This window comes from Trueperaceae bacterium (assembly GCA_036381595.1).
Lineage (GTDB): Bacteria > Deinococcota > Deinococci > Deinococcales > Trueperaceae > DASVCN01.
The window spans coordinates 57,672-112,080 of record DASVCN010000034.1; the positions used below are offsets into that span (position 1 = coordinate 57,672).

The following is a 54,409-nucleotide window of genomic DNA, read 5'->3' on the forward strand; positions in this document are numbered from 1 at the left end:
AAGAAGTACGAGGAGCACGGCATCCCCATCGACACCGTCGCCGATCGTGTGCGGCACGTGGTGCAGAGCGCCTTCGACGGACGTCGCATCGTCATCTTCTCGGGCGGCAGCAAGGCCAGCGAGGAGATGTTCTATCGCGACATCCGGGGCATCTACGAGGGCGGAGGCTTCGGCTCGATAATCGGCCGCAACTCGTTCCAGCGACCCAAGGAGGAGGCGATCGGGTTCCTCCACAACGTGATGGACATCTACCTGGGGCAGGGCGAGATGAAGAACTTGGCAGAAGAGGCGCAAGCGGTCTCCTGACCAGCTTGCGCCTCCGATGGAACGGCCCCGGTCGAAGGTTCGCAGCCCTCTTCCGGGGTCGATCTCAGTGCCGTGCCAGGTTCCGGTGGCTCGCGTTCGACGCCCCCGGCTCGAGCCGCTCAGCGAGCGCCATGAGCGAGTGGGCTGCCTTCGCGCGCCAGCCGCCGGCGAGCTCCCTCTGCCTGAGCTGCGCCACCCGCCTGGCTTCGCGGTTCAGTTCACGGGTCCGGTCCTGGGCAAGTCTCTTCAGTAACGATTCGTTCAAGTACATCTCAGACCCTTCTTCGGCCGTACTCTTCGGCCTGTCTGACTCGCGGTGATCCGGACCCGTACCCGTTCTCGCTGTGGCCGGCCCGGTTAGCGGTTCGCCCAGTGACGCGAGATGCGCGGCTCGCGGTTCTCGCGATAGCCGACTCGCTTCAGTTGCGCCGCTCGACTGTGCTGCTGGAGAAGCTCCAGACGGCTGTTGACGACATGCTGGTTCAGCTGCGGAATCATCACTCCACCTCCCTCCGAGGGGACGACCTGTCTGTTCTGGGGCATAAAAAACCCGGCGTTTCTGGCGCCGGGGAACCGTGGGATGGCAGCGAGCGTCAGCTCGGCGCAGGCCCAGAGTTCTCCCGAATCGCGCGGATGGCGCAGACGCTGACGATCAGCGGCGCCGTTTCGCTGAAGACGGCTACTCCTCTTTCGACCATTCGACTGCACCTTCCTTTCCGGGTTGGGAACCCTGCCGCTCGAGACCCGCGCGGACACGCTTCACGCTCTTCCGCACGGCCGCCTCGGCGGCTCCGGATGCGAATCGTAGCACTCGCATTCAGAATATGCAAGTGGGTATTCTTTCGCTTCTTCAGCGCTCGTAGCCGAGAGCCTGCGATCCGTGCGGGCGCTGCCGCCAACGGTTCGGATTCAATCGTCGCCGTTCGACTGTTCGCGGCTCAACCGGCGCCGCAGCTTGGCGCGCCTCTCGGGCACCTGAACGTTCTGCTCGACCAGCGCCTGAGTGATGGCGAGGACCAGCAGGTAGCGGTCCCCCTCGCCGCCGCTGCGCACGATCTCGACGTCGTACTCCTTGATCGCGTCGAAGATCTGCAGCGGCAGGGCCAGGACCTTCTCGCGGGCTCCGCGGAGGAACACCATGGTGACGTCGCTGGCCCGGCGTGGCGGACGGCAGCGGGCCAGAACCCCGGCCTTGTCGGCGCACTGGTTCACCGCGCTGCGGATCCGCATCTCCTGTTCGATCCTGGCAGGGTCGGTCATTCGACGAAAGGATAACCCAAGGCGAGCCGCAGCGATGACCGACCCATGCCTCCACTGCCGTCCTCAGTAGGCCTTGGCGAAGATGACCTTCCTCGGATAGCCGCTCGGCTTGCCCGTGTGGATGCAGTTGCTGCCCTCGGCGCTCGGACCCTCGAGGGGCAGGCAGCGCACCGTGGCCTTGGTCTCCTCCTGGATGCGCTTCTCGCTGTCCGGGTCGCCCGAGTGGGTCGCGTAGACGAAGCCGTGCTGGACCATCTCCTTGAGCTCGTCATAGGTCTCGGCGTGGTAGGTGTGCTCGTCGCGGAACTTCCTCGCACGCTCGAAGAGCCGTTCGTGGAAGTTCGCCAGTTCGGCCGTCATCCCGTCGGCGATCTCCTCGAGGCGCAGTTCGCGCTTCTCCTCCTCGAGTCTGCTGGCCAGCAGGGCGGTGCCCTTCTCCAGATCCTTGGGGCCAATTTCGATCCGCAGAGGGACGCCCTTCTGCTCCCACTCGTTGAACTTCCAGCCGGGACTCATCCCCTCGCGGTCGTCGACGTGGACCCGCACCCCCTGATCCACCATGGCCGAACGGAGCTTGTCCACCTGAGCCATGACCGTCTGCCGGGCTTCCTCGTCGCTGGAGCGGAAGATCGGAGTGATCACGACCTGGTGGGGGGCGAGACGCGGTGGCAGGATGAGTCCCCGGTCGTCGCCGTGGGTCATGATGATCGCCCCGATGAAGCGGGTCGAGAAACCCCACGAGGTGGTGTGCACGTACGCCTGCTCGTTGTTCTCGTCGTTGAAGGTGATGTCGAAAGCGCGCGCGAAGTTCTCGCCCAGGTAGTGGCTGGTCCCCGACTGGAGGGCCCGGGTGTCGCGCATCATCGCCTCGATCGTGAGAGTGGAGAGCGCTCCCGCGAACCGCTCGCCCTCGGTCTTCTCCCCCTTGATCACGGGCACTGCCGCGAAGTTCTCGGCGAAGTCGGCGTAGATCTCGAGCATCTGCCGGGTCTCGGCCAACGCCTCCTGGGCCGTGGCGTGCGCGGTATGCCCCTCCTGCCAGAGGAACTCGGTGGTGCGCAGGAACGGCCGCGTCCTCAGCTCCCAGCGCATGACGTTGCACCACTGGTTGTAGAGGAGCGGCAGGTCGCGGTAGCTCTGGATCCACTTCGCGTACATCTCGCCGATGATCGTTTCCGAGGTCGGCCTGATCGCCAGCGGCTCCTCCAGCTCCTTGCCGCCGGCGTGGGTGACGACGGCCAGTTCGGGCGAGAAGCCCTCCACGTGCGAGGCCTCACGTGCGAAGAAGCTGACCGGGATGAGCAGCGGGAAGTAGAGGTTCTGGTGGCCCGTCGCCTTGAACATCGCGTCCAGTTCGCGCTGGATGTTCTCCCAGAGCGCGTAGCCGTACGGCCTGATCACCATCGAGCCCCGAACCGGGGCGAGGTCGGCGAGGTCGGCCTTGTAGACGATCTCGTTGTACCAGGCGCTGAAATCCTCGGACTGCGGAGTTAGGCCCTTGCTCTTCGCCATGAGTTGACAGAGTAGCAAATGCCCCGCCGATTGCGTCCGTACCGAGACGAACCGATCACTTGCCCTGTCGGCTCGCCGCGCCTGGGGAGATCGCCATCTCCCCGCGCGGAGGCCGAGTCACAGGGTAGGCCCCGCCATGTCACAGGGTACGCCCCGCCATTGTGCGGGCGGCGATCGACGCCCAGCATCGGAAGCAGCGTGAACCGAGCGACGGAGAACGGAAGCGGACCTGTGCTCAACCCGCTGGAACTGTTCTTCGACCTGGTTTTCGTCTACGCCTTCACGCAGCTGACCGCGTTCCTCTCCGATCACACCAGCTGGACGGGCGTGCTCCAGGCGGCCCTGCTGCTGGCCGCCCTCTGGCGAGCCTGGACGAAGTACTCGTGGCTCACGGTAACGGTGCCCGTCGAGCAGGTCCTGGCCGAGCGGATCCTGATCCTCGTCGCCACCGTCGTCACCTTCGTGCTGGGGTTGACCATCCGGGAGGCGTTCGATCAGGCGGCGGCGCTGTTCGGCGTCAGCTACTTCCTGCTCAACGCCCTGCACTTCGGCCTCTCCACGCTCGGCGCCGGCGAGGAGACCCGCAGGCGGACCCTCGACCTGCTACCCGGCCTCCTGGGCGGGCCCGCGCTGCTGCTCGTCGCCGGGTTCCTGGACCAGCCGTACCGGATCCCGCTCTGGTTCGCCGGAGTCGCCGTCGACTACGCCATGCCGCTCGTCCGCGGGGTGCCGGGGGTCAGGCTGCACACCGTGCACTTCGTGGAGCGCTACCGCCACATCGTGATCATCGCCCTGGGCGAGACGATCCTGGCGACCGGCTTCAGCGTGGGCACGGACGAGTTCAGGTTGCCACCGGAGGTGCTCTTCTCGGCCCTCCTGGCCATAACCCTCATCGCCCTCCTAGGCTGGCTCTACTTCGACTACGTGACGCTCGCTTCGGAACAGCGCTTCGAGGCGGCGAAGGGCACCGACCGGAACGTGCTGGCTCGCGACTCGTACCTCTACCTGCACCTTCCGATCGTCGCCGGCATCATCGTCACCGCCTTCGGGCTGGAAGAGACGGTGCTCCACGGACAGTCGCCGCTGGGGCCGATCGCCGCCGCCGCGCTGTGCGGCGGCCCGGCCCTCTACCTGCTGGGCCACACCGCCTTCTGGTACCGCGACATCGGCAGGCTCAGCGTGCCCCGCCTCGCCGTGGCTGCATCGGCCCTTGCGCTCCTGCCGCTGGCGTCGGGCGTCTCCGGCCTCGCCGGCCTGGCGGCGCTTACCCTGCTCTTCGCCCTGCTGGCCGTGCTGGAGACGATCTTCTCGCCTCTCAGGCGAAGCCTTCGAGAGGACTGAGCCTCAGGACTCCATCCGCTCCATCCACTCGTCGACCTCGCGCTGCGCCTCCTCCTTCGTGCGGCCGTAGCGCTCCTGGATCTTGCCTGCCAGCTTGTCGCGGTTCCCCTCGACCTGACGCACGTCGTCGTCGGTCAGCTTCCCCCACTGCTTCTTGGCTTCGCCCTGCAACTGCTTCCATCGACCCTGTACCTGATCCCAGTTCATGACCTCTCCGTTCCTCGGGGGCTGGTCACAGTCTGGGGCAGCAGCACGCCTTGGACCAGTGTGCAGCACACCGGTTCTCGAACGGCTATGGTGGGGCGACCCCCAAGCGCTGGAGGCCAGATGGACCGCGAAACGCTCAGGAGCAGGCAGTCCCCTCTCAAGGAGAAGTATCGCGAAGCGCCCGAGAGCGCGGTGGTGACGCTGCGCGCCGAGGGCAGGTTGGGCGAGGGCGTGAGCTGCCGCGTCGAGACCGGCCGGGCGCTGGTGGAGGCGGGACTCCACCCGGCCAGCGGCGGGGAGGGCGAGTTGGCCTGCTCGGGCGACATGCTCCTCGAAGCGCTGGTCGCCTGCGCCGGTGTCACCCTCCGCGCGGTCGCCACCTCGCTCGGTATCGAAGTGGCAGGCGGGACCGTGCATGCCGAGGGCGATCTCGACTTCAGGGGGACTCTGGCCGTTTCGAAGGAGGCGCTGGTGGGCTTCAGGGAGTTGCGGCTGCGATTCGAGCTGGAATCCGACGCCGATCGCGATCAGCTGGAGACGCTGCTCCGCCTCACCGAGCGGTACTGCGTCGTCCTCCAGACGCTACGCGCGCCGCCCGTGACCACGACGTCGTTCGAGGCTACGCCACCAGCACCGCGCCCCGGAACTGCCTGAGCACCTCCTCCAGTACGCCGCCGAGCATCGACTCGAGCCAGCGGCTGAACTTGTACGAGCCCATCATGACGGTATCGCACCCTTCCTCACGAGCCGTCTCGACTATCGCCGTGGCTACCCTCCCACGAGTGCCGATGTAGGTTGCATCGATGCCGTGGGCGTCGAGGTAGGAGCGCGCCATCTCGAGCGGCGACGCGCTCACCTGGGAGAACTCGTTCACCGTCATCACCACCAACGGGATCCCCCACTTGGCACAGACGTAGGCAGCTACGAAGAGGGCCTCGTTGGCCCGGGGACCGCCGTCGTAGGCGAGCAGAACCCGCTCCACGCCTACCGCCGGCCCGTTCACGGTGAGCACCGGCCGCGGACAGCGCCGCAGGAAGGAGCGGAAGCCGGGCGAGAGGGTGGCGATGCCGTCGGCGTCGGCCTTCAGCGGCGCAACCACGAGGTCGACCCAGGTCGAGCGCTCCAGCAGCCGCTCGTGGGGGTGACCGACGGCGACGGCGAACTGTGAGGGCACGTTCGCTCTGCAGCACCGCTCCTCGAACGTCGTCCGCAGGATCTCGACCTCGCTCTTCCCATCGCTCCTCGCCTCGAAGCCCCGGTCCTCAGCACGCCGCTCCCGGCCGCCCCGTTCGCCCGTGCGCCGGTCGCCGACGCCGGAGCCGCGGCGGGTCTCGGTGACGTGCAGCCCGTAGAGCCTCGAGCCCTCCCGACGGGCGACGATGAGAGCCTGCTCGAGGGCGGCTACTCCGCGGTCGAGCGAGGGGAGCGCCACCAGCACGTCGGCGCAGATCCGCTCGAAACCGTGCTCCTCCCCCAGCGCGACCCGCAGGGCACGCTCGCGCCGCTCCTGGGTCGCCTCCGTCTCGGAACCCACCTCCTCGGCCACGCCCTGCACTAAGGCCTCGGTGGGCAGAGCCCAGCCGAGCTCCTTCTCGAGCGCCGCCCTGTGTTCCGAGAGCCAGAGGTAGAGGTCGGTCTCGGTGCGGCCCGGGAATCCCCGCAGCAGACCGTGCTTGCGGATGCTCTCGACGACCGGCAGGTAGACGGTGTCGTACCAGTGGGCCACGGCCTCCGGGTAGGAGATCTCGCGGCCGCGATCGATCCCCATGTAGTAGCGGTGCACCGAGATGTGTTCACGCAGGTCGGCGTAGCTGCCGGGGGCGGTGACGGTCAGATCGGCCTCGGGACGGAGCTCGTCGATCTGGGTCTCGAGCAGGAACTCGGCCTCCTCGGCCTTGATGATCAGATCGTCGGGCTCTACGTCGGGGGTGAGTTTGACCCGCGAGCGGACCGGCGTCACGTAGGCCTGGATGTACTTGCTGCCCAGCTGCCGCGCCACCGACACCCGGTGGTTCCCATCCTTCACGAAGTAGGCGTCGCCCACCCGGTAGACCTCGATAGGGGGAACCCCCTCCATGCTGGTCATCGCAGCCAGCACCCGCGCCCAGCGCTCCTTGTCGCTGTCCTGCCGAGGCAGGAACCCGCGGGTGAAGTCGTTGTAGCGGCCGAGGCTTCCCACGATCGCGTCGAGGGGAACCTCCTCGAGCCGGGCGCCGCCCGCCTCGACGGCCCGCAATTTCTTGCGCACCTCTTCGTAGGAGAGCAGTCGCGGTTCGGGTCGGAGGAAGGAGAGGGCCTCGCGCATGTTCGCCCTGCGGCGCGCGCGCCAGAAGTCCTGGATGGCAGTCGGCAGATCCCGCAATTCCGCCATGGCTGGACATTGTTGCACGGGCCGGCTCGGTCCCCTGGACCGGCGGGACACCGTGGCCGCGTCACGCGGGCGACCGGCCGCCAGGCACGTGCTATAGTGCGCCCGATATGGCATGGCGAATGCTGAAACGGAGCCCTGGTATCGGTTGAGCGACAACGCTCCTCTGAGTCAGGGCGCCGTGCTGCGGCGCCCGCTTTTTTGACCTGGCCAGATCGACCTGATCCATTCGAGGCGGAGGACCCGATGACGACCGAAACGGCAACAGCGAAGGAGGCCGCGAGCAGAGAGGGCACGGGCGTCTTCTACGCCACCACTCCGATCTTCTACGTCAACGCCGAGCCCCACATAGGGCACGCCTACACGACCATCCTGGTGGACGTGGTGACCCGCTACCACCGGCTGCGGGGAGACGATACCTTCTTCCTCACCGGCACCGACGAGCACGGCGAGCGGATCTTCCAGGTGGCGCAGACGGCGGGCAAGAGCCCGCAGGAGTACACCGACGAGATCGCCGGCAAGTTCCGCGCCACCTGGGATGAGCTGGGCATAAGCTACGACGAGTTCATCCGCACCACAGAGGAGCGCCACAAGAAGGTGGTCCTCGACGTGCTGCAGCGGGTGTACGACAACGGGGACATCATCTTCGGCGAGTACGGCGGCCTCTACTGCCCCGGCTGTGAGCGCTACTACACCGAGAAGGAGCTGGTGAACGGGCGCTGCCCGCAGCACGACATCGTGCTCGAGTACCGCAGCGAGGAGAACTACTTCTTCCGCATGGAGAAGTACCGTCCGTGGCTCCGCGAGCACCTGCAGCGCAACCCCGATCTCATCCGCCCCAACCGGTACCGCAACGAGGTGCTCGGCATCCTCCGCGAGCCGGTGGGCGACCTCTCCATAAGCCGGCCCCGCTCGCGCGTGCCCTGGGGCATCCCTCTGCCCTGGGACGAGGAGCACGTCACCTACGTCTGGTTCGACGCCCTCATCAACTACTGGTCGGCGCTCGTCTCACGTGGCATCGAAGAGCGCTACTGGCCTCACGTGGAGCACTTCATCGCCAAGGACATCCTCAAACCGCACGGCGTGTTCTGGCCCACCATGCTCAAAGCCGCTGGCCTGCCCCTCTACCAGCACCTCAACGTGCACGGTTACTGGCTCACCGACCAGGGGAAGATGAGCAAGAGCAAGGGCAACGTGGTGCGCCCCCTCGACCTCAAGGACAAGTACGGCAACGACGCCTTCCGTTACTTCCTGATGCGCGACATGACGTTCGGACTCGACGCCACCTTCAGCGAGGTTGGGCTCGCCGAAAGGATCAACTCGGACCTCGCCAACGACCTGGGCAACCTGCTCAACCGGACACTCGGCATGCTCAAGCGCTACCGCGACGGCAAGGTGCCGGGGCTCGCCGAGCTGGCGCCCGAGGACGAGGCGCTGCGCGACACCTTCGGTGAGCTGCCGGCAACGGTGGACGGCTACGTCGACTCGCTGCAGTTCGACCGGGCCATCGAAGCGGTGCTGGAAGCGGTACGCAAGGCCAACAAGTACGTGAGCGACACCCAGCCGTGGGAGCTGGTCAAGGACGAGGCCAATTCCGGGCGCCTCGACACCGTGCTCACCGGTTGCGTGGAGGCGCTCCGCTGTGCCGGCATCCTGCTGCAGCCGGTCATGCCCGAGAAGGCGATGGAGCTGTTCGACCAGTTGGGCATCGAACCGGCGACGAAGCTGGCCGCGGCCGCACAGTGGGGCTCGGTGCCCGCTGGCACCGTCACCAGGCCCGGTGCGCCCCTCTTCCCCCGCATCGATCTCGGTGAGTTACAGAAGTCGATCGACGCTGGCCCGCCGGCTCAGGAGCAGAAGCCGCTCGAGCACAAGGCCGAGGTGACTATCGACGACTTCGGCAAGCTCGAGTTCCGGGTGGCGACGGTGCTCGAGGCGAGCCAGCACCCCCAGGCCGACCGGCTGCTGGTGCTCAGGCTGAAGCTGGGGCCCGAGGAGCGCACGGTCGTCTCCGGCATCCGTGAGCACTACTCGCCGGAGCAACTCGTGGGCAGGAAGGTGATCGTCGTAGCGAACCTGAAACCGGTGAAGCTGCGCGGCGTCCTGTCGCAGGGGATGATCCTGGCCGCCGAGGACGAACAGGGGAACCTCAGCCTCGTCCAGCTCGAACGCGACCTCGCCGACGGCAGCGAGGTTCGCTAGGGCTCAGCCAGGCGGCGGCGCCGGACTGTGTGCTGCCGGCGCCGCCTCCGATTCAGGAGTCCCTCCTCAATCGATGCCGAAGCGTTGGGCGAAGGAGAGGTCGAAGTGGAACTGGCTGTTCGCATCGGTCTGGTACCTGCTCAGGACCGGTGAGTAGGTGCGGACGGCTATCCGATCGAGCCCGCCCGCGCCCCCTCCGGGGATGAACTGGATGATGCGCAGCCAACCCTGGCCGCCGTTCTCCCAGGTCTGGTAGTCGGCCAGCATCTCGTAGACCGGCAGACCTGCATCGTTGCTGCTCACCTGGTGGTACTCGCCGTCCTCACCGTCGGGCCCCATGTGGAAGTGGCCGCCCAAGACCATGAACACCTGCGGGTAGGGCCGCACCAAGGCCTGGTAGATCTCCTCGCCGCTGCTGCTGCCCGGGTAAGGGTCACCGCTCGAAGTCACGCTCTGGGTGATGGTCGAGTGCCCCATCGCCCCGGGGTTGTCCCACAGGTAAGCGTGAGTAGTGATGATCGTCGGCATGCCCGGGTTCGCTTCCAGGATCCCCCGCGCCCAGGTCAGGACGTCCGTGGGAGCCTCCCACTCGAGCGCCAGGTGGAGGAACTGCTGGCCGCCGGCATCGAAGATCTGATAGTGATTCGTGTCTCTCGGTCCGGCGCCGCCATACCAGCCGTATCCGCTGTAACGCTGGGAGCCGAAATATTGGCGGTAGAGCGCCGTGGACGACTCCTTGTTGTTGCGGTCGGCATAGTCGTGGTTCCCCACCGTGGTGCTATAGGCCACCACGCCGTCCAGTTCGTCCATGGCGGCGTCGGCCCTGCTCCACTCGCTCCCGCTGGATCCGTGTTCGACGATGTCGCCCACGTGGGTCACGAACTCGATGTCGAGCGCGTCCTGCTGCTGGGCGATCCAACCGGTCATCTGCGAGAACATGGTGTTGCTCTGGATCTCGATCATCGACTGGGTATCGGGGATCATCACGATGCTGAAACCCGGGTGGTCCCCTCCCACCAGTTCGATAGTCCCCCGGCGGATCGAACCATCTTCGCCGATGCCGATGGCACTGAGGCGGAAGCGACCCTCTCGGGTTGGCATGAAACTCCCGGTGTAGTCGCCGTCGCCATCGCTGTCGCTGAGCACTCCCACCCAGTCTCCGTTGACCTCCAGGTGGACGCTCTCCAACGGCGTGGATACCGCGCTCGTATCGACCCGGACCGGCACGCTGTTGCCCACCGATACCTGGCTCCCGGCGCGCGGCTCGACGAACTCGAGATCCGATGCGCCGCCCGGGAACAGGTCGGTCAGGGTGGAACAACCGGCCAGCGCGACCAGCAGCACCGCGGCCGCTATCGCGCGCAGGACCCCGGTTGGAGCCCGGTATTTCGTGTCTTCCTTCATCAGCCCCCCTGCTCCTGTGGTTGCGGTGGAGTCGCTCCAACTTATGAAGCAGGAGCAGCGCAGACCGGTACATCGGTCACTCTCTGAGGGGATTTCTCACGGTGTTATACTCCCGCTCAACCAGGCAAAACTGCTGGGTCTCGAAAATCCTGGAGGAACGATGATCGGAACCATCAGACGCGCATTGGTAGCTTCGTTCGTGGCGCTGGCCCTGCCGGCCTTCGCTCTCGCTCAGGAACAGATCGAGATCGGACTGCTCCTCCCCTTCACCGGCGAGTACGACTGGGTGGGCGCGAACGTGCAGCCCGTCGCCCAGATGATCGCCGACGAAGTGAACGAGAGCGGCGGGATCGGCGGCCGCGACATCGTACTGGTGCAGGGCGACACCGAGGGCACCGTCGACGCCGGCTTCACCGCTGCCCAGAAACTGGTCAATGTCGACGGGGTCGTCGGCCTCGTGGGGCCCACCTCACTCTCCTTCGCCGGGGTTCGCCAGGTCGTGCTCGACAACGGAGTGCCCATCGTCACCCCGACGGCAGGCACCACCGCCCTCGACATGCTCGACCGCACCTACCTGTTCCGCACCGTGCCCTCCGACGCCCTGGGCGGCCGGGCGATCGCCAGGGCGGCCACCGACGCTCAGTACCTTGCCGCCGACGAACCGTTCAGCAACCCGGTCCTGATGGTGGGCCAGGCGCCGGCGATGATCTCCTTCCGCGACCCGATCCAGCGCTCCTTCGACGACTACGGCGCGCCCGTCGCGGCGACCATAGAGTTCACGCCCGGCAAGGCCTCCTACCGTAGCGAAGTGCAGGAGGCGATGTCGAGCGATCCTGACCTGATCGTGCTGGTGGGCACGCCCGAGGACTCGGCCCGGATCATGCAGGCGGCGTTCCAGGCGGGCTACGACGGCGGCTGGTTCGTGACCCAGGACCAGACGAATCCGGAGTTCATCGAGCTGGTCACCGCCCAACTGGCCGAGGGGATCTACGGCCTCGAGGAGGTGGCCGACCCGGACAGCGCCCAGCTCAACGAGGAGTTCCGGGCCCGCTTCGAGGAGTACGCCGGCAAGGAGGTGCAGATCTTCGGCACCAACACCTACGACGCTATGAACGTGATCGCCCTCGCGCTGCTGCGCGCCGAGCTCAACGGCGAAGAGATCAGCCGCGAGTCGCTGGCTGCCAACATCCGCCCCGTGACCGATCCGGGCGCCGACAAGGTCGTGGTCCACAGCTACACCGAGGGCAAGGAGGCGCTCGAAGCGGGCAACGAGATCGACTATCAGGGCCTCGTGGGACCGATCGACTTCGACGAGTACGGCAACATCACCGCGCCGTTCGGCATCCGTCACGTCGAGGACGGTGAGTGGGTGACGGAGGCGATCATCCCCGCGGACGCGCTTCAGTAACGACTCCTCGATCGGGGGTGGCTCCCGCCCGTTCCAACGGTGCGGAAGCCATCCCCTCTTCTGAGCCCCTCGAGTGACTATCTTCCTGCAGACACTTGTATTCGGTTTGGCGACCGGCGCCGTCATCAGTCTGGGCGCGGTCGGGCTCTCCCTTTCGTACGGGGTGACCCGCTTCATCAACTTCTCCTACGGTGAACTGCTGACCCTGGGCGCCTACTTCACCGTGCTGGCGGTCTCCCTGGGCATGGGACTGCCGCTCGCCGTCATCGTGGCCACCCTGGTCGTGGGCGCGATCGGCACCCTGCTGGCCAAGGTGTTCTTCGATCCGCTCATGAACCGCGGCTTCCTGCCGCTCCTCGTCACCAGCGTGGGCCTGGCCTTCGTCCTCCAGAACCTCGTGAGGATGCTCTTCGGCTCTACCCCGATCCGCTTCCCGCTGCCGCTCATGCGCCCCTGGGACCTGGGGGAACTGTTCATCCCCAAGATCCCGGTGCTGGTCATCGTCGTGGCGCTCGGGGCCATGCTCGCCATCCACCTGATGCTCCACTTCAGCGACGTGGGCAAGATGATGCGAGCCACCAGCGACAACCCCGATCTCGCTCGAGCGTCGGGGATCTTCACCGGCCGGGTGCTCTCGGCAACCTGGTTCGTATCGTCGCTTATCGCAGCCCTGGGCGGAGTCCTCCTCGCCATCACCCAGATCGCCTTGCAGCCGGTCATGGGCTGGAGCTTCCTGCTGGTCGTCTTCGCGGCCGTGCTGCTGGGCGGCATCGGAAGCCCCTACGGGGCGATGCTGGGGGCTCTGCTGGTGGGTCTGGGCATAGAGTTCGGCACGACCTACGTCTCTGCCGACTACGGCCAGGCGTTCGCCTTCCTCATCCTCCTGCTGGTGCTGCTGCTGCGGCCTCGCGGCATCATGGGCGGTGCGGCGTGAGACGCGGTCCCGTGCGCCGCCGCGGGGAGGACTGATGTCGCTCCTGCCGTTCCTCGTGAGCCTGCTCACGCTAGCGCTCATCTACGGGCTGCTCGCCTTGGGCCTCAACGTCCAGTTCGGCTACACCGGCCTCCTGAACTTCGGTCACGTCGCTTTCTTCGCGGCCGGCGCGTTCGCCAGCGCCGTAGCCACGCTGCCGCCGCCGGGCAGCGCGGCCTACCTCGAGGCGGGGGCGAGGTACGAGGTCGGTCTGGGCCTGCCGCTGCCGTTCGGCTTCCTGCTGGGCGGTCTGGTCGCCGGGCTCCTCGCTCTGTTGGTGGGCGCGACGAGCATCCGCCTCTCGTCTCACTACCTGGCGATCGCCACCTTCGCCATGGCCGAGATCTTCCGCAGCTTCCTGAGCAACGAGGAGTGGCTCACCCGCGGCCAGTTCGGGATCACCAACGTTCCGCAACCGCTCAGGGGAACCCCGCTGGGCATCGACCGGTTCCCGGTGGCCTACCTGCTGATCACGGCTACCGTGGTGGCACTGCTGCTGATCCTCACCATCCGGCTCACCGAGTCCCCCTACGGCCGGGCGCTCCGCTCGGTACGGGACGACGAGACAGCGGCACGTGTGCTGGGCAAGCGGGCCACCCTGCTGAAACTGGGGGCGTTCGTGATGGGCGGAGTCCTGGCCGGCTTCGCAGGCAGCCTCTGGACCCACTGGCTGGGCGTGGTTCACGTGGGCCAGTTCGTCCCGATAATCACCTTCCAGGTGTGGCTGGCGCTCCTCCTGGGCGGGGCCGGCAACCATTGGGGGGTGCTGCTGGGCGCCCTGCTGCTGATGGTCATCCGCGAAGGCACCCGTTTCCTGGGGGCGATTCCCGGGCTCGACGAGCTGAGCCGCCGCAACCCTTCGTTCCTGCCTTCGCTCCGCTTCGTGCTCATCGGCCTGCTGCTCATCCTCACGGTTCGCTTCTTCCCGCGCGGCATCCTCCCCGAGCGGCTGCGCAAGGCTCCGCCCCCGGGGGAGGCGCAGTGAGTCTGCTGAAGGTCGACGCCATCAGCAAGAGCTTCGGCGGCATCAAGGCGGTCGACGGCTGCAGCTTCGAGGTACCGGCCGGCGGCGTGACGGGGCTCATCGGCCCGAACGGAGCCGGCAAGTCGACCCTGTTCGACATGGTCAGCGGGGTGACCAGGCCGGACGAAGGCCGGGTGATCCTCGACGGCCGCGACGTCACCGGCGGACCGCCCGAGCGGATCGCCGCGTTCGGGCTGGCCCGGACCTTCCAGACGCCGAGGCTCTTCCACGGGATGAGCTGCTGGGAGAACCTGATGGTGGCAGGGGCCGACCAGCCGGGCGAGTCGCTTTGGACCGCGTTCACCGGAAGCGCGCGCTCGCGGGGACGGGAGCGGGAGCTCAACGAGCGGGCTCACGAGCTGCTCCGTTTCCTTCAGCTCTCGCACCTCACCGATGCGCCCGCCACATCTCTCTCGGGTGGGCAGAGGAAACTGCTCTCCCTGGGCCGGGCGCTGATGACCGAACCCCGACTCATCCTCCTCGACGAGCCCGCCGCCGGCGTGAACGCCTCCCTGACGCGAACGCTCATGGAGCGGATAAGCGAGATCAACGACCGGGGCGTCGCCTTCCTGATCGTCGAGCACGACATGGACCTGGTCATGAGCCTGTGCCGGCAGGTCGTCGTCATGCACCAGGGGCGGGTGCTGGCCAACGGCACGCCGGCACAGGTGCAGTCCGATCCGATGGTGGTGGAGGCCTACCTGGGAGGGGTCACATGAGCTCGCCACTCCTCGAGGTCGACGGACTCGACGCCGGCTACGGTTCGCTGCAGATCCTGTTCGGGGTCGACCTGCAAGTGGCCGACGGCGAGTCGGTGCTCGTCTTCGGGCCGAACGGCGCTGGCAAGAGCACCCTGCTCAAGGCGTTGCTGGGCCTGGCCCGGCAGATGGGCGGAGGAGCCACCTTGGCGGGCGAGCCGTTGGCGGGGCTGCCGCCCGAGCGGATCGTGCGGCTGGGCCTGGGCTACGTGCCGCAGATAGACAACGTCTTCCGGAACATGAGTGTCGAGGAGAACCTCGACATCGGATCGATGATGCTGCCCAGGGCGCAGCGGCGCCGTCGCAGAGCCGCGATCCTCGACCTCTTCCCCATCCTTGCGCAACGCCGGCGCCAGCAGGCGGGCACCCTCTCGGGCGGTCAGCGGCAGATGCTGGCGATGGCCAGGGCGCTGCTCACCCAGCCGGGGCTGCTGCTGCTCGACGAACCCTCCGCCGGCCTCTCGCCCCAGGCGATGCGCGAGATGTTCGCGACGATCAGGCGCATCTCCGAGGTCGGCACGGCGATCCTGATGGTCGAGCAGAACTCGAAGCAGGCGCTGGAGTACGTCGACCGAGGCTACGTGCTGGAGAACGGCCGGGTTCGTTTCGAGGGGGCGGCGCGGGAGCTGCTGGAGCGCCGCGACATCGCCGAACTCTACCTGGGGGTCAGACGGAAGGCCGAGTAGCTGTTCGGGGCGCCGGCCCGGTCTGAGTGAGTTTCAGGCTGGCGTCCGGTCGGTTCAGGTCCTCGGGACTCCGCCACTTGCCGCTGTCCCCGTCGGTGTCGGTCTTCAGGCCGTCCCCGTCGGTCTCGGTCTTCAGGCCGTCCCGGTCGGTTGGGGTCTTCAGGCCGCCGCCCCCGTGGCCACCCGGTAGGCGGGATCCACCTCCTCGATGCTCGACACGGTGAAGTCGAGGTCGTGCAGGATGCCGTCTTCCAACCCGTAGATCCAGGCGTGGACCGAGAGTTCGTCCCCCTGCGCCCAAACCTTCTGCACGATGCTGGTGCTGCAAACGTTGCGCGCCTGGGTCAAGGCGTTCAGCTCGGCCAGCCGGCGAGGCCGCTGCTCCTCGGGCAACCGTTCCAGGGCCTCGCGGTGGTGGTGCGCAACGTCGCGAACGTGCCTGAGCCAGTTGTCGGCGAGCATTCCCGGCCTTGCGGGAGCGAGGGCTGCCGCCACCCCGCCGCAACCGTAATGCCCGCAGACGATCACGTGCTTCACCGCCAGCGCCTCGACCGCGTACTCCAGTACCGAGAGCACGTTCATATCGGTGTGAGCGACGACGTTGCCCACGTTGCGATGCACGAATACCTCGCCCGGGGGCAGGTCGATGACCTGGTTGGCTGGCACGCGGGAGTCGGAACAGCCGATCCACAGGTAATCCGGCCGCTGCACCGCCGCGAGCCGTTCGAAAGCCCGCGGATCCTCTGCTCGCAGACGCTGCGACCAGCGTCGGTTGTTCTCGAAGAGTTGCGGTAGTTTCCTCACCGTCCCGCCCCGTTTCGCCACGGCCTGCTCGAACGCCATCCGATCGTGTTCCGCGCCCGTCTCATGACCGGCACTGTAACCGATGTCGGCCGGCTGGTCATTGTGCGCCTCTGCCTGGTGCGGTCGGCGCTGCCGACCGAAGATTGGCTGGCGCGCCTTCGGGAGCGTCGGGAGGAGCGAGCTGATGCGTTGGGAGGACAGAGGCCCCAGCCGCAACGTCGAGGACCGCCGCGGTCGTGGCGGAGTGGGCGTTCCGTTGGGTATCGGAGGAACGGCGATCCTGCTGGTGCTCAGCCTCATCCTGGGCACCGACCTCTTCTCGCTGCTGGGGATCACCCCGCAGGTGAGCGGACCGTCGCCCGCCGCGCCCCCGGTCGCCGAGAGTCCCGCCGAGGAGGAGCTCTTCAGCTTCGTCTCCTACGTCTTCGACGACACCCAGTCGATGTGGCAGCAGACGTTCGAAGGCAGCGATACGCCGTACCAGGAGTCGACGCTGGTGGTGTACCGGCAGGCGGTCGAGTCGGGATGCGGGGTGGCGCCTTCGGCAGTCGGTCCCTTCTACTGCCCGGTCGACGGCAACGTCTACCTCGACCTATCCTTCTACGAGGCGCTTCGGCAGCAACTCGGCGCACCGGGCGACTTCGCCCAGGCCTACGTCATCGCCCACGAGATGGGCCACCACGTGCAGAACCTGCTGGGGATTGCGAGCGATGTCCGAAGCGCGCAGAGCAGCAACCCGGAGTTGGCCAATCGTCTCTCGGTGGCGATGGAGTTGCAGGCAGACTGCCTCGCCGGCGTCTGGGCTTCCACCGTCGAAGCAAGGGGCGACCTGGAGCGTGGCGACGTCGAGGAGGGCCTGCGCGCGGCTGCTGCGGTAGGAGATGATCGCCTCGTGCAGGGGGGCGGTGGCGCGACCGGTATCGACGAGGAGACCTTCACTCACGGCACCTCGGAGCAGCGCACCAGCTGGTTCCGCACCGGCTACCAGCAGGGCGACCCGGCCGCCTGCGATACCTTCTCGCAGCTCTGAACCTCGAGCCAGCCCGAACTACAGGCGGTTCGCCCCGTCTCGCCCTATACTCGTGACAGGGCCGCGAGGCCCGCTGAAAATCTGATCCTTCGGGGCAGGGTGGAATCCCCTACCGGCGGTGACGGCCGCTCTCGACGAAGAGAGCCGGCCGAAGTCCGCGAAGCCGAGCGGCCATCCAGGCGCGGGCCCGAGCCGGTGCAAGTCCGGCACCGACGGTGACAGTCCGGATGAGAGAAGGAGGTGAGCCGAGGCGCGCAGCGACGCGTCCGGCGACGCGATGCATGGATCTGGATCGAAAATCGAGAGTGCCTCGGGCGAGGCGAGCCGGGGAGCGGGCCGGTGACCGGCGGAGCGAGCGAACCGCTCCAGGAGCACGAGCGCTACATGTGGCGGGCGCTCGAGCTCGCCGAACGGGGCCGACAGACGACGCTGCCGAACCCGATGGTGGGTTGCGTGCTGGTCCGCGAGGGGTACGGGACCGTCGGGGAAGGCTGGCACGAGCGGGCAGGTGAAGCTCACGCCGAGGTTCGCGCGCTCGAGGCCGCCGGAGAGATGGCGCACGGGGCCACCGTTTACGTGACGCTCGAGCCGTGCGACCACCATGGACGCACGCCCCCCTGCACCGAGGCGCTGATCGCCGCCGGGGTGAGGCGGGTCGTGATCGCCAGCCCCGACCCGGATCCGAGGGTCTCGGGGCGTGGAGTGAAGCGCCTCCAGGAGGCCGGCATCCCGGTGGTCGAGGGCGTACTGCGCCAGGAAGCCGACGCCCAGAACGCCGCCTACCTGCGGCTGCAGCAGGAGAAGCGCCCGTTCGTCCTCTACAAGACGGCGATGACCCTCGACGGGAAGATCGCCACGCGCAGCGGTCGATCCCGTTGGATAACGGGTGAGCCGGCCCGCTCCCTCGTACAACAGTGGCGCTCGCGGCTCGACGCCGTTGCGGTTGGCATAAACACTGTCCTCCTCGACGATCCGCTCCTCACGGTCAGGTACGACGGCGGCCGGACGCCGGTGAAGGTCGTCTTCGACTCGGTAGCGCGAACCCCCGAAAGCGCCCGACTCTTCGAGCCAGACGAGCGAGGCGAGGCAGCGGACGTCCGGATCTTCGTGACCGAGAAGGCAGCGGATTCCCGGATCGAAGCGCTCGAACGGGCGGGAGCGAAGGTGTTCACGGTCGGGGCCGAAAGGGGTCGGGCGATGGTCGTCGAGGCGTTGCGGCTGCTCAGGCAGCAGGGCGTTCGCAGCCTGCTGCTCGAGGGCGGCGGCACTCTCGCCTGGTCGTTCCTCGAAGCGCAGGCGGTCGACCAGGTCGCCTGGTTCATAGGCCCCAAGCTGCTGGGCGGAGCGGGCAAGACCCCCCTTGGCGGGCTCGGAGTCGACGGCATGGACGACGCGATCGAGCTCGACGGCGTCGGCACCGAACAGGTGGGCAACGACCTCCTCGTAACCGCCAGCGTCCGTTACCCGGACTCGGCGGCCTCGCACCTGCCCGTCCGGGAGCCTACGGCTTCGCGGCTAGTACGCCGCTCTTCCGGCGCCGGCGAACAGGGAGCGGGCTGATGTTCACCGGCATCGTCGAGGAGGTAGGAACCATCGCCCGGGTCGAGCAGGCAGGCGGCGACCTGCGGATACGGGTAGCGGCGAAGCTGGTGACGCAGGACATGAAGCTGGGCGATTCGGTAGCGGTGTCGGGCTGCTGCCTGACGGTCGTCGATTTCGACCGGGAAGGCTTCTCCGCCGAACTCTCACGGGAGACGGTAGCCAAGACGGCTCCGCGCTGGCAGCAGGGCGCGCGCGTGAATCTGGAGCGGGCGATGGCGGCGGGCGGCCGCTTCGGCGGCCACATGGTGAGCGGCCACGTCGAGGGCGTCGGACGGGTAACCGACATCGTCAGCGAACCCGGCGCCTTCGTGCTGACCGTCAGCGCCCCCGAACGACTCGCCGGCTACCTGGCGCCCAAGGGGAGCGTCACCGTCGACGGGGTGAGCTTGACGGTCGTCGACTGCGGCGGACCGGGCGGCAGCGACCCCGCCCTGGCGCCGTGGGAGTTCACCCTCTGGCTCATCCCGCACACGCTCGAGGCGACGACCCTCGGCGAACTAGAGCGGGGCAGCCTCGTCAACCTCGAAGCAGACCTCATAGCCAAGTACCTGGAGCGACTGCAGCTCATGAAGGAGCAGAACCGTGTCCCCCACTGATCCCAGGCTCGCAACCGTCCCCACCCTCCTCGAGGAACTCCGCCGCGGAAAGCCGGTGATCGTGGTCGACGACGAGGATCGGGAGAACGAGGGCGACATCATCATCCCTGCCCAGAACGTCACCCCCGAGCTGATCGCGTTCACCATCCACCACACCGGAGGCGTCATCTGCGTGGCGATGACCAACGAGTTGGCCGACCACCTCGAACTGCCGCCGATGGTTGTTCACAACACCGCCAAGCGGAGCACCGCCTTCACCGTCTCGATCGAGGCACGTGAGGGCATAGACACGGGGATCTCGGCGAAAGACCGGGCAACGACCATCCTCACCACGGCCAAAGACGGGGTGACCGCCAACGACCTGGCAAGGCCCGGACACGTCTTCCCGCTCCGGGCCCGCGACGGAGGCGTGCTGCGGCGCGCCGGGCACACCGAAGCGGCGGTCGACCTGAGCCGCCTCGCCGGACTGAAGCCGGTCGCGGCGCTGAGCGAGCTCATGCACAGTGACGGCAGCATGATGCGTCTGCCGGAGATCCTAGAGTTCGCTCAGCAGCACGATCTGAAGGTCGGAACCATCGCCGACCTAATCGCCTACCGGCTCGAGCGGGACGGCTTCGTGCACCATGTGGACGCGGCGAAGCTTCCTACCCCCTGGGCCGAGTTCACGATCCACGGATACATGGACGAGCTGAACGGCGGCGAGCACGTCGCCCTCACGTTGGGGGACGTGGGCGACGGCAGGCCGGTCCTGGTGAGGATGCACTCCGAGTGCCTCACCGGCGACGGTCTTCACAGCCTGCGCTGCGACTGCGGCTTCCAGCGCGACGCAGCCCTCAAGGCGATCGCCGACGAAGGCAGAGGCGTGCTCGTCTACCTGCGCCAGGAGGGGCGGGGCATCGGCCTGCTGAACAAGATCCGCGCCTACCGGCTGCAGGACGAGGGAGCGGACACGGTCGAGGCGAACGAGCGGCTGGGCTTCGCCGCCGATCTGCGCGACTACGGGATCGGCGCTCAGATCCTCCACGACCTGGGGGTCCGCCAGCTGAGGCTCCTCACCAACAACCCGCGCAAGGTAGCGGCACTCGACGGCTACGGAATCGAGATCGTCGAACGCGTGCCGCTCAACGTGGGACAGAACCCGTACAACGAACGCTACCTCTCGACCAAACGCGAGAAGCTCGGGCACCTGGGGGAGTAGTACGCGAGAACCTAAGGCAGCTGGGGGAGTGCGCGAGCAGCTCGGGCCACCTGGGGGAGTAGTAGGCGAGCAACTCGGGCACTGGGGAGTACGCGAGCAGCTGGGGTGCTGGGGGATCGGTACATGAGGCATCACTGGCGGCCTGGGACGTTCCCGCAGGTCACTTTCGCTCGCTGCGGTCAGTAAGTAGGCTTGACGCCGACTGGAGGTAGACGATGTCCATCGCCGAGGAGAACAGGGTAACCATCGACCACGAGACGATAAGGCGCTGGGCGGAGGAGCGCGGAGGCTACCCCGCTACGGTCCAGGGCAGTCACAGTGGTGGTGACGACGTAGGCGTGCTCAAGATCGGCTTCGGTAACGAGGAGGAGCTCGAGCCGATCGATTGGGACGAGTTCTTCTCCAAGTTCGAGGAGAAGGCGCTGGCGATGCGCTATCGCGACGAGCCGGCAGAGAGCGGGAGCCAGCGTTACTACGAGTTCTTCAGGCGGCGTTGACGCCGCACGGGCTCGGCTTCCAACCTGGCCGTCACCTGCGTGTCAGCTACCTGCCAGGTCGTAACCCGCGACGTCAAATTCCGCCAGGCCGTAACCCGCGACGTCAGCCTCTTGCCAGGCCGTAACCCGCGACCGGCTCGAGCACCTATCGGTGGCCCATTCGGCCGGCCCGGGAGGGGATTTGGGCTCGGCTTCGGGGAGTTCGGCCGGGAAAGATACGGGTCGACCGCAAGGACTTGACGAATAGCGAATACGGCGGTAGATTGAAGGTATCGGACGCGCCAGAGGGCGCGTTTTTTCGTTGTGGGCCGCTTGGCGCTTCTACCGGTCCGATTCGGTCGCTACACGCTGAGGCCCGAGGCGCCGCGGAAGCGCGGTCCGAACTTCGCGTTCAGCTCCTGCAGGCGCGATGCGACCTGTTCTCTGCCCACCTGCTCGAGGTAGTGGAACGGCCCTCCCAGGAAGGGTGGGAACCCGATCCCGAACACCGCCCCGGCGTCGCCGTCGTCAGGCGAAGCGATGATCCCCTCGTCGAGGCAGTGGACGGCCTCGTTCACCAGGGCCAGCAGCAACCGGTCGCGGATCTCGGGCTCCGGTAACGTGTGAGGTTGCCTCGCGCCTAGGAGCGAGTAGACCCGCTCGTTGACCCGCCTCTTGCCCGCCTTGTCGTATCGGTAGAAGCCTTTGCCGTTGCTGCGGCCGGCCAGGCCCTCTGCCCGGACTCGCGAGACGAAGTCGTCGAGCTGTACCCCGCGCTCCTCGAAGAGCGGGGCTATCACCCCTACCGCCTTGCCGGCTACCTCGAGCCCCACGTTGTCGAGCAGGCGGAAAGGCCCCACCGGAAAACCGGCTGCCTCCATCACCCGGTCCACCTCGTCGATCGCCGCTCCGTCGCGAACGGCGAGGAGCGCCTCGTTCAGGTAGGGGGCGAGGATCCGGTTGACGTAGAAGCCCGGCCGGTCGGCGACCACGATGACGTTCTTACCCTGCGCGAGCCCTACCGCCACGGCGGTCGACAGCGCCTCCGTCGAACTCCGCTCGCCCCGGACCACTTCGAGGAGGGGCATCTTGGGCACCGGCGAGAAGTAGTGCATGCCCACTACCCGCTCAGGTCTGGTTGCGCTGGCTGCGATCCGCGATATCGGGAGCGACGAGGTGTTCGAAGCGAAGACGTGCTCCGGGCGAGTGACGGCCTCCACCTCGCTGAGGACCTGACGCTTGAGCTCGAGATCCTCCAGGACAGCCTCGATGGTCAGGTCGACCCCGTTGAACGGCCGGTAGTCGTCGGCGATGGTCAGGCGCTCGAGGATGAGGTCTCGCTGGAAGGAGTTGAGGCCCTTCCCGAGACGCTCGCTCACTCCCCGGTGTACGGCCGCTTTGCCGCGGGCCGCGAGCTCCAACGAGCGGTCCTTGAGGGTCACCCGATAGCCAGAGGCGGCGCTCACCTGAGCGATGCCCGCGCCCATCAGCCCCGCGCCGAGGACACCGATCCGCTCGACGCTTCGCGCTTCTCCCGAGAACGGGTTCCGGCGGGTGCCCGTCCGGACGAAGAAGAGGTGGCGAAGTGCGCGGGACTGGGGAGTGAAGAGCAGATCGGCGAACGCTTCCGCCTCCTGCTCGAGGCCCCTCGCGATCGAGCCGCCGTAGGTCTGCCTTACCGTGTCGAGGATCCTCGGCGGGGCGGGGTAGTTGCCGCGGGTCTGGCGCTGTACCTCTTCGGCCGCGCGGCGGAAGATCAGCTCCTTAGCGGGGGTGCGCTCGAGCAGCCGACTCATGCCGTGTCTGCGGGCCTTCCCTCCACTGCCGGCGAGGAGCGTCCTGGCGGCAGCGAGCGCAGCGCCCTCCAGCCCTTCGGGGTGGATCGTGGAGTCAACGAGTCCCATCCGCCTGGCCGGCTTGGAATACACCTTCCTGCCGGTAAGCAGCAGGTCGAGACCGGCCTGCAGGCCCACGAGTCGCGGCAGCCTCTGGGTGCCGCCCAGGGCGGGCAGCAGGCCCAGCTGAACCTCGGGGACAGAGAGGTGGGTGTTGGGGGCGGTGCTGGCGAGCCGGTAGTCGCAGGCGAGGGCGAGCTCGAGGCCGCCGCCGGCGCACGGCCCGTGGATGGCAGCCACGGTGGGCTTGGGCAGACGGGCCAGCCTTTCGAACAGCTCCTGGGCTTCGCCGATCAGCTCGAGCGCTGATCCTCTGTCGGTTAACTCGTCGAAGAGCGCGATGTCGGCACCGGCGACGAAGCCTGCCGGGTTGCGTGACGCGATGACTACTGCCTCTACCTGTTCGTCGTTCTCGAGACGCTCGAGCACCTCCGGCATCGACCCGAGCGCTGCCCGGTCGAGGAGGTTCGGCCCGTCGGACCTGTCGAACCAGACGAACGCGACACCCTTGCGCTGTTCGAGTTGGATCGAAGTCATCGCTCGGTTCGCTCGAGGAGCATGGCGTGGCCCAGACCGCCGGCCGCGCACGCTGTGACGACGGCGTACCTTCCGTCCTCTGCGTGGAGGCGGTTGACGGCTGTCGTCAGCAGTCGCGCCCCGGTCGCCCCGAACGGGTGGCCCAGCGACAACGACCCGCCCCAGGGATTGATCTTCTCGAGGTCGACGTTCGCGACTCGACCGTCCCTCCCTAGCCGTTCGCGAGCGAACTCGTCCGAGCCGAGAGCGGTGAGGACCGCCAGCACCTGCCCTGCGAACGCCTCGTGTATCTCGACCACGTCGAGGTCACTCCAGCTGAGGCCGTTGCGCTCGAGCAGTTCGGGGAGGGCGAAAGCCGGGCCCAGCAGCAGTTCCGTGCCCGGATCCTGAGCGACGAAGACCCAGTCGCGGATCACCGCTTTGGCTTCGAGGCCCAGCTCCGCGGCGCGTGAGCGTGTCGCCAACAGAGTCGCCGCTGCGCCGTCGGTGAGCGGGCTGGAATTTCCGGCGGTGACGGTACCGTACGGCTTCACGAACGCCGGGGGGAGCTTCGCCAACTTCTCCATGCTGGTGTCTTCTCTGAAGGTGTTGTCGCTCGACAGGGGTCGGAACTCGGGTGGCAGCGCCGTCTCCACGATCTCGCCGGCGAGGAGGCCTTCCCTGGTGGCCCGAGCGGCGGCCTGGTGGGAGCGCAGGGCGTAGGCATCCTGTTCCTCGCGGGTCACCCCGAAGGCCGCCGCCAGCCGATCGGCGCTCTCCCCCATCGTCTCGCCGGTGCTGTACTCGGCGATGGCCGGGGTTCGAGGGAGCAGGTCGGCGGGCCGGAGTCCTCTGAGCAGGCCCAGGTAGTCGCGCGCGCTCTTGGCCCTGCGCATATCGAGGAGCCTCTTGCGCGCCTCCTTGCCGAGGCCGATGGGGATGTCGGAGAGCGACTCGACTCCGCCGGCGAGGATGAGGCCGGCGCGCCCGGTCGCCAGCTCGAGGGCGGCGTCGCTGATCGCCCGGTTCGCCGATATGCAGGCCATGGTGACCGTGTGAGCCGGTACCTCGTCGGGCACTCCCGCTGCCAGTGCGGCGTCACGTGCCACGTTGCTGGTCCTGACGTTCTGGACAACCGAGCCCATGACGAGCCCGTCCAGTTCCTCGCCGTCCAGACCGCTCCTGGCGAGCAGTCCGGCGATGACCGTGCGCGCCAGATCGTAGCCGGTCAGCTCCGCGTAGTCGCTTCCCGCCTTACGGAAAGGGAGGCGGCAACCGTCGACGAAGACGACCTCCTCCCTCGAGTTGACATCCATCGCCCGATTGTACCCGCGACCATACGTTCCCGGCGTGCCGCTGCGCTGCCGGGTCGAGGGAGGAGTACGCGGCCGGCTCGATCGCGGGCTGCAACTCAGCCCTCGGCGAGGATGGCTTTCAGTTCGGCGTCGGCTGCCGGTCGGGCACCGAGCTTCTGGATGGTCCAGGCCGAGACCCGGGTCGCGAACCTCGCCGCGTCGCACGCGCTACGCCCGTTCAGGAAGCGCGCCAGGAAAGCGCCGGCGTAGGAGTCCCCGGCGCCGGTGGCGTCGACGAGCCGGTCGGTGGCCGGTGGGATGTGCTCGCTCGTGCCGTCCGCGAGTATCAGCGAGCCTTCGGCATCGAGCTTCAGGGCGATCAGAGCGCCGGGATAGAGCCTCGCCAACTCGCTCGCGATCGCCTGCGGCTCGCGTTCACCGGTAAGGGTGGTCCCCTCCTCGTGGTTGGGCAGCAGCAGGTCGACTCCCAGGTCGGTAGTGCATTCGAGGAAGGCGTCGAGCCCCATCTCCTCGATCATCTGGAACGATCCGGGATCGAACGAGATCGTCGAGCCCGCCTCCTTGGCCAGCTTCGCGGCCCGCCGGGCGGCGGTTCGCGGCGGATCGGCGAAAAACGACCAGGCGGTGAGGTGGAGATGGCGGGTGTTGGCGAGGAGGTCGACGGGTAGTTCCGAGGGGAGCAGATAGTGGTCGGCGCCCCGGCCTGAGACCATCGAACGCTCGCCTCGATGGTCTACGAAGACGGCGACTGAGCCGGTCAGTTGAGCTTCGGTGCGCACGAGATAGGCTTCGACGCCTTCGTCGGCCAGCTCCTCGCCGGCGAGCTCGCCGAAGCGGTCACGGCCGATCTTACCGACGAACCGGGTCGGAATTCCCGAACGGCTCGCCCAGACGGCGACGTTGGCGGCCGAACCGCCGGGCGTGAGCATGACCTCGCCGTAGGTGTCACCGCCCTCGAGCAGCCGGGTATTGGTGCGGATCAGGACGTCCCAGGCGTAATCCCCGAGCACCACGAGCGGCGTTTTCATCGCCGCGGAGTCTAGCACGGGTGAGGCGGAACGCCCGCCTCACCCCGTCGCCTCAATCGGACCGGCGGGCGAGCTCATCCCTCTGCAGCAGGGCAGCGCGCCTCTCTCGCAACCGAAGCAGTTCGCTGTCTCGTGCGAACCCCGTGCCTTGCGCCTGAACGGCGGCTGTCGTCGGACTGTCGCCGTAGTCGAAGTGAACGCGGAGTTTCGCCGCGGTACCTTCGTACAGGCGCCCCTCTGTCCAAACGAGGCTCGAGCCAGGAGTCAAGCCGTCGGAGGCAGGCTCGTCGAGATAGGACCAGCCCAGCGGAGCACCCGCGCCGTCGAGGAGGAAGTAGACACTGTATCTGCCGGGGTAGAGGGTCGTCGAGCCCTGGTTCTGCCCCGTCACGGTCGTCAGGACACCCGTTCCGTCGACCTCGTAGTCGACCGGCACCAGTTTTCCTGCCTGATCCAAGGTCCCTGGATTGGCGTAGAGGGAGCCGATCTGGATGTTGTCGACCAAAGACCAGTATGCAGGGTCTCCGTCGAGGGGAACCTCGATACCGGTCAGGTAACCGGTCTCCCCGGGGCCCAGACAGTCGTTACTCAGGTTCCCGCTGCCGATCCTGCCGACGCTGCCCTTGAGGAGGGCGAAGGAGTCGGCGATCAACTCGGTGGCGCCGTCTCGGTAACTGATGCCGTCTGCCATTATCCAACAGAGCGTCTGCGCGGACTCGTTGGTTACCGGCAGAGTCAGGTAGATGGCCTCGGTCGCGTCGCTGAAGCGAGTGAGGTAGGCGGTCCCCAATCGAAGGTCAGGATGATCGGTCACGAGAGTGTGGTCGGCGATCTTCCTCAGGGCGCCGATACTCGCATCACCGCTGCCCAGTGGCTCGTTCTCAACTATGCCCGAGCTGTTGCCAGTGGCTTCACTGTCCCTGAACCCGCTACCCCCATCGGTCGAGGTAGTGCCGCAGGCTGTCAGGAGGACAAGCAGTAGGGGGACGAGAGCAAGACGCGAGAACTGATTCACCAGAACGACTTCCGATCGTTGCGCGTCGTCCTTGGGCGTATTCGCCCTGTCGAGGCGAAAGCCGAGTCGGGAGGTGGCGTTGCGGCGGGTTACGGATGGGGACAGGAGAAGACGTATCGGACGACGGTAGATTGGTCCGTAACCCTACCACCTGCTCGTAACGCTATTACGGCCGCTCGAAAGATGTCCGTTAGCATTCTCATATGCTACCTGCCGAGATACAGCCGCATTTCGACAAACTCTGGGCGGCTGCGATGATTCAGGGATCCGAGCACGCCGGCACGATCGAGCCGCGGCGGTCTCGTGCGCGGCGCCCTCGGCCTACTGAAAGCCTATCCGCCGCGACCGCGGATTCTCCTGCTTCAGTTCCTCGACCATGCGCCGGTACTCCTCCTCCATCTCCGGCGTCACCGAGGCGCGGGTCTCTGCCAGCGCCTGCTCGAAATAGCGCATCGAAACGGCCTCGGTCTGCAGGTTCTCCCGCAGCGCCTGCATCCCGGCCCGCCTGACCAGGTTCTCCAGGTCGGCGCCGGTGTAGCCCTTGGTGCGATCGGCCAACTCGCCGATGTCGACGTCCTCGGCCAGCGGCATCCCGCTCAGGTGGATGCCCAGGATCACCTCGCGCCCCTCCAGATCGGGCACCGGCACGTAGACGACCTCGTCGAACCGGCCTGGGCGCAGCAGCGCCTGATCGAGCAGGGTGGGTCGGTTCGTCGCCCCGATCACCACCACGCCCTGGAGCTCTTCGAGTCCGTCCATCTCGGAGAGCAGAGTGTTCACGACCCGCTCGGTGACGGCCGGCTCACCGAGGCCGCCTCCTCGCTGCGGCGCCAGCGCATCGATCTCGTCGAGGAATATGACCGTGGGCGCCACCTGCCGAGCACGCTGGAACAGTCTCGCCACCTGTTTCTCCGACTCCCCGTACCATTTCGACAGCAGATCCGACGACTGCATCGAGGTGAAGTTGGCCTCCGACTCACGCGCTACCGCCTTCGCGACGAGCGTCTTGCCGGTGCCGGGTGGGCCGAACAGCAGGATCCCCTTGGGCGCCCGGATGCCCAGCCGACGGAATGCCTCGGGCTCCTTGAGGGGCAGCTCGATGCCCTCCTTCAACGTCTGCTTGACCTCGTCGAGGCCGCCTATGTCTTCCCAAGCTACGTCGGGCACCTGGATCATGATCTCGCGCAGCGCCGAGGGCTGGATGCGCCTCATCGCATGGGTGAAGTCCTGGGCCGTCACCTGCAGGTTCTCGAGCATGTCGGGTGGGATCTCCTCGGCCTCCAGGTCGATCGAGGGTAGCGCCCGTCGCAACGCGTCGATGGCGGCCTCGCGTGCCAGGGCCGAGAGGTCGGCGCCCACGTAGCCGTAGGTGACGCGCGCCAGTTCGTCGAGGTCGACGTCGTCGGCGAGCGGCATGCCGCGGGTGTGGATCTCGAGCGTCTCGCGCCGGCCGTCCCGGTCCGGCACGCCTACGACGATCTCCCGGTCGAAACGACCCGGCCGCCGCAGGGCCTCATCGATAACGTCGACCCGGTTGGTCGCGCCGATCACGACCACGTTCTGCCGAGGCTCGAGCCCGTCCATCAGGGTGAGCAGCTGAGCGACCACCCGGCGCTCGACCTCTCCGCTGGCCTCGGAACGCTTCGGCGCGATCGAGTCGAGCTCGTCTATGAACACGATCGACGGAGAGTTCTTCTCCGCTTCCGCGAATATGTCGCGCAGACGTTGTTCAGACTCGCCGTAACGGCTGCCGATTATCTCGGGTCCGCCGATATGGAAGAAGCGGGCGTCCGATTCGTTCGCCACGGCCCGTGCAAGGAGCGTCTTGCCCGTCCCTGGCGGTCCGTGGAGCAGTACCCCCTTGGGCGGATCTATGCCCAGTCGCGAGAAGAGCTCGGGGTGCTTGAGCGGCAACTCGATCATCTCGCGCACCTGCTCGATGGCCGAGCCCATGCCCCCGACGTCGTCGTAGGTCACGTCGATCTTGCGGGCGTCCTCGGGCTCCTCGTACTGAGGCCGCAGGTCGATCTCCGTCTCGCCGGTTACCTGCACGACGCCCCTCGGATTGGTCGAGGTGACCAGCAGGCGTATCTCCTGGAGACCGAAGGCGCGCTGTTCGAAGAGCGCGCGGAACACTTCGTCGGGGAAGGGGCCGCCGTCCGTCTGGTGACCGCGACGGTAGACCGACGTAGAGATGACGTCGCCGGCGACCAGGGGTCGACCCAGGAGGGTGCGCAGCAGGGCCGCGCCCGGGCCCGAAAGGCGCACGTTCTTCTGCGCCGGCGCCAGAACGACCCGCTTGGCCGGTTTGACCTCGGCCCGCCGCACCTCCACCTGATCGCCGATGCCGGCGCCCACGTTCGACCTCATCAGCCCGTCGAGCCGGATGATGTCGAGGCCCTCGTCCTCTTCGTAGGGAGGCGCCGCCAGCGCCGCGGTGGTTCGCTTGCAGGCGATCTCGACGACGTCACCCTGACGCAGGTCGAGGCGCCGCAACGCCTGGCTGCTGAGCCGGGCCACGCCCTTGCCGACATCGGGGCGTTGGGCGCCCGCGACCTGTAGCTTCACGCTCTTCTCGACACCGGTCTGTTCGGCCATAGGCTCCCCCAATTCCTGGTCGAGCCTAGGACCTGAACCGGGCCGCGACAAGGGCAGGGCAGACATAGCCCGAAGCGACGAGGCCCAGTGGACACGGGTTCGGCAGTTCGAGGGCGGGCCAGGCACAGGTTACGTCCGGCACTCGCCAGGGAACGGGCACGACACCTACAGCCAGCGCGGGCCTGGGCTACAGCCAGAACAGTCCACTCTCCCGGGAAAGGCTGATACTGTTTCGTTGTGACCGCGACCACTCTCGAGCGCAGGGAACTGTTGGAACACCGACAGGACGAGGCGGATACCGCCTACATCTACGAGTCGATAGCTGCCACCACCCGCGAGCCCGAGGTGAGATCGCTCCTCGAATCGCTGGCGCGGGAAGAGGGGGCGCACCGCAGGCAGTTCGAGGAGCGCCTCGCCGCGGTTCCCGAGTTCCGGCCGTCACCGCGCGCGCGGTTCCTCGTGGCCGTCGCCCGCCTCCTGGGTGAGCGGCTCGTGCTTGCACTGCTGCGCCTCGAGGAGGGCCGTGAGGTCGCTCGGTTCCTGAGGCTGGCGCAGTCGGGGGTGGACGAGCCGTGGCTGAGGCAGTTGGCGCGCGAGTCGGCCGCCCATGCGCGCGCGCTCGGTCGACTCACCGGCGTCCGCTCCGACCCCTGGCACCACAACGAGGCCGGCGGCATGGTGCGCAATGTCGTCTACGGCTTCAACGACGGGCTCACCGCCAACTTCGGCCTGATCGCCGGCGTGATCGGCGCCTCTGTGAGCCGGGAGATCATCCTCCTCACCGGCTTCTCGGGCCTGGTCGCGTCGGCCTTCTCGATGGCCGCCAGCGGCTACCTGGCGGCGCAGAGCCAACGGGAGGTCGACGAGAACGAGTTGAACACGCAGCGCACCGAACTCCTGCTCTGGCCCGAACAGGAAGAGTCGTACCTCGCCGGCGTCTACCGCGAGCGGGGCCTCTCGGAGGAGGAGGCCAGGGTCGCTGCCGAACGGGTCATGAGCGACCCCGAGGTAGCTCTTCAGGAGCTCGCCAAGGAGAAGCTCGGCATCGGTGAAGCGGGCGAATCGCCGATCAGGGAGGGTGTCACGACCGGCGTCGCGACCGTCTTCGGAGCGCTGGTGCCCATCGTCCCGTTCTTCTTCGGTGGCGGCGCCTGGGCCGTAGCCGCCTCCTTCCTCGTCGCCATGGCCGCGCACTTCCTGGTGGGCGCGGCACGAAGCGCACTCACTGGCCGGAACTGGTTCCGCAGCGGCTTCGACATGTTCGTCGTTGGCCTTGGGGTAGCGGCGGCGGGCTACCTCGTGGGTTACCTGCTCACCGGCATCCTGCCCGCCGGTTGAGCGATGCGGGCAATCATCTTCGACCTGTCCGAAGTGTTGATCGCCGGCCTCATCGGGATCGAGACGTCGCTTGCCGAGCGCTTCGGCATGGACCCGGAAGCCGTGCTACGGGCGTTCGGCGGGACCCACCTCGACGAGCTTCTTCACGGCCGGAGCAGCGAAGAAGAGTATCTCCAGTCGGTCCTGGGAGTGCACGGCTGGGATGCCGGAGCGGCCGAGTTGAAAGAGCTCATCCGCGCGAACTTCCGCCGGCGGGTGGAGGGGATGGACGAGATCGTCGAGGCTCTGGCGGAGCGCTTCGATCTGGTGCTCCTCTCGGATCACGGTACCGAGTGGGTGAACTTCATCCGCTCGATCCACCCGTTCCTGGGCCAGTTCTCACACCAGTTCTACTCCTGCGAACTGGGCTGCACGAAGCGAAGCCCGGAAGCGTTCCTGGCGGTGCTGCGGGAGTTGGGCGGAACGCCGGGCGACTACCTGTTCATCGACGACAATCCGGGCAACGTGGAGGTCGCACGAGGCGTCGGGTTGGACGGCATCAGATTCACCGGGGCCGAGTCACTCCGCGACGAACTCGACCGCCGGGGCATCACCCTGTCCCGCTAGTGGGGCGGATCGATCCGGTACAGCAACAGGTCCAGCTCGTTGCCGGCCATTCCGGTCACTCGCTTCTCGGCGACCACCTGTCCGCCCAGCGACTCAGGGATCTTGCGACTGCGGAGGTTCCAGCGTTTCGTCGATCGAACCGGCAGGCTTTGGGATCATGTACTCGGTGATCCGGGCCGAGAACTCGTGGAAGATCGCCTCGGCATCTTCGCGGGCCGTGGCGCGGAGCCTCACTCGTGGACCCTCGATCACGAGGTCGACGAGCGGAACCGGGCGCTCCGAGAGGAAGCGGAAGCCGCTCATGGCGCCTTGCCTCAGCGCTCGTAGAAGGGCGGAGGTTCTATGCCGAGCTGCCTGAGGTAGACGTAGCCCTGAGCTCGGTGGTGGATCTCGTTGTCGATCTGGTAGAGGAGTCGCGCCAGGTTCGACTGCGCCGGTCCTCCGAAGAAGTGATCCGGCTCGACCCGCTCGAGCTTTTCCCCGGTGATCGAGGGCCAGTACTCGCGGATCGACCGCAGCGACTCGTCCCAGGCCTCGAGCAGTTCCGCCTTGCTCTTCACCTGTTCGTACTCCAGCCGCCACTCCCAGTGATCGTTCGCGATCCCCTCGAGCAAGGGCGTGACCTCGAGGGCTTCGCCGATCATCTCGCCGAAGCTCCGCAGAGGCTCGACCCTGTGGCTGAACAGCTCATCGTCTGGAAAGGCGGCGATCGTGCGGCGGGTCAGTCGCCGGTGGCCCTCCCAGTGCTCCAGTAGTTCGTCGAGGTCGATTACACCTTCCACAGTTACCTCCCGTCCAATGCCTACCATGCGCTCGAACGGTGCTACATCTCGTTCGTTAAGCCCTACCCGGCATCACTGGAATCTTCTCGCCCTCGGTCGAAACCGGCAGAGAGATGGAGCATGGGACTTTCCGCGTCAGACTCTCTAGTTGGTCACGGCCAGCTGCTGCTCGAGCGCCTCGACCGGTTGGTCGACGAACTCCCGCATGACTCTGAGGAAACGCCGGCCTAGGCAGGCAGCAAGGGTAGTCCCACGGGATCGGCGAGTCGAGCAGGGCCTTCACACGTGCGGGAAGTTGGGGTTCCAGGCGACCTCCCAGAGGAAGCCGTCGGGATCGGCGAAGTAGCCGGTGTAGCCGCCCCAGAACGCCTTCGCCCCGGGTTTGACGATCCGTCCACCGGCCCGCTCGGCCTCCTCCAGTACGGCGTCGACCTCTTCTGCCGTCCGGACGTTGTGGGCGAGGGCGAAACCCGGGAAGCCGCCGCTTCCCCCGTCCTGCATCCCGGCGTCCGCGGCCAGCTCTCCTCTGGGGTAGAGCGCCAGCCAGGTCCTGCCCATCTCGAAGAAAGCCACCCCCGCCTCATCGTTCAGCTGATCCTTGTCCAGCAACCGCCGATAGAACTCCCTCGACGCCTCGAGGTCGCTCACGCCCAGCGTCACGAAACTGATCCTCGACTCCATCGCTTACCTCCCGGTCACTCTCAAGAGAGTTCGATGACGGTGAGCTCGCGCTGAGGGTCGGTGGTGATCCTTGGCCCGGCCTCTTCGAGCAGCACGTCTATCTCGGAGCGTACGCCGAACTCGGGAAGGTAGACGCCCGGCTCGACCGTCACCGCGATGCCCGGCAATAGCTTGCGGGTATCGCGGGTCTCGAAATCATCGAGGTGCACGGCGTCCCCATGCGTGGAGCGGGTCCCAAGGCTGTGGCCGGTGCGGTGGATGAAGTACTCACCGTAGCCCTTGCCCGCGATATGGCCGCGCACCTTCCGGTCGACGTCGCTGCCGCTTGGCCGCCTGCCGGCCTCGTACGCCTCCCGCATCGTCCGCACGCCGATGTCGCGAGCGTCGCGAACTATCTCGAACAGCTCGAGGAACTTCGCCGACGGCGGGCCGTACGACCCCATCCAGGTGATGTCGGCGTAGGGAGCGTCGCCGTCGGCCTCCTTCGCGAAGATGTCGAGCAGGATCGGGTCGCCGGGTTGGAGACGGCGGCCTCCCTGGGAGGGCGTCACGAAGTGGGGGTCGCCGCTGTTCGGCCCGAAGCCCACTATCGCTTGGTGATCGAAGGTGAGTCCTGCCTCCTGGAGCACCCGGGTGATGACTCGCTGGACCTCCGACTCGTTAGCCGACGCGCCGTCGCTCGCCCTCCGGGAGATGAAAGAGATGGCCTCGTCCTTGGCCCGGTACACCCCGGCCACCGCCCGCTCGTGCGCGGCGATCTGCTCGTTCGTCCAGGCGCTGAAGACCTGGAGCAGATCGCCCGAGCTGACCGGCTCGACCCCCAAATCCCGGAGCAGCTCTACTGTGCCGGCATCGACGAAGGAGAGGTAGGGGATGTCGTTGCGCGGTGAGTACTCGAGGGCGACCGGGCCTTCGGGAAGCAGCTGGGCTAGCTCCGCCTCGAGTGAGGAGCGCGAGCTGTAGCTCACGACCTCGAACGGCAGGTCGGGAAGCGAGCGGCGTTCGATGGCGTGAACGAGCAGGGTGGGGGTGCCCCGCGCCGGCACCAGCAGGAATACCCGGCGGGTGATCAGCCCACCCAGTCCCATGAAGCGCTTCGCGACCGGGTTGGAGCCGCGGAAGTCGTAGAGAAGCCAGCCGGCCAGGCCTTGGGCGCGAAGCTCGGCTTGAGCGGTCTCGATCCAGTCCATTGGCGACTTATACCAGAGCGACCGGCTGTGCTAGCGGCGGGCGGAAGGACGAGGCAACACCCACTCCTCGAAGAACTGTTGGAGCGAGCAGTCGCAGTGCTCCTCTGCCAGCTGCCTGAACTCGAGGGTAGTAGCGATACCGAAGGCGTTCCGCTCCACGTAATCGTTAATGAAGCCGTCGAAGGTTGAATCCCCCACCATCTGGGCGAGCCGCTCCACTACGAGCGGGCCCAGCCCGTAGATGACGGCGCCATACTCGCTCCCGCTGTAGCGGCCCACGGGGAGGCCGATAGGCAGACGGTTACGGCCGATCTGCTCCCAGCGCTCGAGCAGGCCCTGTCGGAAGAGCCGGTACCCCGGCTCGCCGTACACCTCCCGGTAGTAGCGCATCGTCAGGTACTGGGTGACCGACTCGTCGAGCCACGGCTCGCTCACCTGGTCGTTGCCCACGAGAGAGTAGAACCACTGGTGCCCCACCTCGTGGGCGACGGTGCTCTCGAGGAGGATCCTCTGGTCCTCCTCGATCAGCTCGCGCCGGATGGCGATGATCCCCGGGAACTCGACTCCCAGGGCGCTGGTTGTTATCGGAACCAAGTCGAGTTCCCGGAACGGATAGTGCCCGTACAGGTCGCCGAAGAGGCTCAGCGAGCGGAGCGCCGTCTCGACGGCCCTCTCCATGAGCGCCCGATTCTCGGGCCGAGCGTAGGCCCGCACCGTGACACCGTCCTGAGCCCGGACTATCTGCTCCCACTCCTCCCCCGCGGCAAGATAGAAATCGCGAACCGGTCCGGCGGCGAACTCCACGATCTGCCTGCCGCCCTCCAGGTTCCACTCGATCAGATCGCCACTTGCGGCGACGCCAAGGCTGGCGGGGGCGTCGAGTCTGACCCTGAAGAAGGAGCTGCGGGCGTAGACGAGGTCGCCGTAACGCGGAGGAAGGTCGACATCCCATCCTTCCGAGTCATGAACGGCGAGGAGGGCGTAAGCGTGGGCCAGCGAAAGTACCCCTTCGTCCAGAGCCAGGATCCCGTAGTTGCCGCCGCCGGTCTCGGGGACCGCGAGTCGGTAGTCGAGCTTCACGGTTGCCGCCTCACCGGGCTTCAGCTGGACAGGCAGGTCGACACGCATGACCGTCTCGTCGCCCGCGAAACCGGGGCTCACCGCCTCACCGTTCACCTGGAGGTCCCCTACCGTCATCCGTCCACCGATGCGGTTGGGCAGGAGCAGGAAGTAGAGTTCGTGCCACGCTTCGGCGCTGTAGTTGGTGACTCGCACCTCTTCGGTCGCGGTGAGCTGCGTTCCGTCGAGGGTCCAGTCGAGCCGGTAGACGGTTGCGTCGCCGAGGTCGGGCAGATCGGCGCTCATGGTGGGGTGGACGCCGCGCAGGTAGGGCACCGCGTCCTGCCGGGCCCGCGTCCCGCTCTGCGCCAGTGCCGCCGCCGACATCAGCAGCAGGATGGCGATGACCCCCCTTAGCCCCCCGATCGGCTTCACCCTCCGCTCCCCTCCCGGACCGCTCTGAGACGGTCGATCAGCGGCCTCAGCCTCTCGCCCTTCAGTTTCAGGGCCGCCCTGTTGACCACGAAACGGGCGCTCGACTCGAGGATCACATCTACCTCGGCCAAGCCGTTCGCCCTAAGCGTCGCTCCCGTCTCGACGACGTCGACCACGGCGTCGGCGAGACCGGTCAGGCAGGCGAGCTCGACGTTGCCGGAGAGTCGCACGACCTCGGCCGAACTCCCGAGGCGCTCGAGGTAAGTGGCGGTGACCCTGGGATACTTGGTCGCCACCCGCCTGATCGTGCCCGACTCCCCGCTCGGCCTGATGAGCGACAGCCGGCAGGCGGCGAAGCCCAGGTCGACAGGCTCGTAGAGGTCGCTGCCCGCCTCGAGCAGCACGTCCTTGCCTACGATCCCGGCGTCGGCGACGCCCAGTTCGACGTAGACGGGGACGTCGGCATTGCGCATCTCGATCACGGCGAACTCGTCGGCGTGGTGGCGGAGCGCCCTCGGGTCGGCGGAGAGCTCCAGCGCGATGCCGGCGGCCCTCAGCCGGGTCAGGCTCTCCTCCAATACCCTCCCCTTGGGCAGCGCCAGAGTCAGGCTCGGCTTCACCGGTCCCCCTCGAGGATCGCGTTGAGCTCGTCCAGCATCCCGCGCTCGCCGGCGAGTGGCAGCAGCTCGTGGGCCAGCAGGTAGTGCGCCCCCAGCTCCTCGGCCTCGCGCCTCGCCGCATCGGGGTCGCTCTCGAGAGCTCGGACTACCTCGATGCCGGCCTTCCGGAGCAACCGGGCTCCGGCGTCGTCGAGGCTCACCACCAGCGGAGGAGCGGGTTCTCCCGGTTCCGGCAGGGCGGTAAGCAGGCGCTCGAGGCCGAGCGAGAAGCCGGCCGCCGCAGGCAGCAGAGCCCCGTCGTAGCGGCCGCCCCCCAGGAGCGGCTGTCCGAAGTCGAAAGTGTAGGCACGGAAGGTCATGCCGGTGTAGTAGGAGAGCCGTCGCGCCATCCCGAGGTCGAGAAGCAGCTCGCTCGGATCCTCGAACTCGGCGACTATCGCCTCGAGTCGCTCCACCTCACGCAACGTCTCGGGCCACGGAGCGAGCTCTCGCGCGCTCGCCAGCACCTCGAGGTCGCCGTAAAGGTCAGGAACTCGGGTGAGCGAGCGCACCATCTGGGAAGGGAGTTCGAGGAGCTCGAGCAGGGAGACGAGGGTCGCCTGATCCTTCCGGTCGATGGCGTCGGCGACCGGTCCACGAGACCGGCCCGGGACGCCCGCCAGGTCGAACAGGGCCCGCACGAATCCCGGATTGCCGACCTCGACTCTGGGGGTGAGACCCACGGTTCGCACCGACTCCCTGGCCAGGTGGATGAGTTCCGCGTCGGCCCTGGCGTTCGAAACGCCGGCCAGTTCGAGGCCCACCTGGGTGAACTCGCGGGTGCGCGCCAGGTCCGGGTCGATGGCGTGCCACACGGTGCCGGCGTACTGAAGCCGTACCGCAGCCTCGCCGGCTGCCGCCCGGGGGAAGTGCGTACCCACGAGGTGGGCCAGAGCGGGCGTGAAGTCGCTGCGCAGGGCAAGCACACCGTTGTCGCGGTCGGATAGTTTGAACGACTGGTTCGCGCGCGGGTGGCTCGGGTCGTAGATCTCCAGAGCCGGCACCTCGACCTGCTGGTAGCCCCAGGCGAGGTAGAGGTTGCGCAACTCCTCGAGCACCCGGTGCCGGAGACCACCCTGGCGCGGCAGGACGAAACGGGTCCCGTCGGGGATGCCGTTCACAGTAGCTTCGTCATCCTCGTAGCCTGCTTCTCCTCATCAGGAGCGGTAGGCCCGCAGTGGATCGTCTGCTTCCGGTTCGGGGCCTCGGGCTCGGCTCTTGTGGGCGCCCTTCGCCTGACCGGGTTCGGTGCTGCCTAGATAGGCGCCCGCGCCGACTAAAAGGTCGAACGCGAGCAAAGCGATGCTGCCTGGCGAGAACGGTCCGTTTATCAGCAGGCTCAGGAGGCGGCCGAGCGCGGCGGCGAGCCAGAGGAAACCTGCGAAGCGGAGCACGCCTCGGGCCCGCGGACGTGCCGACAAGGCCCACAGCATGAATCCGCCCATGGTGAGGAACATCGCTCCGAAGAGGGCGCGGGCTTCGCCCAGGCCGCGCGGTTGGACGATCTCGAGCCCGGTGAGGCGGAGGGTGAGTACGGGATTGAGCAGGCCCAACAGGCCCAGGACCAGAGTGAGGCCGGCTGCGAGGTAGGCGAGTTGGCTTCGTAGCGACATACGCAGCTCCCAGGCGCCGAGGGCGCCATCTTCCTCAGATGCTACCATCCGCCGGCTTCCGGTCTGGGACGGCTCTAACGGCGACCGCCGGCCCCGCCGGCCGAAAGGCAGGGCGAGCCCAGGCGTCAACGTTCGGTGAGCACCAGGTTGTCGCGGTGGATCACTTCGTCGAAGTCCTTGTAGCCGAGGACCTGAGCGATCTCGCCGGTTTGCCGCCCGCGGATCCGTTCGAGGGCATCGGCCCCGTAGTTGCAGAGACCTCGGCCCACAACCCTGTCACCATGACGGATCGCGACCGCGTCCCCGAAGCCGAACTCCCCGCTCACTTTCGTGACGCCCGAGGGCAACAGGCTCCTGCCCGAACGCAGCGCCCTAACCGCACCGTCGTCGACCTCGATCGAACCCCTCTCCGGCTGCTGCGCCAGCCACGCCTTTCGGGCCGGCGCATGTGCACCAGCCAGGAACCTCGTGCCCCTCACCTCGCCGCGGGCGAGCGCCTCGAGCCCCTCGCCACCGCCGCCTATCACCAGGGTCTCGATTCCGGCGCGAGTGGCGATCGACGCCGCCCGCAGTTTGGTGACCATGCCGCCGGTACCTCTGTCGCTGCCCGGCTTGCCGGCCAGGTGAGTTACCGCATCGACATCTTCCACCACATCGAGTCTTCGCGCATCGGGAGATCGCCTAGGGTCGCCCGTGAATAACCCATCGACATCGGTGAGTATCACCAGGACGTCGGCACCCACCAGGTAGGCGGTCCAGGCAGCCAGGGTGTCGTTGTCTCCCAGACGGATCTCGGCCGTGGCCACGCTGTCGTTCTCGTTTATGACCGGGATGACGCCCAGTTTCAGCGACGCCTCCAGGGCATGCTTGGCATTGACGTAACGTTCGCGGTCCTGCACGTCCTCGGCCGTCAGGAGCATCTGGGCTACCGGCGAGGGAGCCAGCGCCCTGGCCCAGTCGAGCATGAGGAGGGCCTGGCCCACCGTCGCAGCTACCTGCTTCTCGGGCAGCGTCAACGGCAGCTTCAGGCCCAGCCGCTCCCGCCCCGCGGCTCCTGCCCCCGAGGAGACGACCACCGGTTTGCAGCCGTGCGCCGAGCAGAGGACCTGGAGACCGCGCCCGAGAGCCCACAGTTTCGGGAGTGAGATGCGTCCGGTATCGTCCGTGAGCGAACTGGTGCCCACCTTTACGACGACTCGGCGCCAGCTGGTTCCGGTGGGCAGACGGCCGGGCTCCGGGACAGGGAACGTGGCGGGCATGGAGACCATGCTACTTTGACGAACTGACTGGAGGTCGCTATGCGGGTAGCAATCGTAGGAGCAACCGGAGCCGTTGGCCAGGAGCTGTTGACGCTGCTGGCGGAGCGGCAGTTCCCGATCGACTCGTTGCGCCTCTACGCATCCGAACGGTCGGCCGGCAGGCGGATGCGGTTCGCGGACGGCGAGGTGACGATCGAGGCGTTGCCCGCGCACGGGAACCTGGAGGCCGACATCGTCTTCTCCTCGGCCGGCGGGAGCATCTCCAAGGAACACGCCTGGAACTGGGCTCGCAACGGAGGCGTGGTGGTGGACAACACCAGCGCCTGGCGCATGGACGATCGCGTTCCGCTGGTAGTGCCCGAGATAAACGGTGAGGCAGCGCTCGAGCACCAGGGGATCATCGCCAACCCGAACTGCTCGACCATCATCGCGCTCATGGCGCTCGCCCCGCTGCACCGCGCCTTCGGCCTCGAACGAGCGACGGTGGCGACTTACCAGGCCGTGTCGGGATCTGGAGCGGCCGGGATAGACGAACTCGACCGGCAGAGCCGCGCCGTGCTGAACGGCGAGGAGGCCCAACCGAGGAAGTTCCGCCACCCGATCGCCTTCAACCTCTTCAGCCACGACAGTGACGTGGGCGAGGACGGCTACAACGTCGAGGAGCGCAAGTTGCTGCTCGAGTCGCGCAAGATCCTGAGTTGTCCCGCTCTGGCGATAAGCGCGACCTGCGTGCGTGTCCCGGTCTTCCGCGCTCACAGCGAGGCGATCCATGCCGAGTTCTCGCGGCCCGTCACGGTGGCAGAGGCGCGTCGCGTGCTGTCGTCCGCGCCCGGAGTGCGGATCGTCGACGAACCCGAAGAGAACCGCTTCCCAATGCCCTCCGAAGCCAGCGGCAAGGACGAGGTGCTGGTGGGCCGACTCCGCGAGGACGCCAGCAGGCCCGGCGCCCTGGCGCTGTTCGTGGCCGGTGACCAGATCCGCAAGGGCGCAGCCTTGAACGCGGTCCAGATCGGCGAGCTCCTGGTAGAGCAGGGCGTTAGCGCCCCCGCCGTTGGCTAGCTACAGCAGCCCGCTGGCTAGCGCGAGCGCCCTCGCGGGCTACCGGTAGCAGGCTGGTCTAGCGCAAGTCCCGCGGACCAGCTACGCTCTTGCCGGAAAAATCGCCCGACAGCGCTAATGTCACGGCCAGCCGATGCGACCGAGACGAGCGTAGACGAGCACCGCGCCCCACTCGCGCACCACCTCGTCCAATGCCGCGAGTGACTCGGCAGGTTGCGGGTCGGGGTTGAGCAGCGGAGGCTCACCGGCGGTACGGTAGTCGACCGGATATGGGGTGAGAGTCCAGCCGAGGTTGCGGAAGGTCGCCAGTGCGCGCGGCATGTGCATCGCGCTGGTGACCAGCAGCCAGGTCTCCCCGGCCCTCGGCCGCAACCGCTCCAGAGCCAGCAGAGCGTCCTCGTAGGTACTGCGCGACTCGCCGATGAACTCTATCTCGCGGCCCCGGTACTCCTCGCCGAAGATCAGACTCGAATCCCGCGGGCTCGCGACGAAATCGCTCTCGATGTCCTCGCGGTAGACGCCTGTGAGCGCCAGCCGAGCGTCCGGGTAACGGCGCGCCAGAGCGGCCGCCGCCATCAGCCTCTCTGCCGACTCGTTCAGGTTGAGTTGACCGCGTTCGCGGCTCGTCCGCCACTCGACCGCCCCGCCAAGCACGAGGATGCCTTCGACCTCCGCCGGCATCGGCTCGGGGCGCTCTACTCGGCGCTCGAGCTCCCAGGCGAGCCGGCCGGCCACGTCGAAGGTGGTGGGCACGGCCACCAGCAGCAGCGCGGCTCCGGCGAACAGAACGGCGAGCCGCTGTGCCCGCACGGCCAGCGCCATCAGCGCGAGCAGCAGGCAGATGGCCATGAGGCTACCGGGCTGGAGCAACCACCAGATATCGAACATCAGCATCTCCGTCGGGGGCGGCGCGGATTCAGGCGGGTCTCGTATACTCGGACGGATATCACGAAACGAACGCCGTCCCGCCCGCATTGTCGGCCGGAAACGGAAGGAGAGCCATGAAACTTGCCATCGTCACCGACTCCACCTGCGACCTGAGCGCCGACGAGCTGTCGAGGCTCGACGTCAGGAGGGTTCCGCTCTACGTGAGCTTCAGGGGGGAGACCTATCGGGACTGGCTCGAGCTCACTCCGAAGGAGATCATCGAGGGCGTTCAGGCGGGGGCCGACCTTCCCACCACCAGCCAGCCCAGCCCACAGGATTTCGAGGCGGCCTACGAGGAGGCGAAAGCGGCCGGGGCCGAGGAGATCCTCTGCATCACGATCAGCTCCGACCTCTCGGGCACTTTCCAGTCGGCCAATCTGGCGAAGGGTTCCGTCGGCATACCGGTCACGCTCTTCGACAGCCGAGCGGCCAGCATCGGCCTGGGCGAGATGGTGAAGAAAGCCGCCGCGCTTCGCGATTCGGGCGCCTCCACCGAAGAGATCGTTCGAGCGCTGGAGTCGATCCGCGACAGCAACATGCCGCTCTTCACCGTCGCTACCCTCGATTTCCTGCAGAAGGGCGGTCGGATCGGACGGGCGGCAGCGCTGATGGGCGGGCTCCTCAACATCAAACCGATCCTGTCGCTCGAGAACGGGAAGATCGTTCCCCTCGGTCGGGCCAGAGGTAACAAGAAGGCGCTGGCCGAGCTCGTCAACCAGGTGCGTAAGCACCGGGAGCGCTTCCCGGGGAAGCTCGTCGTCAACTTCCTGCACGTGCAGGATCCGGAGGCCGCCGAGCAGGTGCGGGCGGCGCTCGAGCGCGAAGGGATCAGGTACGAGGGGGGTCAGGTCTACGAGATCGGCGCCGTCGTCGCCTCCCACGTGGGTCCGGGGACCTACGGACTCTACATGCACGCCGAGCCGGCCGAGCGCTGAACCGGCCGGCCGGCCGCGCCTTCAGAAGTCGATGTAGTTCTCGATCACCTCGACGGTCAGGGTGATGGCCAAAGCCGCGAAGTCGGTCCGGACGGAGAGGGTGACGTCGACCATGTTCTCCTCGCCTTCGGTGATGGTCCGGAGCATGCGGCGGAACTCCTCGCCGGCCACCGTGAACGTAAGGGCGCGGGCGGCGGCCTCCGGGTCGGAGAAGACGTAGTTGCACCCCTCCCCGCAATCGGTCGAGCGCTTCAGCTCGAGGGGCCCGAAGTCGACGGTCGCGCTCACCGGCTCCGGCGCTCCGGACCGGTCCGACACCGTGAAGCCGAGGGTCCCGCTCAGCGCGATCGTGTCGGGAAGAGGGGTCAGAGGGGCATCGACCCATACCCCGTTGCGGAAGCCTTGGACGCTGCGGAACGAGCGGGGGGCGATGGGGAACGACGGACGCTTGATATCGGCGAAGGCCTGAGACGGGGCCTCTACCGTAGCCTCGGTGGTGCGGTTGAGCGGTACCGTCAGCGTTCGCTCGGTGAACCCCAGAGCGTCCCGTCCTATCGCGATGGGCGGGATCAGTGCGCAGCCGCCCAGGAGCAGGGGCAGGAGGGCGGTGGCGATGGCGACGGCGAATCGTACTCTCTTCATCTCTCCACTCCGATGGTCATGTCGGCCGGGGCCACTTACTGGCTCACGGCGGCCTGTACTCGGGGCGACCAGCTGATATCACCGGAACCCTAACGGCTCGCCCCCGGGAACTCTCGTCACGGGCCTACTCTTGGCCCGCACGTGCCCATCCTCGCGCGTCGGGACCCCGCTGGCGCGAATAGATTTCACTCATGCTCGCACACGCCACTTCAGCGGCGCTCCAAGGCATCGACGCGTTCGAGGTGCGGGTGGAGGCAAACATCGCCAACGGCCTGCCGCACCTGCAGATCGTGGGGCTCCCGGGCGCGGCCGTTCAGGAGTCCCGAGAGCGGGTGCGGGCAGCTCTGCAGAACGCCGGCCTGCCCTTCCCCATGCGCCGCGTCGTGATCAACCTGGCGCCGGCCGATGTACGCAAGGAGGGCCCCGCATTCGACCTGCCGATGGCGCTCGTCCTGCTGCTGGCCCAGCGCGCCCTCCCACCCGACTCGCTGGCCGGCACCATCACCATCGGCGAACTGGCCCTCGACGGCGTGTTGCGGCCCGTCAGAGGGGCGGTGAGCATAGCCATCCTGGCGAATCAGTCGCACGCCAGGCGCATCATCGTGCCGCCGGCCAATGCCGGGGAAGTAGCCGCAGTGTGCGATGCCGAGGTGGTAGCACCGAGGACGCTGGCGCACGCCGTCTCGTTCCTGCGCGGGAACGGCGCTCTAAGCAGGATCCTCCCGCCGCCACCGGAACGCGCTCCCCCGGGGCCCGACCTGGTCGATGTGAAGGGCCAGTTGGGGGCCAAGAGGGCGCTTGAGGTGGCCGCCGCCGGAGGTCACAACCTCCTGATGACCGGTCCTCCCGGCGCCGGCAAGACGATGCTCGCCACACGCCTACCGGGCCTGCTTCCCGACCTGACGCGCGCGGAGTCGATAGAGACGACCAGGATCCACTCGGCGGCCGGGCTACCGGCAACTGGGCTCCTGTCCCGACCGCCCTTCCGGCGACCTCACCACACCGTCTCGTACGCCGGGCTCATCGGAGGCGGGGCGACCCCGAGGCCCGGCGAGGTGAGCCTGGCCCAGAACGGCGTCCTCTTCCTCGATGAATTCGGAGAGTTCAACCGCGCCGCGCTCGAGACGTTGCGACAACCGCTGGAGGACGGACTCGTGACCATCAGCCGCGCTCGCGGCAGCCTCACCTTCCCTGCCCGCTTCCTCCTCGTGGCCAGCCGCAATCCGTGCCCATGGTGAATTTAGCAGGGTCAAAGTCAACGTGGATGCTCGCCCAGCGCTCTTCCCTGTTCTTGATGCGATGATCGACGAATATTCCCAGCCCGAGTTCGTGCATGATCGCGTTCACCGATTTCCAATCGTCGCCCTTCAGTGACTCCTTCAGTGTCTCCAGCCTTCCCATAAGGCCCTCGACGTGCTCCTCGGCTCTACTGACAATTCCGTCCTCGACGAGGGCGTTGTAATCGGGCTCCTCCTCCAGCTTGGGGTCGACTTGCAACTCCACCGGCTCCACCCCGAGTCGGTCAAGCGCAGCTCTTCCGGTTCGCTGCTTCGCTTGTACCTCGCCAATCTCCTGCTCCAACTCCGAGCGCTGCTGATCGAGCCGGGTCAGTCGGTCGTTTAGGACCGAAAGGACGCTTTCAAACTGATCCGGTTCTAAGCTGGCGAAGTTCCTGGCTATCTTGTCTTGCTCTTCCACTAGTAACGACAACTGTTCTTCCAACTGATCAAGTTGGCTCGTGGCTCGGGTGTCACGAAGGACCAGGGCGATCAGCTCGTTTCGCAGCCGGTTCTCGAAGTCGCCATCTTCTTCGTAGAAGACCGTGCGCTCTAGCCACTCCAGCACGGCATCGCGAATCTTGCCATCACTGACGCTGTATTTGCAGACTGAGAACCTTGTCGGCCTGCGCAGGTACTTATAGGTGCTCAGGCGCCGATATGAGGCGCAGGAGAGGATGTGCTGACGCCTACCGTTGGTTTCCTTTACGCTGCTTGGTCCAACGTATGCGCCGCAGCCGGAGCAACGGATGAGCTTACGGAACGGTGAAGGGTCGCGAGCCCGGCCGAGAACTCGAACCTCTAATGCGGCCTGGACTTGTTCACGGGTAAGAATGGCTGGGTACTTGTACGTAACTACATGAGGCTTGCCGCGCACATGAATCCGGCGCTCGAACGGCTCACCCGCATACATCATTCCGTGGTCGAGGATTCGGTTGACAGTCGAGGCTGCCCATCCTTCGCCGGTTCGAGTCCTCGGCTCGAAACCATCAGCGTTCAACCTCTTAGTGATCTGATAGTAGGGCTGTCCGGCAGCGGTAAGCCGATATATCAGCTTCACCGCCTCGGCTTGGTGGTCAAGGATGCCAGGCATCTTTACCTTGATGCCGTCTATCAACTTCGGTTCAAGTTGATAGCCGAAAATGGTCTTTACGACCCAGCCGCCCTTTTGCAGGATGGCGGCGGTGGCGTCTGCTGAGCGCCTGAGCGTCTTCCTGCGTTCGTGCTCGGCGAATGCGTTGTAGAAGATCGTCTCGTCGAGGAAGTCTTCGAGAGACTTGAACTCAGAGCGCATGTCGGCGACTGCAACAGTGCCCCCGCGCTTGAAGATGTCTTCGAGAATCGCCTCCAGTGCCTTTCGCTCTCTGGCGATTCGGTCGACGGTACTAAAGAGAACGACATCCACATCGCGAGCTTCTATGGCCTCGCGTATCTGGGTTAGTCCTGGTCGCTCTGAGGTGGTCCCGGAGATGTTGTCATAGACCGGCTCAGCAGCCTCCTCCCATCCCTGAGAGTCGGCGTACCGACGGCATTGATCGGTTTGAACGGCCGGAGAAGTGTTGTCCCTCTGATCTACTGTCGAGTTTCGGGTGTAGACGATGTAGCGACCCGGCATGGGGGGATTCTATGGTTAATAGGGCAACCAAAACCGTGATCGTCGACCGGTTGACAGGATGAAGCTAGGCAAAGGTGTGGACCAGTGGTTTCAATCCTGGCGAAACAGGCTTTCCCAGAAGTCGAAGACTTCCAGGACCCCGCCGAGGATGAGGCCAAAGAAGAGTCCGGGGAAGCCGTGGCCAGCTATGATTCCGATCACCCCGCCAAGCAGTGCGATTGCGATAATTCTGGCGTCTCGCTTGTGCAGCATCCGGTTCCCTCCTACTCCGACTTGCGCTAGCCGTGCTCCTGATCGTCAGGTACCGCCGTCAGCTTGAGATGCAGCGCCTTGAATATCTTCTCCCAGCCCTCCGCGAGGTTTCCACTCCGGCCCCGCAGCAGTTCGCTTACATGTTGGGGAGACAAGCCTGTTAGATCAGCCAAGTCTTTTTGCTGAAGGTCTCGACGAGCAAGCTCGACCCGGACAGCCCTTCGAATATCGTCGTTCACGCACATGACAGTAACAAGCATACACTGTTAAACCTTCATTCTTCGTGTCGTATACGCTCTTGCTTCGCTGTTATACGCTCCGCCTCCGGTCGACATGCTAAAATGAATCGTCGAAAACTAGCGAAAGGGGGAGGGTATGCCACGCTTTAGGGTTGAGGTCAGGCGCCGGAAATCACCGCCCGAGGAAGCTCTAATCATGCGCGTTACGGTTGGTAGCCAGGCAGAGGCGGAATGGCTCGCTGGTCAGCTTACAGATGAGGACTCGACGGCCCGCGTGACCGGCGAAGACTCCTATGGCACTCACTCGCCAGGACAGCAGGAAAAGAGCTAGTCGAGGCAAAACGAGTCGGCGCTACTTGGGATGACATCATCTAGGCAACCTAGGCCACTGCCTAGATGATGTCTTTAAGCTCGACGAGAAGCGAACAAACTTGGAGAACGGCACGTTTGACATTTTCGCGACCGCAACGACCGTGAGAAGGAGGGTAGGAGATGCCAAGTTCGACAGAATCAAAGGGGAACGGAAGCCTCAACGACACAGGCTTCGCCCACGCCGTTGACGCCTTGCTGTGGATAAGCCCGTCAGGTGACGACTTGGATAACTCGGCCAACTATAAGGCAGTCGCGTGGTCGTTGGAGGAGCGTAAGTTGGCTGTCGAAAAGCTGCGTGATCTGGTGAGTGGTGTTCTACCCTCCGGCACATGGCGAACACACCCAGAACTCGCGGCGCCGTTGCTCGAAGCGCACTTGTTCTTGGATTGGCTCAACGGAGACGGCGACAGCTTGGGTAAGTTGTTCGCCGACGAGGAAGGACATTTGGGGGAAAGCTAGGGCACCTAAAATGGTGCAGCCTACGTCACTTCTCGACGTAGATCACGACCATGTGATCTACGTACGTAACGTCGAATGACTTTCCGTGCAAGGTGTACCGCTTGAACCATGTTCCGGCGCCGTCAGTCTCCCAGGCGGTAACAATCTTGAAGAATGACGATTCGTGTTGATCGAGAACTAGATCCCACCAGGGCTGGAAGTATGGGAATTCAGGTAGCGCACGGCCGCATACCCATGCTTGGTGGCTCGGGGGGTTCTGAGGGCACTCGATCTCTCGAACATCCAAAGTCTCGGACATTATGCTGGCAAGCTCTTCTCCCGGCGTCTGCGCTATCGCCAATGATGCCAGCGTCAGTACAGCTATGACCCATGCCTTTTTCATGTTGCCCCCAACCACTCTCGCCGGTCAGTGTTCCCTGTTGGTACCTTCGATCATATGGGAGTGCTCCCATCCGGTACTAGGCATTTGCCCAGGGAGACGGCCCCGCCACTTGTCGACCGGTCTATCGTCTCCTTGGCGCTCATCGCCTAGCCTCGCTCGCTTTGAACGGCCGGGCGAGGCATTTTTCCATATGGTCGTAACCAGCCAGGCTTATACTGAGCCACTACAGATATCGAAGAGCTACAGGGGGGGCATGAGGGAAACCGATGCCCAAAACGCTCTACTACGGCGACAACCTAGATATACTGCGCGAATCAATTTCGGATGAGAGCGTCGATCTCATCTACTTGGACCCACCATTCAACAGCGCCGCCGACTACAACGTCATCTTTCGGGAACATCTCGAACAGGGGCCACAAGCTCAGATTACGGCGTTCGAGGACACTTGGCAGTGGTCTGAATCGTCAGCTCGCGCTCTCGACGAGTTGGTTAATGTCCACGGTGCGCTAGCCGAGTTCATGGATTTCACTGTGCGTCGACTCGGGCACAACGCACTTAGCGCCTACCTCGCAATGATGGCGATTCGGCTTGTGGAGCTTCACCGCGTACTCAAGCCAACCGGCTCTCTGTTCCTCCACTGCGACCCGACGGCCAGCCACTACCTGAAGGTTGTCCTCGATATCCTCTTCGTTCCAACCAACTTTCGTAGCGAAATCATTTGGCGCCGACATGGAGCGCATAACGACGCTAGCCGCAACCTCGCGTCGGTTCACGATGTAATCCTCTACTATGCCAAGCGCCCCGCCGCAACCTTTAATCGTCTCTACACAGCCCACGACCCGGAGTACATCGAGAGGGCCTACCGCCACTTCGATGATCGTGGCAGGTATCGAGTTCAAAATCTTGCTAGCCCAAACCCGCGTCCAAACCTTACTTATGACTACACAGCGCTGAATGGGCTCACGTACAAGCCGCATCCTAACGGCTGGAAGTACACACCAGAACGCCTGCGGAATCTGGATGAAGAGGGCCGCCTGCACTACCCGAATAAGCCTGATGGCCGACTCGCACTGAAGAACTACCTCGGGGAGATGACGGGACCGGCGCTCTCTAATCTGTGGACAGATATTGGTGGGCTAAGCGGGTCACATGCTGAACGCTTGGGGTATCCGACGCAGAAGCCAGTAGCACTGTTAGAGCGAATAGTCGAGATGGCGTCAAACCCAGGTGACATTGTGCTGGACCCGTTTTGCGGTTGCGGTACAGCGATAAGTGCTGCCGAGAAGTTTGGGCGACAGTGGGTAGGCATAGATGTCACCCACCTCGCCGTGAGCCTCATACAAGCACGACTTCGCCAGGACTTCGGTTTGGAATCGGGAGAGGACTATGCCCTCGAAGGCACTCCTTCCGATGTTGAAAGCGCTCGGTACCTCTTCGAGCAAAAGGAGGATGGCCCTTACCAGTTTCAATTCTGGGCTGTCGGCCTCATCGGGGCGCAACCGTTCGGCGCCGGTGCCTCTGGGAAGAAGGGAAAGAAGGGCCGCGACTCCGGCATCGACGGAGTCCTCTACTTCCGCACTCCGGGCGGTGAGAAGCTGGAGAAGGTCATCGTCAGCGTCAAGGGCGGCAAGAGCCTGAATCCAGGCATGATTCGAGACCTGGAGAGCGTTGTGCGCCGCGAGAAGGCGGCCATGGGCGTCTTCCTAACCCTAGAGGAGCCTACACAGGGGATGCGCCAGGAGGCTGCGAAGCACGGTCTCTACCATCACGAGGACGAGAGCTATCCGGTGATGCAGATACTTACGGTGGCCGACCTTCTCAACGGCAAGCGCCCGGCGATTCCTCGTGGCGCCGCGAACGTCAGCCTTGACCGCAAGGAAGTGAAGACGATCAAGTCAGACAAGCGGTCAAAGTCCATGAATCCGCTCTTCGGAAAACCTGTCAGCGAGTCGGACTAGCTGTAGGTGAGTATGAAAGTGCACACCAAACTCTCACCTGCTCTGCTGCTAGATGAGGTTTACAGCCGTTGCAACTGAACTCAGAGTCACTCAATACCTCTGCTCTTCCTAACTGGTTCGCCTATTTCGCGCAGACGTATGGTGACGCCGCGAGCGTTGTCGGTCTCGTACTATCAATCGGCGGTCTAGCGGCGACTATTGTGGTCGCACTTAGGGCTCGAAGTGCAGCCATACAGGCGCGAGATGCTGCCTTGGCAGCTCAAGGCAAAATTCTTCAATTCGATGCTATAGCCGAGGTGGTCGCAGCCGTGAGTATGCTTGAGCAAGCAAAGAATCTTCATCGACTTGGAGCCTGGAGTTCTGTAATCTACTACTACTCCGCAGCTCGGCAATCACTTGCCAGGGTAAGGGCAGCTCCGCTTTCCGAGGCGCAACAGGCTGCCATAACGGGCATAATCACTACTCTCCGCAACTTTGAACACAGGGTGGAGAAAGGTCCTAGCGAGGGACTGACCGAGAAGCTGGCTGACTTGAATCGAGTCATTGCACGCGAAATCGACAAACTCACCGCACTACAGCAGGAGATGAGGCAGGCAGGCATCGAGTCATATTTGCCAGGGGCCGAAAGGGGAGCCAATGGATAAGGCCATATTGTTGATTCGGCACCTTGTGGAAAAAACAGGGACTAGCGCAATTCAATGGGAGGAAACAGAGAGCGAAGGTGAATTCCAGGCATCATTTTCGAGCGCATATTCGGTCCGGATAGAGACGAGAGAGAGTCTGTCTGCCGAGGATACCGTCGACTATGTTGTCAGTATCTTCAACGCCGATGGAAAGCTGGTTGAGGAGCTGTCAGACGTCGACGTTGCTTCTGCCTATCAGAGAGCGTACAACGCTAGCGCATTCGAGGGAATGCGCGCAATGTACGAGGCCGCGCGACGGCAGGCGATGGGAGTCGACGAAGCACTTGACGCTCTAATTAGTGACCTATCAAAGTTCGAAAATAGCAAGACGTCGGGACCGGATACAGATGTGGAGTTTCCACCCGAGGAAGATCTGCCATTTTGACGAGTTGCGGAGGGAAGCACTTTGCAACAACGACTTCCTGAATCCCAGACGAAGGTGAAATTACCTTTATCGCTTAGAACCTTGGCGTGGAGGTTGCTCGCCCTTGGTGCGGTACTTCTTCTCCTTGCAATTCTTCTTCGATACTTCGCTGGCTTCGACGAGTTCGTTGCCGAAATCGTGTTGTCTGTTGCTACCATCGCGCTAGGCTTCGGCGTTGCTCTGCTCTTTGTCGACCCTATTGCTCGGCAGGCACTAGATCAGGCAGAGCAGGAGCACTGGGCCGGAGCATCCAACAAAATTCGCGCATCGCTCCAGGCTTCCGCTAAGACAACTGCTTCGCAAGGGGTTCTATTTTTGTACGGAGGACTTGAGGTTCTAGGCCAATTGCCATTAGAGTCACCAGACGCGAAGAACATTCTCTACTACAAAACCCAATCAGACCCAGTCGTGTTCGTAGAAGTGGCCAACGAGATGATCGAGTCCTTTGAGAAGGAATTGAACAAGAACGAGCTCCAGCCTGCCGAGCTTTCAGAGTGGTATACCTTAGAGCGGGTTCAGCCCATTCTTAAGACTGCTAGGCAACTTCAAGCCTCTTTGGACCTTTTGTCGTCTACGCCTAGCACTAGCCCAAAACTGTTTGAGGCCAAGTCGCGACTTAGCGAGGGCTTGAATTGGTTCGAGAATGCAGAGAACTTACAGAGCCTAAAGAACAGTCCAGTTTCTACTGAGCACGCACATAGTCTTCAGGCTTTGAGCGTCGTTAAAGGGTTAAAGGAGATCGTCGCGGTGTCCCTTGACTTGTACGTCTCGTTATCCGTTCAGTCGAGCACTGTGTAGCGAAGCTCGCGACAGACTACCGCCTGTCATTGATCAAAATATTGAGTTGCGGGGCCAGGGAGAATATATCCCGTGGGCCTCCTGCGAGAGCCTCGTCGCCGACTGTTTGAGGGGGGACCCCAGATAAAAGCCGGGGGGTCCGTCTAGGTCGTCTTCGGAGGGGTCCCCGCCCGATCACTGCCGACCTGCCGCCGTCGCCTCCAGCTTGGGAGGGGTATGGGACCCAAATGCCGGGGAGGGGCCGCCGGGAGCCGCCTGGCACGGCGACGTGCCACATTAGTCTGGACAGACTGATTCAAGCCAGTCCAGGACTGTACTGCTACTGGTTACGTCGGGATGGTAGCGATTCATCGTCAAGGTCCCGTAGAAATTTCCGTCAGCATCCACAATTACGGGAGGATCACTCGCATAAGGGTTACAAGCGCTATCCGAGGAGTATTTAGAACCGTAGTCGCCGTAGGGATTGAAGATCGACGTTGAAGAATACTGACTCCCATGGTCTCCGTAGCGATTATGGACAGAGTCGCTGTCGTACTCACTGCACGTCAGGCAACCCAAAAAGACATCATGTCTGTCACCGCCGAATAGCAGCAAGTCGGACTGCGCGTATGCGAAGGAACAAAATCCTACGAGGAGCAGCGTGAAGAGAATCGAGCGCTCGATCATGCCTAACCCGCCCTTCCAACGACGCATCTCCCGCTACCAAGTATTGCGTTAATGAATTGTACTCCATCAGAAATGATGTAACCGCCAGTTCAAGCTGGGTGGATTTTGGGCTCTCGCAGGGGGCCCCGGCCCATCCTGCTGGGACTCCGGTCGTTCGCCTTCGACTTGGGTGGGTTACTGAGTCTAGCCCCCCAGGGGGTACCCCAGGGACCGTCTGGCACGGGGCAAGTGGTGGAATCATAATATTTGTTATGTTTCCGCGCGGTGCCGGTGATGCTCGATATGCCTCTCCCTGCCGCTGAAGCCGGGTCAGCTCCCCCGAGAAGTTGACACCGGCGGCGGCGGCCGGAACCGGCGCCCAGGTGATCGACCGGAGGCTGGCCATGACCTTGCTCATTCCCCGATTGCTCATTGGGCTCGCTGCTCAGGGCGCCGCTCGGCGTCGCTGTAGCCCAGTTCGTAAATGGCCCAGCGTTTGATGGCGAAGCTGTGGCCCCAGTACGCCGGAAAGTCGTGCAGTAGTTGAGTGATCAGCAGGCGCTCACGGCGCCGCATCCGAAGGGTGGTCGGGAAGGCTGGCTCAGGCATCCATACTCCTTCTTTGTCGGTTCGACAGGGGTGGGCGCCCGGAAGGGCGGCGGGCGCCCAGGTGAACGACTACAGGCTCTCCAGTGTGTCTGCCAGCGACGGCTCCCGGCTCGCTTGCTCCATGAAACCCTTCTCCAGGGTGTTAGGGGCCGGGAAGTGACCGGCGAACGCCGAAGATAGGCCATAAGCACTTTTCTTGCTCATGTCCTGTATGAGCCAATAGGTGATCTGAAGGGCGTGAGCCCATGCCTGGGGCGGATCGTCGTGCCGGTTTCGACTGATCGGCATAAGTAGGCTGAAGTCGCCCAATGGCTTCGGGCGTTCGACGCCGAGTTCCACCTGGCACCGGTGGTACTCGGTGGCCAGCTTGCCCAGTTCCTCATGTCGGGCGAGGACCCGCTTGGCTGCTCTCTGGAGGACCTTCTCCACCTTCAACAGTTCATCGCGGATAGCGTCGTCGAGCGGCTGGGCCTCGGCGCGTATCTCATCCATTCTGGCGCGGGCCTTTTCCTGGCTGTTCCGGTCCAGCTCGGTTTTCTGCCGGGCGCGGAGGTCTTCGAGGCGCGTCCTGGCCTCCTCTAGCAGGTTCTCGGCGGCGGTTAGCTGGGCGCGGAGGGTGATGCGCTGGCCGACAGATTCCGGCTCCTCCTGGCGCAGCTCTTCGACCTGCGCCTCCAGCTCTTTGATATCTTCTCTGGCCTCGTGTATCTCAGTGATGAACGTCATTTCGGCTCCGTTTCTCCCCCTCGCGTGAAGGGGGCTTGTGGCTTAGGGGTCTCTTACTCTGCCGAGGGCTCACGGCGGCGCCCGACAGTCGGTGCCGTGAGCGACCACGGATGATCTGAAGCCTGTGCTGTACGGACGGCGGCAGTATTGGCGGGGATGAAGCCTAGGCAAACACCTACTATGGGAACCGTGCATGTATCCCGATGGACTGTGTATGGCGGTGCGTGCTCCATGGCATGGGCCTAGGTAGGGGATGGTTAGAAGCCGGCAAGTCGACGGGTTGACAGTCAATGGGCCTTTAGCGGTCCAAATCGTCGGAGTTTGCCCCTGCTTAAGTGCTTTAGCGGGAGGATGAAACGCCCATCCCATGGGCGCGGCAGGTACCCCGTTCTCCTGATCGACGTTTCCGTTGTTGTCCTCGGAGAATTGCTGCGACTCCTCGATGTGTGCCGGGCGCTCGCCATCTTTGCCGAAAGGTGGCTGCTCCTTCGGTTGATGCCGTGTGAGCGAGGTGGAGTGCGGCGCCGTACCAAGGTAGAAGTCGATGTACTCGGCGTCAGACAAGAGGCTGTCGAGATCATTGGAGTAATCCAGGTGGCCCAGCTCGTCCTCAACCGAGTAGGGGGCGCCGTACATCTCGACCAAGTCGGCTTCGGCGAAAGCACGTTCTTCCTGGTCTTCTGGGCAGAGAACGTCGAGGGAGGTGGCGAATAGATTGGGGCGGTCGATTTCGGCGCCTTCGTACTCGACGGCTGGAGGCGGGGGCGCACCCGTGGCGCTGTGACTATCCCCCACTCCGTAGCTGTTGGCCATTCGACCCGGCGCCAGTGTCCTTCCTCCAGGGGAAAGAGCGCCGCTGCTGTCTCGCTTTTCAATAACCGTTTCAATAACCGTACCCTCCACGTTGTCGACCCGTAGATCCCCAGCCCAGGTATTAGTTCTATGGTTGGTACGAACTGACAAATGACCTGCTCGCGGGTCGACACCGGGGTTGCTAGGCTGTATCTCCTTGCCGGGTTGGTACGGCTTGTAGAGGCGTTCCTGGTTGGGTTTCCATTGATGGGCCAGTTGCAGGACGTCGACTGCGTACCACTTAGTACGCCAACGCGGCCTGTGGTTGTCTCGGAGCAGCAGCCCTCTCTCGACAAGGTTCTTGAAGGCGGTTCGCACGTTTCTGGTTGAGAGACCCGGCAATTGTGCTACCCAGCGCTCTATCGAGCCTGTAGTCCACCATCTACCCTCGTGGTAGTAACCCCACCTCT

The 54,409-nt window shown here is 65.3% G+C and carries 55 protein-coding genes and 1 riboswitch (1 of these 56 running past the window's edge); of the genes, 25 read left to right on the plus strand and 30 right to left on the minus strand.

Annotated elements, in window-relative coordinates:
* Window positions 1–306 carry the final stretch of a class I fructose-bisphosphate aldolase gene (locus tag VF168_12115; protein HEX7004920.1) on the plus strand. Its footprint begins 657 nt before the window's first position, so 306 of the gene's 963 nt are visible here — the last part of the coding sequence; its start codon lies beyond the left edge, outside the window; its stop codon occupies window positions 304–306.
* Window positions 307–370: 64 nt separating this feature from the next.
* Here the strand turns inward: VF168_12115 and VF168_12120 are convergent, their stop codons facing one another.
* The 4 genes from VF168_12120 to proS all read right to left on the minus strand — a co-directional run bounded on the left by VF168_12120 (window position 371) and on the right by proS (window position 3,078).
* Window positions 371–577 carry a hypothetical protein gene (locus VF168_12120; GenBank protein ID HEX7004921.1) on the minus strand — a complete coding sequence of 69 codons (207 nt, stop codon included), beginning with the start codon at window positions 575–577 and terminating at the stop codon, window positions 371–373.
* 86 nt (window positions 578–663) lie between these two features.
* Window positions 664–804 (minus strand): hypothetical protein, encoded by a 141-nt coding sequence (locus VF168_12125; GenBank protein HEX7004922.1) that lies wholly within the window; start codon window positions 802–804, stop codon window positions 664–666.
* Between the two features lie 411 nt (window positions 805–1,215).
* Window positions 1,216–1,566 (minus strand): hypothetical protein, encoded by a 351-nt coding sequence (locus VF168_12130; GenBank protein ID HEX7004923.1) that lies wholly within the window; start codon window positions 1,564–1,566, stop codon window positions 1,216–1,218.
* Window positions 1,567–1,629: 63 nt separating this feature from the next.
* Window positions 1,630–3,078, minus strand: coding sequence for a proline--tRNA ligase (proS, locus tag VF168_12135; GenBank protein HEX7004924.1), 1,449 nt, complete (start codon window positions 3,076–3,078; stop codon window positions 1,630–1,632).
* A 198-nt stretch (window positions 3,079–3,276) separates the two neighbouring features.
* Here proS and VF168_12140 point away from each other — a divergent pair, with 198 nt between their 5' ends.
* Complete coding sequence (locus VF168_12140) at window positions 3,277–4,419, plus strand: low temperature requirement protein A (protein HEX7004925.1); 1,143 nt, start codon at window positions 3,277–3,279, stop codon at window positions 4,417–4,419.
* Between the two features lie 3 nt (window positions 4,420–4,422).
* Here the strand turns inward: VF168_12140 and VF168_12145 are convergent, their stop codons facing one another.
* Window positions 4,423–4,626 (minus strand): CsbD family protein, encoded by a 204-nt coding sequence (locus tag VF168_12145; protein HEX7004926.1) that lies wholly within the window; start codon window positions 4,624–4,626, stop codon window positions 4,423–4,425.
* Between the two features lie 120 nt (window positions 4,627–4,746).
* On the opposite strand from VF168_12145, the gene VF168_12150 reads away from it, so the two are divergent.
* Entirely contained in the window at window positions 4,747–5,280 is a 534-nt protein-coding gene (locus VF168_12150; protein HEX7004927.1) for an OsmC family protein, read from the plus strand.
* Here the strand turns inward: VF168_12150 and VF168_12155 are convergent.
* Window positions 5,246–6,997 (minus strand): universal stress protein, encoded by a 1,752-nt coding sequence (locus VF168_12155; GenBank protein ID HEX7004928.1) that lies wholly within the window; start codon window positions 6,995–6,997, stop codon window positions 5,246–5,248. The two genes, VF168_12150 and VF168_12155, sit on opposite strands and share 35 nt — an antisense overlap.
* A gap of 243 nt (window positions 6,998–7,240) precedes the next feature.
* On the opposite strand from VF168_12155, the gene metG reads away from it, so the two are divergent.
* Window positions 7,241–9,196 carry a methionine--tRNA ligase gene (gene metG / locus VF168_12160; protein HEX7004929.1) on the plus strand — a complete coding sequence of 652 codons (1,956 nt, stop codon included), beginning with the start codon at window positions 7,241–7,243 and terminating at the stop codon, window positions 9,194–9,196.
* 66 nt (window positions 9,197–9,262) lie between these two features.
* On the opposite strand, the gene VF168_12165 is transcribed toward metG, so the two are convergent.
* A complete protein-coding gene (locus VF168_12165; protein ID HEX7004930.1) occupies window positions 9,263–10,600 on the minus strand; it encodes a metallophosphoesterase in 1,338 nt (445 codons plus the stop codon).
* Between the two features lie 160 nt (window positions 10,601–10,760).
* Between VF168_12165 and VF168_12170 the strand changes: the two genes are divergently transcribed.
* The 5 genes from VF168_12170 to VF168_12190 all read left to right on the plus strand — a co-directional run bounded on the left by VF168_12170 (window position 10,761) and on the right by VF168_12190 (window position 15,449).
* Entirely contained in the window at window positions 10,761–12,008 is a 1,248-nt protein-coding gene (locus tag VF168_12170; GenBank protein HEX7004931.1) for an ABC transporter substrate-binding protein, read from the plus strand.
* Between the two features lie 73 nt (window positions 12,009–12,081).
* Entirely contained in the window at window positions 12,082–12,942 is an 861-nt protein-coding gene (locus VF168_12175; GenBank protein ID HEX7004932.1) for a branched-chain amino acid ABC transporter permease, read from the plus strand.
* A 34-nt stretch (window positions 12,943–12,976) separates the two neighbouring features.
* Window positions 12,977–13,966, plus strand: coding sequence for a branched-chain amino acid ABC transporter permease (locus VF168_12180; GenBank protein HEX7004933.1), 990 nt, complete (start codon window positions 12,977–12,979; stop codon window positions 13,964–13,966).
* Window positions 13,963–14,724, plus strand: a complete 762-nt coding sequence (locus tag VF168_12185; protein HEX7004934.1) for an ABC transporter ATP-binding protein — start codon at window positions 13,963–13,965, stop codon at window positions 14,722–14,724. Before VF168_12180 ends, VF168_12185 begins: the two co-directional genes overlap by 4 nt.
* On the plus strand, window positions 14,721–15,449 hold the full coding sequence (locus VF168_12190; protein ID HEX7004935.1) for an ABC transporter ATP-binding protein: 729 nt from the start codon (window positions 14,721–14,723) through the stop codon (window positions 15,447–15,449). Before VF168_12185 ends, VF168_12190 begins: the two co-directional genes overlap by 4 nt.
* Before the next feature lie 159 nt (window positions 15,450–15,608).
* Here the strand turns inward: VF168_12190 and can are convergent, their stop codons facing one another.
* On the minus strand, window positions 15,609–16,292 hold the full coding sequence (gene can, locus VF168_12195; protein HEX7004936.1) for a carbonate dehydratase: 684 nt from the start codon (window positions 16,290–16,292) through the stop codon (window positions 15,609–15,611).
* 145 nt (window positions 16,293–16,437) lie between these two features.
* Here can and VF168_12200 point away from each other — a divergent pair, with 145 nt between their 5' ends.
* The 5 genes from VF168_12200 (at window position 16,438) to VF168_12220 (ending at window position 21,176) form a co-directional block, all read left to right on the plus strand.
* Window positions 16,438–17,283 carry a neutral zinc metallopeptidase gene (locus VF168_12200; GenBank protein ID HEX7004937.1) on the plus strand — a complete coding sequence of 282 codons (846 nt, stop codon included), beginning with the start codon at window positions 16,438–16,440 and terminating at the stop codon, window positions 17,281–17,283.
* Between the two features lie 81 nt (window positions 17,284–17,364).
* Window positions 17,365–17,526, plus strand: a riboswitch (FMN riboswitch).
* 96 nt (window positions 17,527–17,622) lie between these two features.
* The gene (gene ribD, locus VF168_12205; GenBank protein HEX7004938.1) at window positions 17,623–18,843 is read left to right on the plus strand and encodes a bifunctional diaminohydroxyphosphoribosylaminopyrimidine deaminase/5-amino-6-(5-phosphoribosylamino)uracil reductase RibD; all 1,221 of its coding nucleotides are present in this window, start codon (window positions 17,623–17,625) and stop codon (window positions 18,841–18,843) included.
* Window positions 18,843–19,481, plus strand: coding sequence for a riboflavin synthase (locus VF168_12210; protein ID HEX7004939.1), 639 nt, complete (start codon window positions 18,843–18,845; stop codon window positions 19,479–19,481). Before ribD ends, VF168_12210 begins: the two co-directional genes overlap by 1 nt.
* Window positions 19,468–20,679, plus strand: coding sequence for a bifunctional 3,4-dihydroxy-2-butanone-4-phosphate synthase/GTP cyclohydrolase II (locus tag VF168_12215; protein HEX7004940.1), 1,212 nt, complete (start codon window positions 19,468–19,470; stop codon window positions 20,677–20,679). Before VF168_12210 ends, VF168_12215 begins: the two co-directional genes overlap by 14 nt.
* Window positions 20,680–20,894: 215 nt before the next feature.
* On the plus strand, window positions 20,895–21,176 hold the full coding sequence (locus VF168_12220) for a hypothetical protein (protein ID HEX7004941.1): 282 nt from the start codon (window positions 20,895–20,897) through the stop codon (window positions 21,174–21,176).
* 341 nt (window positions 21,177–21,517) lie between these two features.
* On the opposite strand, the gene VF168_12225 is transcribed toward VF168_12220, so the two are convergent.
* From VF168_12225 to VF168_12245, 5 genes are all read right to left on the minus strand, one after another.
* A complete protein-coding gene (locus tag VF168_12225; GenBank protein HEX7004942.1) occupies window positions 21,518–23,587 on the minus strand; it encodes a 3-hydroxyacyl-CoA dehydrogenase NAD-binding domain-containing protein in 2,070 nt (689 codons plus the stop codon).
* A complete protein-coding gene (locus VF168_12230) occupies window positions 23,584–24,882 on the minus strand; it encodes an acetyl-CoA C-acyltransferase (GenBank protein ID HEX7004943.1) in 1,299 nt (432 codons plus the stop codon). The genes VF168_12225 and VF168_12230 overlap by 4 nt, the downstream gene beginning before the upstream one ends.
* A gap of 95 nt (window positions 24,883–24,977) precedes the next feature.
* Window positions 24,978–25,910, minus strand: a complete 933-nt coding sequence (locus VF168_12235) for a carbohydrate kinase family protein (GenBank protein ID HEX7004944.1) — start codon at window positions 25,908–25,910, stop codon at window positions 24,978–24,980.
* 52 nt (window positions 25,911–25,962) lie between these two features.
* Window positions 25,963–26,925, minus strand: coding sequence for a hypothetical protein (locus VF168_12240; protein HEX7004945.1), 963 nt, complete (start codon window positions 26,923–26,925; stop codon window positions 25,963–25,965).
* Between the two features lie 321 nt (window positions 26,926–27,246).
* Window positions 27,247–29,523 carry a CDC48 family AAA ATPase gene (locus VF168_12245; protein HEX7004946.1) on the minus strand — a complete coding sequence of 759 codons (2,277 nt, stop codon included), beginning with the start codon at window positions 29,521–29,523 and terminating at the stop codon, window positions 27,247–27,249.
* A 237-nt stretch (window positions 29,524–29,760) separates the two neighbouring features.
* Between VF168_12245 and VF168_12250 the strand changes: the two genes are divergently transcribed.
* Window positions 29,761–30,861: a VIT1/CCC1 transporter family protein gene (locus tag VF168_12250; protein HEX7004947.1), complete on the plus strand. Its 1,101-nt coding sequence runs from the start codon at window positions 29,761–29,763 to the stop codon at window positions 30,859–30,861.
* Between the two features lie 3 nt (window positions 30,862–30,864).
* Window positions 30,865–31,467, plus strand: coding sequence for an HAD family phosphatase (locus tag VF168_12255; GenBank protein ID HEX7004948.1), 603 nt, complete (start codon window positions 30,865–30,867; stop codon window positions 31,465–31,467).
* A gap of 93 nt (window positions 31,468–31,560) precedes the next feature.
* Here the strand turns inward: VF168_12255 and VF168_12260 are convergent, their stop codons facing one another.
* The 9 genes from VF168_12260 to proB form a co-directional block, all read right to left on the minus strand.
* Window positions 31,561–31,770 carry a hypothetical protein gene (locus VF168_12260; GenBank protein HEX7004949.1) on the minus strand — a complete coding sequence of 70 codons (210 nt, stop codon included), beginning with the start codon at window positions 31,768–31,770 and terminating at the stop codon, window positions 31,561–31,563.
* An 11-nt stretch (window positions 31,771–31,781) separates the two neighbouring features.
* Window positions 31,782–32,249 (minus strand): DinB family protein, encoded by a 468-nt coding sequence (locus VF168_12265; protein ID HEX7004950.1) that lies wholly within the window; start codon window positions 32,247–32,249, stop codon window positions 31,782–31,784.
* 279 nt (window positions 32,250–32,528) lie between these two features.
* Complete coding sequence (locus tag VF168_12270) at window positions 32,529–32,930, minus strand: VOC family protein (GenBank protein HEX7004951.1); 402 nt, start codon at window positions 32,928–32,930, stop codon at window positions 32,529–32,531.
* Between the two features lie 20 nt (window positions 32,931–32,950).
* Entirely contained in the window at window positions 32,951–34,120 is a 1,170-nt protein-coding gene (locus VF168_12275) for a Xaa-Pro peptidase family protein (GenBank protein ID HEX7004952.1), read from the minus strand.
* Between the two features lie 30 nt (window positions 34,121–34,150).
* The gene (locus tag VF168_12280; GenBank protein HEX7004953.1) at window positions 34,151–35,614 is read right to left on the minus strand and encodes a M1 family metallopeptidase; all 1,464 of its coding nucleotides are present in this window, start codon (window positions 35,612–35,614) and stop codon (window positions 34,151–34,153) included.
* Window positions 35,611–36,234 carry an ATP phosphoribosyltransferase gene (gene hisG / locus VF168_12285; protein ID HEX7004954.1) on the minus strand — a complete coding sequence of 208 codons (624 nt, stop codon included), beginning with the start codon at window positions 36,232–36,234 and terminating at the stop codon, window positions 35,611–35,613. Before hisG ends, VF168_12280 begins: the two co-directional genes overlap by 4 nt.
* Window positions 36,231–37,394, minus strand: coding sequence for an ATP phosphoribosyltransferase regulatory subunit (locus VF168_12290; GenBank protein ID HEX7004955.1), 1,164 nt, complete (start codon window positions 37,392–37,394; stop codon window positions 36,231–36,233). The genes hisG and VF168_12290 overlap by 4 nt, the downstream gene beginning before the upstream one ends.
* Before the next feature lie 36 nt (window positions 37,395–37,430).
* Window positions 37,431–37,934, minus strand: coding sequence for a DUF4345 domain-containing protein (locus VF168_12295; protein HEX7004956.1), 504 nt, complete (start codon window positions 37,932–37,934; stop codon window positions 37,431–37,433).
* 77 nt (window positions 37,935–38,011) lie between these two features.
* The gene (gene proB, locus VF168_12300; GenBank protein ID HEX7004957.1) at window positions 38,012–39,145 is read right to left on the minus strand and encodes a glutamate 5-kinase; all 1,134 of its coding nucleotides are present in this window, start codon (window positions 39,143–39,145) and stop codon (window positions 38,012–38,014) included.
* 39 nt (window positions 39,146–39,184) lie between these two features.
* Here proB and VF168_12305 point away from each other — a divergent pair, with 39 nt between their 5' ends.
* Window positions 39,185–40,204 carry an aspartate-semialdehyde dehydrogenase gene (locus VF168_12305; protein ID HEX7004958.1) on the plus strand — a complete coding sequence of 340 codons (1,020 nt, stop codon included), beginning with the start codon at window positions 39,185–39,187 and terminating at the stop codon, window positions 40,202–40,204.
* Window positions 40,205–40,324: 120 nt separating this feature from the next.
* Here VF168_12305 and VF168_12310 read toward each other — a convergent pair whose 3' ends face one another.
* Entirely contained in the window at window positions 40,325–41,092 is a 768-nt protein-coding gene (locus tag VF168_12310; GenBank protein ID HEX7004959.1) for an ElyC/SanA/YdcF family protein, read from the minus strand.
* 113 nt (window positions 41,093–41,205) lie between these two features.
* Between VF168_12310 and VF168_12315 the strand changes: the two genes are divergently transcribed.
* The gene (locus VF168_12315; GenBank protein ID HEX7004960.1) at window positions 41,206–42,066 is read left to right on the plus strand and encodes a DegV family protein; all 861 of its coding nucleotides are present in this window, start codon (window positions 41,206–41,208) and stop codon (window positions 42,064–42,066) included.
* Window positions 42,067–42,087: 21 nt separating this feature from the next.
* On the opposite strand, the gene VF168_12320 is transcribed toward VF168_12315, so the two are convergent.
* Complete coding sequence (locus VF168_12320; protein ID HEX7004961.1) at window positions 42,088–42,708, minus strand: hypothetical protein; 621 nt, start codon at window positions 42,706–42,708, stop codon at window positions 42,088–42,090.
* Window positions 42,709–42,899: 191 nt separating this feature from the next.
* Here VF168_12320 and VF168_12325 point away from each other — a divergent pair, with 191 nt between their 5' ends.
* On the plus strand, window positions 42,900–43,946 hold the full coding sequence (locus VF168_12325; protein ID HEX7004962.1) for a YifB family Mg chelatase-like AAA ATPase: 1,047 nt from the start codon (window positions 42,900–42,902) through the stop codon (window positions 43,944–43,946).
* Here the strand turns inward: VF168_12325 and VF168_12330 are convergent.
* From VF168_12330 to VF168_12340, 3 genes are all read right to left on the minus strand, one after another.
* Complete coding sequence (locus VF168_12330; GenBank protein ID HEX7004963.1) at window positions 43,891–45,600, minus strand: recombinase family protein; 1,710 nt, start codon at window positions 45,598–45,600, stop codon at window positions 43,891–43,893. The genes VF168_12325 and VF168_12330 overlap by 56 nt on opposite strands.
* A 90-nt stretch (window positions 45,601–45,690) precedes the next feature.
* Window positions 45,691–45,852: a hypothetical protein gene (locus VF168_12335; GenBank protein ID HEX7004964.1), complete on the minus strand. Its 162-nt coding sequence runs from the start codon at window positions 45,850–45,852 to the stop codon at window positions 45,691–45,693.
* Window positions 45,853–45,878: 26 nt separating this feature from the next.
* Complete coding sequence (locus tag VF168_12340) at window positions 45,879–46,091, minus strand: helix-turn-helix transcriptional regulator (GenBank protein ID HEX7004965.1); 213 nt, start codon at window positions 46,089–46,091, stop codon at window positions 45,879–45,881.
* A 492-nt stretch (window positions 46,092–46,583) separates the two neighbouring features.
* Between VF168_12340 and VF168_12345 the strand changes: the two genes are divergently transcribed.
* Entirely contained in the window at window positions 46,584–46,922 is a 339-nt protein-coding gene (locus VF168_12345; protein ID HEX7004966.1) for a hypothetical protein, read from the plus strand.
* Window positions 46,923–46,947: 25 nt separating this feature from the next.
* Here the strand turns inward: VF168_12345 and VF168_12350 are convergent, their stop codons facing one another.
* Entirely contained in the window at window positions 46,948–47,304 is a 357-nt protein-coding gene (locus tag VF168_12350; protein ID HEX7004967.1) for a hypothetical protein, read from the minus strand.
* A gap of 266 nt (window positions 47,305–47,570) precedes the next feature.
* On the opposite strand from VF168_12350, the gene VF168_12355 reads away from it, so the two are divergent.
* The 4 genes from VF168_12355 to VF168_12370 all read left to right on the plus strand — a co-directional run bounded on the left by VF168_12355 (window position 47,571) and on the right by VF168_12370 (window position 51,167).
* A complete protein-coding gene (locus VF168_12355) occupies window positions 47,571–49,262 on the plus strand; it encodes a DNA methyltransferase (protein ID HEX7004968.1) in 1,692 nt (563 codons plus the stop codon).
* A 68-nt stretch (window positions 49,263–49,330) separates the two neighbouring features.
* The gene (locus VF168_12360) at window positions 49,331–49,906 is read left to right on the plus strand and encodes a hypothetical protein (protein HEX7004969.1); all 576 of its coding nucleotides are present in this window, start codon (window positions 49,331–49,333) and stop codon (window positions 49,904–49,906) included.
* Window positions 49,899–50,330 carry a hypothetical protein gene (locus VF168_12365; protein HEX7004970.1) on the plus strand — a complete coding sequence of 144 codons (432 nt, stop codon included), beginning with the start codon at window positions 49,899–49,901 and terminating at the stop codon, window positions 50,328–50,330. Before VF168_12360 ends, VF168_12365 begins: the two co-directional genes overlap by 8 nt.
* A 21-nt stretch (window positions 50,331–50,351) precedes the next feature.
* Complete coding sequence (locus tag VF168_12370; protein HEX7004971.1) at window positions 50,352–51,167, plus strand: hypothetical protein; 816 nt, start codon at window positions 50,352–50,354, stop codon at window positions 51,165–51,167.
* 1,074 nt (window positions 51,168–52,241) lie between these two features.
* Here VF168_12370 and VF168_12375 read toward each other — a convergent pair.
* On the minus strand, window positions 52,242–52,421 hold the full coding sequence (locus VF168_12375; protein HEX7004972.1) for a hypothetical protein: 180 nt from the start codon (window positions 52,419–52,421) through the stop codon (window positions 52,242–52,244).
* A 69-nt stretch (window positions 52,422–52,490) separates the two neighbouring features.
* A complete protein-coding gene (locus VF168_12380; protein HEX7004973.1) occupies window positions 52,491–53,147 on the minus strand; it encodes a hypothetical protein in 657 nt (218 codons plus the stop codon).
* Between the two features lie 426 nt (window positions 53,148–53,573).
* Between VF168_12380 and VF168_12385 the strand changes: the two genes are divergently transcribed.
* Entirely contained in the window at window positions 53,574–53,861 is a 288-nt protein-coding gene (locus tag VF168_12385; GenBank protein ID HEX7004974.1) for a hypothetical protein, read from the plus strand.
* Window positions 53,862–54,409: the final 548 nt, after the last annotated feature.

Bases quoted from the DNA above. Each gene is read 5' to 3' on its own strand.
- VF168_12210 (HEX7004939.1), top strand. From the start codon at position 18,843: ATGTTCACCGGCATCGTCGAGGAGGTAGGAACCATCGCCCGGGTCGAG.
- VF168_12230 (HEX7004943.1), bottom strand. From the start codon at position 24,882: ATGGATGTCAACTCGAGGGAGGAGGTCGTCTTCGTCGACGGTTGCCGC.
- VF168_12345 (HEX7004966.1), top strand. From the start codon at position 46,584: ATGCCAAGTTCGACAGAATCAAAGGGGAACGGAAGCCTCAACGACACA.
- VF168_12275 (HEX7004952.1), bottom strand. From the start codon at position 34,120: ATGGACTGGATCGAGACCGCTCAAGCCGAGCTTCGCGCCCAAGGCCTG.
- VF168_12225 (HEX7004942.1), bottom strand. From the start codon at position 23,587: ATGACTTCGATCCAACTCGAACAGCGCAAGGGTGTCGCGTTCGTCTGG.
- VF168_12310 (HEX7004959.1), bottom strand. From the start codon at position 41,092: ATGTTCGATATCTGGTGGTTGCTCCAGCCCGGTAGCCTCATGGCCATC.
- VF168_12380 (HEX7004973.1), bottom strand. From the start codon at position 53,147: ATGACGTTCATCACTGAGATACACGAGGCCAGAGAAGATATCAAAGAG.
- metG (HEX7004929.1), top strand. From the start codon at position 7,241: ATGACGACCGAAACGGCAACAGCGAAGGAGGCCGCGAGCAGAGAGGGC.
- VF168_12315 (HEX7004960.1), top strand. From the start codon at position 41,206: ATGAAACTTGCCATCGTCACCGACTCCACCTGCGACCTGAGCGCCGAC.
- VF168_12220 (HEX7004941.1), top strand. From the start codon at position 20,895: ATGTCCATCGCCGAGGAGAACAGGGTAACCATCGACCACGAGACGATA.
- VF168_12180 (HEX7004933.1), top strand. From the start codon at position 12,977: ATGTCGCTCCTGCCGTTCCTCGTGAGCCTGCTCACGCTAGCGCTCATC.
- VF168_12365 (HEX7004970.1), top strand. From the start codon at position 49,899: ATGGATAAGGCCATATTGTTGATTCGGCACCTTGTGGAAAAAACAGGG.
- VF168_12255 (HEX7004948.1), top strand. From the start codon at position 30,865: ATGCGGGCAATCATCTTCGACCTGTCCGAAGTGTTGATCGCCGGCCTC.
- VF168_12120 (HEX7004921.1), bottom strand. From the start codon at position 577: ATGTACTTGAACGAATCGTTACTGAAGAGACTTGCCCAGGACCGGACC.
- VF168_12165 (HEX7004930.1), bottom strand. From the start codon at position 10,600: ATGAAGGAAGACACGAAATACCGGGCTCCAACCGGGGTCCTGCGCGCG.
- can (HEX7004936.1), bottom strand. From the start codon at position 16,292: ATGGCGTTCGAGCAGGCCGTGGCGAAACGGGGCGGGACGGTGAGGAAA.
- VF168_12375 (HEX7004972.1), bottom strand. From the start codon at position 52,421: ATGCCTGAGCCAGCCTTCCCGACCACCCTTCGGATGCGGCGCCGTGAG.
- VF168_12320 (HEX7004961.1), bottom strand. From the start codon at position 42,708: ATGAAGAGAGTACGATTCGCCGTCGCCATCGCCACCGCCCTCCTGCCC.
- VF168_12235 (HEX7004944.1), bottom strand. From the start codon at position 25,910: ATGAAAACGCCGCTCGTGGTGCTCGGGGATTACGCCTGGGACGTCCTG.
- VF168_12130 (HEX7004923.1), bottom strand. From the start codon at position 1,566: ATGACCGACCCTGCCAGGATCGAACAGGAGATGCGGATCCGCAGCGCG.
- VF168_12330 (HEX7004963.1), bottom strand. From the start codon at position 45,600: ATGCCGGGTCGCTACATCGTCTACACCCGAAACTCGACAGTAGATCAG.
- VF168_12150 (HEX7004927.1), top strand. From the start codon at position 4,747: ATGGACCGCGAAACGCTCAGGAGCAGGCAGTCCCCTCTCAAGGAGAAG.
- VF168_12170 (HEX7004931.1), top strand. From the start codon at position 10,761: ATGATCGGAACCATCAGACGCGCATTGGTAGCTTCGTTCGTGGCGCTG.
- proS (HEX7004924.1), bottom strand. From the start codon at position 3,078: ATGGCGAAGAGCAAGGGCCTAACTCCGCAGTCCGAGGATTTCAGCGCC.
- VF168_12260 (HEX7004949.1), bottom strand. From the start codon at position 31,770: ATGAGCGGCTTCCGCTTCCTCTCGGAGCGCCCGGTTCCGCTCGTCGAC.
- VF168_12355 (HEX7004968.1), top strand. From the start codon at position 47,571: ATGCCCAAAACGCTCTACTACGGCGACAACCTAGATATACTGCGCGAA.
- VF168_12325 (HEX7004962.1), top strand. From the start codon at position 42,900: ATGCTCGCACACGCCACTTCAGCGGCGCTCCAAGGCATCGACGCGTTC.
- VF168_12190 (HEX7004935.1), top strand. From the start codon at position 14,721: ATGAGCTCGCCACTCCTCGAGGTCGACGGACTCGACGCCGGCTACGGT.
- VF168_12295 (HEX7004956.1), bottom strand. From the start codon at position 37,934: ATGGTAGCATCTGAGGAAGATGGCGCCCTCGGCGCCTGGGAGCTGCGT.
- VF168_12200 (HEX7004937.1), top strand. From the start codon at position 16,438: ATGCGTTGGGAGGACAGAGGCCCCAGCCGCAACGTCGAGGACCGCCGC.
- VF168_12305 (HEX7004958.1), top strand. From the start codon at position 39,185: ATGCGGGTAGCAATCGTAGGAGCAACCGGAGCCGTTGGCCAGGAGCTG.
- VF168_12270 (HEX7004951.1), bottom strand. From the start codon at position 32,930: ATGGAGTCGAGGATCAGTTTCGTGACGCTGGGCGTGAGCGACCTCGAG.
- proB (HEX7004957.1), bottom strand. From the start codon at position 39,145: ATGCCCGCCACGTTCCCTGTCCCGGAGCCCGGCCGTCTGCCCACCGGA.
- VF168_12155 (HEX7004928.1), bottom strand. From the start codon at position 6,997: ATGGCGGAATTGCGGGATCTGCCGACTGCCATCCAGGACTTCTGGCGC.
- VF168_12350 (HEX7004967.1), bottom strand. From the start codon at position 47,304: ATGAAAAAGGCATGGGTCATAGCTGTACTGACGCTGGCATCATTGGCG.
- VF168_12335 (HEX7004964.1), bottom strand. From the start codon at position 45,852: ATGCTGCACAAGCGAGACGCCAGAATTATCGCAATCGCACTGCTTGGC.
- VF168_12245 (HEX7004946.1), bottom strand. From the start codon at position 29,523: ATGGCCGAACAGACCGGTGTCGAGAAGAGCGTGAAGCTACAGGTCGCG.
- VF168_12125 (HEX7004922.1), bottom strand. From the start codon at position 804: ATGATTCCGCAGCTGAACCAGCATGTCGTCAACAGCCGTCTGGAGCTT.
- VF168_12145 (HEX7004926.1), bottom strand. From the start codon at position 4,626: ATGAACTGGGATCAGGTACAGGGTCGATGGAAGCAGTTGCAGGGCGAA.